This window comes from Laceyella sacchari, assembly GCF_004343255.1.
Taxonomy (GTDB): Bacteria; Bacillota; Bacilli; order Thermoactinomycetales; family Thermoactinomycetaceae; genus Laceyella; species Laceyella sacchari.
This window is the reverse complement of record NZ_SMDD01000004.1, coordinates 1-57,671: the sequence shown is the minus strand read 5'-3', so window position 1 is coordinate 57,671 and position 57,671 is coordinate 1. Positions and strand designations below refer to the sequence as shown.

Sequence of the window (57,671 nt, the reverse complement as noted above, 5' to 3'; positions counted from 1 at the left end):
CATAATATTAGACGCAACAAACAGGCAAACTGTTGTGCAAATCAAAAGGAAAAGATGGGAATCCCATCTTCAATATAAGAATTTTAACTTCAAGGAAGGCTGGATTCCGAAGTGAATAAGCCAACAGCTAGCCATGGTATTTTTTGATAACCACTTCTTCTGGACGCAGGACGACATCCTTATATTTGAAGCCATGACGCACCATATGTACAACTGTGCCATCTTCAGCGGGGTGCTTGGTCGGGATCACTTCCACAACTTGCTGGATGCGCGGGTCAAATTTATTCGATGGCGCCACGATCAGCTCCACTCCACGGCGATACAAAATTTCTAACACTTCATGGCTTAGCGTTTGTAATATATTCACTAATTCCGGGTTACGATTACCAGTGTCTAATTTATCATTGTATATCGTGTTCATGCGGTCGATGAGCAGGATTAAATCGATATAGAGGGGGCGGAGTTGGTTTAACTCCTGATCCACCTTCAAATCTTCCATTTCTTTATACAGTCGGTCGAAGGCGGCTTCTTTCGTCTTATCGTAGCTCAGTCGATTGGTTACCACCTGCAACAATGAAGTAAAGTTTTGTTGCAAGCTGTTCAATATGGTAAGAACTTGCTGTTGCTGGCGCTCGCTATTGCCACGTGCTTCTCTCACTTCTCTGACAGCATTATCTCTTCTCGCAGGCAAACCAAATCGAGCCTCTGGGAATGGCAAATGATGTTTTTCTCCCATTGGCTTCTGGTTCTCTTTCCTGGGGCCCATACAGTAACCTCCCTAACGGTCAAATGGATTTAAATATATATTCAAGGATAGACAATCTTGGAAATTCCACCTGAGAATAGAAAAGCGAAACAGAAAAAGCTGAACGTTTCTACATCTTCCCGCTTATACCATTTTACTCGTAAGTTAATTCATGTCGCAAGTACATAGATAGGACGAATTGTTGCGAAAAATTGCGTCCAATTTTGGACAATGGTTCGCATCACCTATACTCCTACGCTAACACTTCTTTGGCCTATCGTCTATCACAATCTTTGCCGTCAGCTGGACTGGACGAAAAAACGAGAGCCGCCTCGCGTTAGAAAATTATGATTATCCATTGTGTTCCAGATGAATCTACGGTCATTATATTAGGTTTATTTCATTAAAACAAGCCATTTCATGCCCAATCAGGCCGCCATCTCCACCAAAATCGCCGAGGCCAGCACATGGCTAGACTCGGCGACATTCTCTCTGATCCCATCTCCATGCTTATGAAAGCAAAACAAACGGGGCTTAACACCTCTTGGCCCCGCCCCTTACCCTCAATTAATTCAAGTCTTTTATTCCCGATTCCGCTCCTCTTCCATCAATTTCTCTGTATAACAAATGCGGCAGTAATACTTCCCGTCGATCTCAAAAAATTGGATATATAAGGACTTGGCTCCACAGTTAGCGCAGGTGCACTTATCTTCCACGCAATCCCTCCCCATTTTGCGGTTCCATAATAAATTCGCTACCAATAAGCTCTATTCCTTTTTTACCCTCTATTTCCATTTATTATAAAAAGAAAGGGCCGCTCCTTCTTGTTGAAGAAACTGCCCTTTTCTGTACACAAGTTATACACAATTCACACACAATTTGTGCACAAGCTGTGGATAACTTCAGAAGGTTATGAGCTACATCAGTCCTGATGACGCATGTGCGGGAACAAGAGCACATCCCGAATGGACGGGCTGTTGGTTAACAACATAACCAAGCGGTCCATCCCAATCCCCAGTCCTCCCGTCGGCGGCATTCCATATTCCAGCGCTTCGATAAAGTCCTCATCCATCGGATGCGCTTCATCGTTTCCTTGCGCTTTCTCCCGCAACTGTGCTTCAAAGCGTTCCCGCTGATCGATCGGGTCATTTAATTCAGAGAAGGCGTTAGCGTGCTCGCGTCCTACAATAAACAATTCAAAGCGATCCGTAAACCGTGGATCTTGCGGATTTTTCTTCGCGAGTGGGGAGATTTCCACCGGATGCCCTGTCACGAATGTGGGTTGAATCAACAAATGCTCTACTTTTTGTTCGAAGAACTCATTCAGGATATGACCAAACGTCATAGACGGAGTCACTTCTACACCATGTTCTTTGGCCAGCTGATGCGCTTCCTCCGTCGTCATCTGACGAGAAAAATCAACACCGCAGTGCTCCTTCACCAAATCAACCATTGATTTGCGCGCCCAGCCCGGCGTCAAATCGACTTGTTGGCCCTGATACTCAATCTGGGTGGTGCCCAGCACTTCTTTGGCCACATGGGCAATCAGGTTCTCGGTCAAATCCATGATGTCACGGTAATCCCCATACGCTTCATACAGCTCCAACATGGTGAATTCCGGATTATGGCGAGTAGAAACCCCTTCGTTTCGGTAAACACGGCCAATTTCATATACCTTCTCAATGCCCCCCACCAAGAGGCGCTTCAAGTGCAATTCCAGTGCGATCCGCATGTACAACGTCATGTCGAGTGCATTGTGATGCGTGATAAAAGGCCGAGCTGCCGCCCCTCCCGCAATCGCATGCATCGTCGGCGTCTCCACTTCCAAATATCCTTGCGCATCCAAATACCGCCGGGTGGCCGCAATGATTTTGCTGCGCATAACGAATGTGTCCTTCACTTCAGGATTCATGATCAAATCCAGGTAACGCTTGCGGTAGCGCAACTCCACGTCTTTCAATCCATGGTATTTTTCTGGCAACGGGCGCAACGATTTGCCCAAGAAAGTGACTTCATTCGCTTTGACGCTCAGCTCACCTCGATTGGTTTTGAACACCACCCCGCTCACGCCGATGAAGTCGCCAATATCCGCCATATTGAAGATTTCAAATGCCTGCTCACCCACGCGATCCAAACGCACATAAACTTGGATGCGTCCAGACATGTCCTGCAAATGAGCGAAAGTAGCTTTCCCCTGTTGACGCTTGCTCATCAAACGGCCAGCTACTACTGCTTCTGCTTGTTTTGCTTCCAACTCTTCTTTGGAGAAGGCGTCGTACTCCTGCATCAGCGCTTCCGCGTAATGCGTCCGCTCGAATTTGGCTCCGAACGGGTCGATCCCTTGTTCGCGCAAAGTTTCCAATTTGTCGCGGCGCACCTGAAACAGATCGCTGTGCTCTTCATGTGTCATCCCAATGCACTCCTTCATTCATAGGTAAATATAATCTCAATCCGCTGGTGTCATGCGGTCTCCTGTTTTAAATTGGCTTGTTCGGCCGCTTGCTCCCGCTCCAATTCGCGGACAAATGTTAGCAGCACGTCTGCCATCCCTTCACGCGTTTCTTGTTGCGTGACCACATCTTTGATCTTGGATGCTCCAGGCAATCCTTTCAAATACCATGTAGCATGTTTGCGCATTTCACGCACCGCAATCCGTTCGCCGCGCAGGTTGATCAAGCGATCCATGTGCAACAAGGCGATACGGATCTTTTCAGACGGCGACGGTTCCGGCAAAAGCTCACCATGTTCCAGGTAATGAACGGTACGATATAGCATCCATGGATTCCCCAAAGCAGCACGCCCGATCATCACCCCGTCGCAACCGGTCGTCTCCAGCATGCGCTTGGCGTCTTCTGGGGTGAACACATCTCCGTTACCGATAACCGGGATGGATACCGCTTGCTTAGCCAAGCGGATGTACTCCCAATTTGCATGGCCGCGGTACATCTGTTGCCGCGTGCGACCGTGTACGGCAACGGCCTTCCCACCCGCACTTTCCACAGCTTTGGCATTATCCTCCACATAGATATGGTCTTCATCCCAACCGATCCGCATCTTCACGGTAACCGGCTTTTTGACCACTTTGACTACGGCGGAAACCATCTCTTCAATTTTTTTCGGCTCCAACAGCCAGCGGGCGCCCGCATCACACTTCACTACTTTCGGCACCGGGCACCCCATATTGATATCGATAATGTCAGCGTTGGTCTGTTCGTCCACCACTCTGGCCGCTTCTACCAACGTTTCCTTGTCTCCGCCGAAAATCTGCAAGCTGAGCGGCTTCTCCCGTTCATCAACATATAGCATTTCTTGCGTACGTTTATTTCCATGCAGGATCGCTTTATCGCTGACCATCTCTGCGCAAACCAAACCCACGCCGAACTCCTTGGCGATCAATCGGAATGCTGGGTTGCACACACCGGCCATCGGTGCCAACACAACCCGGTTTTTCATTTCTATGTCTCCAATTTTAAGCAATGGTTTTCCCTCCTTCCACTCATTCCACTCACTCATTTTATTCATGCAACGAAACAGGGCTTCCTTTGGTATGTCGAAGCGGATTCCTACCGTCCCACACCAAAAACATCAACTTCCGTTTCTTTCCAATACCGAGAAAAGCTCATCGTCAAGCTTGGTTATCTCTTGTTCGGCGGGCAATTGGGCGATATATTGACTTAGCCTAGTACCCGTCCCTGGAATGGCAATATCCCCCGCGATCTCCATAAGCGGTACCAACACAAAAGCACGCTCATGCATTCGTGGATGCGGGATTTCCAATTCCTCGCGTTGAATTATCCGATCATCATATAACAAAAGATCAATATCAATAGTTCGCGGGCCCCACCGCTTGTGGCGGACACGGTGTAATTTCTTCTCGATGGCCAGTGCAACCCGCAACAGCTCAGCAGGAGTCAGAGTGGTTTGAATCTCCACCACCAAATTGTAGAAGTGCGGTTGCTCCAACAGGCCCACTGGAGCTGTTTCATATATGGAGGAGATGCGGTTGACCGAGATGCCCTGGGTCAAATCCAAAAGCTTAACTGCTTGGCTCAACAAAGACAGGCGGTCGCCCATGTTGCCGCCAAGCCCCAGATAAGCTCTCATCTTACGGCTCATGATCGCTTGCGCACAATCTCCACGCCCACCGACTCATAATGGCCTGGAATCGGCGGATTGGGTTTGGTCACACGCAACCGCACTTCTGCAACCGGAAACTCACGAAGAATCCGTCCCGCGATCCGTTCCGCCAATGTCTCCAACAACTTCACTTTGGTTTGGGTCATCTCCTGCTCAATCAGTTCATACACCTGTCCATAATTGACCGTCAAAGATAAATCATCGGCCAAGGCCGCGGGTTGGAGATTTAATGTCATTTCCAAGTCCACATAAAAATGTTGCCCTAACCGGTTTTCCTCCGGATAGGCACCATGATAGGCGTAAAAACACATGCGGTTGAGGAAAATTTTATCCATCATCTCTCCTCCCCCACTGTCCGGCCGTAAACCAATGCATCCATCATGCGGGACACCCGGACCATCTCCTTCACATCATGCACACGCATGAGTTGGCATCCTTTGGTGATGCCATAGGCCACAGTGGCTGCCGTCCCTTCTACCCGTTCATTCGGGGGCAAGTCTAACGTCTTGCCGATAAAAGATTTACGCGAGGTTCCCAACAATACAGGATAACCGAGCGCCACAATCCGGTCCAGATGGCGCATCACTTCAAAGTTGTCTTCAACTGTTTTGGCAAAGCCGATGCCTGGGTCTAAGATAATGTTCTCTTCCCGCACACCCGCCTGTCTAACCAAGTCAACCGAAGCGAGCAAGTCAGCACAAACATCATCGATCAAGGAATCATACCGGGCTTCTTCCCGGTTGTGCATCAGGATGATCGGCACATCTAGCTCTGCCGCCACTTCGGCCATCCGCGGGTCTCGCTTCGCTCCCCAGATATCGTTGATGATGTGAGCACCCGCCAACACCGCCTGCTTGGCCACTTCCGCCTTATAGGTGTCAACCGAAATAGGACAATCCAATTCTTTGGCCAACAATTGGACTGCGGGAATCACCCGAGCCAGTTCCTCCTCAAGCGAAACAGGCTCAGCCCCAGGACGGGTCGATTCCCCACCGATATCGATGATGTCAGCCCCGTCTTCCACCAATTGCTTGGCATGTTCCAATGCAAGCTGGGCGGAGGCATACTTGCCCCCGTCGGAAAAAGAATCAGGCGTGACATTGACAATCCCCATCACCAGTGTTCGGTTGCCATATGATAACGAATAAGGACCCGCTTTTATACTGTGTGATTTCATGCGTGCTACATCCTCCTGCTTAACTCTCCAGCGCTGGTTAATAAGGTTGTCCATGAGCGATACGCCCCATACAATGCATCGGTGATTGGGTGTTCCTCGAGGTGCCGCCCCCGCCAAATGCGAATGGGAACCAGCTCCTGAATGGAGTTGGTGATAAAAATCTCTTCGGCTTCATCCAACGCAGCAAGCGGATACTTCCCTTCTTGCACCTCGATTCCCAGCGATTGCGCCAGCGCGATCACCCACTTGCGGGTCACCCCGTCCAAAATACCCAAATCCAATGACGGCGTGTATAATTTGCCGTCACGCACAAAGAAAATATTGCTCACGATCCCTTCTGCTAAGAATCCGTCCAGCGTCAACATCAACCCTTCGACTTCTGGAAAGCGCTGAACTTGTTGGCGCGCCAACACGCTGTTAAGGTAGTTATTGCTCTTGATGTCGGCCGCTCCGCCAGGTGATTGCCGCGGAATGGAAACTACCTCCAACTCCTTTCCTTTGGCAAACCATTCTCCGTCATCAAAGGGAAGCGGTCGAATAAACATCAAGGTGTGGGGCTGTTGATACTCGCTCGCACTTAGCCCCAAGCCCTCTTCACCACCCGTCACCATGATGCGCAAAGATGCGTTCTGCAACCCTGAAAGCCGCAACAACTCCTCAATTTGCGCCAGCCATTCCTCTCGCTGCCAGGGAAAGCGAATGCGCTGCCGGGACAAGCCCCGCTCCAACCGCGCAAGATGATCATCTATGAGAAAAGGAAATCCTTGGTATATTCTTATCGTTTCAAAAGCCCCGACGCCATATAGCAAACCATGATCCATGATGGGCAGCTTTGCTGAGGCCTCTTCCGTCGGCTGTCCATCCAACATCATCCAAGCCACGTATCAATCCCCCTGTCACCGGGAATCCCATTTTCCATAAAAGCAAATGAAATTGGCCAACAGCGCCTTGCCATTCTCGCTCAAAATCGATTCAGGATGAAATTGCACACCTTCAATCGGCAAAGAACGGTGGCGCAAAGCCATGATCTCCCCTTCATCGGTTTCGGCACTGATGACTAGCTCAGCGGGCAACGTCTCCCGGTCTACCAACAAAGAATGGTAGCGCGTCACCGTTAAAGGCGTGGGCATCCCCGTAAAAATTGTCTGTCCATCATGATTGATTGGCGATGTTTTTCCATGCATGAGGCGCTTTGCACGGATCACATTCCCACCAAACGCCTGGGCGATCGTCTGGTGCCCAAGACAAACGCCCAAGATGGGAATCTGTCCGGCATAACGCCGCACAACTTCTAGACAAATCCCCGCATCTTCCGGGCGGCCTGGCCCAGGCGACAAAACGATCACTTCCGGATTCCGCTTCTTTATCTCGTCAACATCTATTTCATCATTGCGGACAACTTCAAGTTCCTTCCCCAATTCACCCAAATACTGAACGAGGTTATAAGTAAAGGAATCATAGTTGTCAATCATTAAAATCATCAGCTATTCTCCCCTCATCTCTTCTAAGCTCTTCTAATCAACTTATTTTAACACATGCCGATCAATTCTTCATCTTAAATTCCAACTGGGCGCGCCACACAAGCCAAGAAGAGCATACAAAAAGGCTATCCCATGTTCACAGGATAGCCAAAGTTGATTTGCATCAATCAAATTGGAATAACGGCGTGGTCAAATATCTTTCACCGTTACTTGGAGCGACAGCCACAACTTTTTTGCCGAGTCCCAGGCGGCGAGCCACTTTAATGGCCGCTGCCGTCGCCGCGCCGGAGGAAATTCCAACCAAGAGGCCTTCTTCACGAGCCAGACGCCGCGCCCACTCAAACGCTTCTTCATTTTCGATTTGAATGACTTCATCATACACATTGGTGTCCAAGATGTCAGGGATAAATCCGGCACCAATGCCTTGGATTTTATGAAGTCCAGGGCTTCCGCCGGACAACACCGGAGAAGTCGTCGGCTCCACCGCGATGACGCGCACGTGCGGGAATTTCTCTTTCAACACGCGACCCACACCCGTGATGGTGCCTCCTGTGCCCACACCGGCTACAAAAGCATCAATGTCGCCACCGGTTTGTTCAACGATTTCCAAAGCCGTTGTTTCCAAGTGAATTTTCACATTGTCTGGGTTGCTGAACTGTTGCGGCATAAAGTAATCCGGATGTTCCGCTTTGATCGCTTCTGCCTTGTTAATGGCGCCGCGCATCCCTTCCGGTCCGGGGGTCAGCACCAATTCCGCACCGTAGGCTTTAAGCAGATTGCGCCGTTCCAAACTCATTGTTTCGGGCATGACCAGAATAGCGCGGTATCCTTTTGCCGCAGCGACCATGGCCAAACCGATGCCAGTGTTCCCGCTGGTCGGCTCCACAATCGTCGATCCCGGTTTCAGCTCACCACGCTTTTCCGCCTCTTCGATCATGCTGAGGGCGATACGGTCTTTCACACTGCCACCAGGGTTAAAAAACTCCAACTTTAAAAATATATCGGCATCTGACTTGCCAACGATTCGATTCAATTTCACCAAAGGGGTCTGGCCGATCAATTCCAACACATTGTTCGCTACGCGCATAGGGCAAGCCTCCTATTCCGATTAAACTGATAGGAATTGTTACACCTATCATATCACCCAATAAAATAATTTGTCAATTCACTTCTTCTTTTATTATACGTTCCAGTTCTTCCCCACTGAACATATACTTCTCATTACAGAAATGACAAACGACCTCTGCTTGACCCAGTTCATTCAGGAGGCTTTTCAGTTCTTCTTTCCCCAAAGACTTGAGCATGGTTCGGCTTTTCTCGCGGGAACAATGGCATGCGAAGGAAATCGGTTGCTTGTGAAGAATCTCCGTCCCTTCCCCCATTAAACGCACCAACAACTCTTCTGCGGTGACTCCTTGATGGAGCAACTCAGAGATAGAGGTCAGTTTGTTCAGTTCCTCAATAGCCGTCTCCAAACGGGTGATTACCTCATCGGAGGCACCCGGCATCACTTGAATCATATAACCTCCGGCAACGAGAATTTGCTCCCCTTTGACCAGCACGCCCAGACCCACTGAAGAGGGAGTCTGTTCGGAAACCGCAAAGTAGTAGGTAAAATCTTCAGCCAGCTCGCCAGAGATAATCGGCGACGCACCGCGGTACGGTTCTTTTAAGCCCAGATCTTTCGTCACATAAATGCTCCCCTGGCCCACGGCTGCTCCCACATTTAACTTGTAATCATCATTATGCTCCACATAAGGATTGTCGACCGAGCCGCGAACATGTCCTTCTCCATCAGCATCCACTATGATTCGGCCAATCGGACCGTCTCCCGCCACCTGAATGGTCACTTTGTGGCGCTCCTCTTTCAATGTGAGCCCAATCAACGCCCCCATGGTCGCCGTTCTTCCCAACGCCGCACTAACCACCGGATAGGTGCCATGTCGTTTCTGTAACTCCTGCACCAAGTTTGTAGTAATTGCGGCAAAGCCGCGCACTTTCCCATCCTTCGAGATGGCACGAATCGCATAATCTGTCATCATCAGTCACTCCCATATATAAATTGCTCAAGCAAAGCATGAAGCGCTTTCGTTTTTCTGCTCCACAACCACATGTGGTCTAAACGCATATGCTTAGAAAACTTGCCTGATTGAAAAGAGGCATCCACCCGTACCAGATGGGCCCGCATGCCCAATCCACTTAGGGTGATGCCCACGTGATTCCACAATCAAACAGGCTTTCGGTTTCTTTCCCAAATCAGCTTCAACCCCACGAGTGTCAACAATGGGTTGATTTCGTCAATCGTTTTGGTGTCGTTGCAAATCAATTTGGCCAGGCCGCCCGTGGCTACGACATACGGGCGCTTGGTCAACACCTGTTTCATGCGTGTGACAATCTCGTCCACGACACCTACATACCCATAATATATGCCCGCTTGAACGGCTTGAACCGTATTACGTCCCACCACGGAATCCGGCTTCACAATTTCCACCCGGGTCAATTTCGCAGCACGTTGGTACAGCGCTTCTGCTGAGATATTAACCCCTGGTGTAATCGCTCCACCGATATAGTTCCCTTCTTCATCGATAAAACAAAACGTGGTTGCCGTACCAAAATCGACAATGATCGCCGGGGCGCCATACAACTCCAACGCCGCCACGGCATTGGCAATGCGGTCTGCCCCCACCTCGCGCGGATTATCGTATTTGATGTTCAACCCGGTTTTAACTCCCGGCCCCAAAACAAGCGGTTTTTGTTTTAAATACTTCTCCGTCATGCGTTCCAACACCACTGTCAACGGCGGAACCACCGATGACAGAACCACGCCTTCGATCATATCAAAGTCGATGCCTACATAATCAAACAGGCTTCTCAACATTACACCAAATTCATCTTCGGTGGCATTGCGATCCGTTTGTAAGCGCCAATGATGAAGCAGTTCATCTTGCCGATACACACCCAGCACCACATTGGTATTACCCACATCTATTAGCAATAAAAGTTTTTCTTTTAGCATTATGCCCACCCATTCACTTGTTGATTTGGGATTTGCCTGTACTTTTGGCCATAAGAAAAAGAGGCGCCATCCCGCCTCTTTTTCGCAAAGGATTAGAGTGGCTTTTTATCGTCTTTGTCAGACGCGTTTTCCTCACCACTCGTGGAATCGACATTGCGCCGGATTCCATATTTATCGGAAGAGAAGTCCTTAGCCGAAGCGAGGTTCGCATCTTGTTTCTTCTCTTCGTTTCCGCTTTCATCCGTCCCATGGTCGTCTTTGGTCTGGATGTTTACTTTCACATCGCTGTCATCATCCAGCTTTCCGGTCTCCAACAGCTGTTTGATTTGCTCTTCATCCAGCGTTTCCCGTACCAGCAGGGTTTGAGCCATGAGTTCCAATTGATCGCGGCGTTCGATGAGCAGGTTTTTGGCGCGGTTGTAACATTTGCGCACCATCTCTTGCATCTCGATGTCGATTTCGTATGCCACTTTGTCACTGTAGTTTTGCTCTTGGCTCAAATCGCGGCCCAAGAACACTTGCCCTTGCGAACGGCCAAAAGTCATCGTAGCCAGCTTGTCGCTCATCCCGTATTCGGTGATCATAGCGCGCACGATGGCTGTCGCCTTTTCAAAGTCATTACTCGCACCGGTGCTGATTTCGCCAAAGATAATTTCCTCAGCCACACGTCCACCTAGGAGACCCGTCACCCGATCAAGCAGTTCGCTTTTGGTTGCCAAATAACGGTCTTCCTTAGGCAACATCATCGCATATCCACCTGCTTGCCCACGGGGGACAATCGTCACCTTATGGACAATGTCCGCATTTTCCAGATAATATCCGCAAAGCACGTGCCCTGCTTCGTGATAAGCGACGATCTTGCGTTCTTTTTCGCTGATGACGCGGCTTTTCTTCTGCGGACCCGCAATCACCCGGTCGATCGCTTCATCCACTTCTTCCATGGTGATCTTCTTCTTATTGCTACGCGCCGCTAGCAATGCCGCTTCATTCAACAGGTTCTCCAAATCCGCGCCAGAGAACCCGGTGGTGCGTTGCGCGATCACATTCAACTTCACATCATCAGCAATCGGCTTATTGCGTGCGTGTACTTTCAACACAGCTTCGCGCCCTTTTACGTCGGGGCGATTAACCAAGATCTGTCTGTCAAAACGTCCAGGACGAAGCAACGCCGGATCCAAAATGTCGGGACGGTTCGTTGCAGCCATGATGATGATGCCCGCATTGACATCAAAACCGTCCATCTCCACCAACAATTGGTTCAAGGTTTGCTCGCGTTCGTCGTGGCCGCCGCCAAGACCCGCACCGCGCTGACGCCCTACCGCGTCGATCTCATCGATGAAAATGATACACGGAGCATTTTTCTTGGCCTGTTCAAACAAGTCACGAACCCGTGAAGCACCGACACCGACGAACATCTCTACAAAGTCGGAACCGCTGATGGAGAAGAACGGCACTTTCGCTTCACCCGCAACTGCGCGAGCTAACAGCGTTTTACCCGTACCTGGAGGCCCAACCAATAGTACCCCTTTGGGGATGCGAGCACCCATCGCCGCATACCGCCGATTGTCTTTCAAGAAATCGACGATCTCAACTAACTCCGCTTTTTCTTCATCCGCTCCTGCCACATCATCAAATGTAACCCGTCTTTTCTCTTCATTGTATAACTTCGCTTTGCTCTTGCCGAAATTCATCACGCGACTTCCGCCGCCTTGAGCTTGGTTAAACAAGAAGAAGAAAATAAGTAAGATGATGACAAAAGGAATGACTGAGGTAAAGAACGTGAGCCAAACTGAGTCCCCTTTTGTTTTTTCGATGTTCACCTTCACTCCGGCAGTTTGGATATCTTCGATCACGGAGCTTCCATAGCCAGCTGGGGCAATAGTGAAGAAGCTTTTAGCCGTGCCTTTGATCTTGCCTTCGATATTGTAAACACCGTTATCGTATTGGACCGTAATATCATCTAACTGTTTTTGAAGCAGCTTCGTTCTAAATTCATCGTATCTAAAATTTTGTTTATCCACTCCAGGGTTGGCGATCATGTTGACAACCCCGATTGTGATAAGGATGAGGATTAAGTATAATACTCCGTTCCTGAGGAAGAAGTGTTTCATCCCTGGCCTCCTCTCAGTCCACTTGTATCATTTTATCACAGTCGACTTCCCATACTCAATAGACCGCTCTGGCGCATCACTGGTACACTTCTTCTTTCAGCACACCGATATAAGGCAAGTTGCGATACTTCTCGGCAAAGTCAAGCCCGTAACCGATCACAAACGCATCCGGAATGGTGAAACCACAGTAATCCGGGCTCAAATCCACCTTGCGGCGGTCTGGTTTATCGAGAAGAGTGACGATTTTGACTGAAGCGGCATTCCGGCCTTTCAGCATCTCAACCAAGTAACTCAACGTCAAACCCGAATCGATAATATCTTCGACAATCAAAACATGACGTCCTTCGATGGATGCGTCCAAATCTTTAAGGATGCGCACAACACCCGAGGAAGTGGTCGAATTGCCATAGCTGGATACAGCCATGAAATCCATTTCCATCTTAATCGGCATCTCCCGGATTAAATCCGCCATAAATGGCACAGCACCCTTTAACACGCAGACACATAGCGGGTTCAAGTCTTTGTACTCCTCTGACAGACGTTGACCCAATTCCCGCACTTTCTCTTTGATTTGCTCTTCGGAAATAAGAACTTCCTTGACATCTTGATGCATGACTTTCCTCCTACCACACACAAGCAATTTACTCTTCCCAGATTAGATACAAAAACCGAGTGGTCTTTGGGGTGACGGGAGCGACACCCGACCGCTTCACCCCTGGAACCCAGATAATCTCATCTCCCGCGGTCACAATCGGAACCCGGTCACGTTGGCGCTTGGGAACTTTTGCTTCCATCAGCACTTTTTTCAGCTTTTTTCTTCCGTCCATCCCCAAGCATGTCATACGATCCCCGCTTTGGCGGGCTCTTACGAAGAGGGGAAACGGCAAATGATCTCGGTCGAAGACGACAGCATTCCGACCAAGATCCACGTTATGTAATGCCACATCCGATTCCAATACTTCTATTTTACCCAAAAACCCGGGCAAACACGTCGTACCAGGAACAGATAACACAATTTCCCCTAACTGAGTGGCATGTTCTGCGCCGCACTCTGCCTTGCGCATATGTACTTTTTCATATTCCCGCTCCGCTATAATACCGCCGGGGAGATGAAACATACTGGATGAAGATCCGTCCGCAACGAGTTTTCTCACCTTTTCAACCGCGTCAAGACTGACTCCAAACGTATCATCTTGCGAAAGATAACTTAATATTAGTTTAACTACCCTTCTTTGTAAAGCGATTGGAAGGTGAAGAAAACTTGAAACATCAAGGGTGAAGCTGGCATCACCCCGCTCGAGAAGCACCTTGCCCAAAGCGTCCTCCACCCATTCGGACCACACTTTCTCTTCTTCCCGAACCAAGTCACTCAAGGTACAAACCGCTTTTTGTACATGGGGGTTGTACGCTTCCAGCAATGGAACCACTTCCATCCGCAGGCGATTGCGAGTGTAGTCGGGAAGCAAGTTACTGGAATCCAAACGCGTGGGCAATCCCGCATCCTGGCAGTAACGCTCTATCTCCTGTTTGGTGAACGTCAACAGCGGCCGGATCAATTGGAAGCTGCGCCAAGCACGGATCGGCTCGATACCCGCCAGCCCTGCTACCCCCGTTCCCCTGACCAACCGCATCAATACCGTTTCCAGCTGGTCATCAGCATGATGAGCAGTAGCGACAGCATCCATCCGCCATGCCCGCGCCGTTTTCTCAAAGGCGTCATAACGGAGTTCACGCGCGACTGCCTGTTTGTTCCCGCCTTTTTGTTCTAACAAACTTCCAACATTTACCCTGACCGTCCGGCAAGGTATTTTCCATTCCTCGCAAAACGCCTTGACATGTTGCTCGTCGGCTTCGCTTTCTTCCCCTCTGAGCTGATGGTTGACATGAACAGCGGCGACAAAAATATCTACCTCTTGTTCTATTTTTTTCAGGGCATGTACCAAGGCGATGGAATCGGCCCCACCCGAGACGCCTACCAACACCCTGGCCCGCCGCCCCGCCAAGCCCATTCGGTTCAGCTCTTCTCTCAATTGAGCAAGAAACACCTGAATCGTCTCCTTGGCGCGTCAAACCCGGGGGAACTCCCCCGAGCAAACGCCACTCATCCTTCTCTTTTCATCATATCCTGTTTCGCACCGGGAAGCAAATTTAAACCACCAAATGTGAGCGCTTGAGTGGTTTCACACCAGGCAATCGGATGGTTGACCATTCCGGTGCATACCGCTCCACTTTGGCTACAACCACCGTCATGTCATCACTGATACGCCCGCCATGGTAGCGAACCACCTTCTCCAGCAAACAATCGGCAAAGTCTTGCGGATCCTTGGTGTCGATCTCCGAAATTAACCGGGTCATCACCGCATCCTTGTTCACCGCCCGCCGCGGCGCATCGTAGACGCCATCAGTCATCAATATGACCAAATCCCCCGGTTGCAGTTGCATCTCAATCGGCTCGATCTCAATCTCACTCAGGATGCCAATCGGGGGGTTGGCGGCCGAGAGGGTCATCACCTGTTTGCCCCGTTTAACAAATCCCGGAGTGGAACCGATCTTCATAAACCGCCCCTTTGCTGTATTCAAGTCGACGATAGCCAAATCGACCGTGGCGAACATCTCATCAGCCGACCGCAGACTCAAGATGGAGTTCACCGTGTCAACCGCCCGCTCTTCACACATCCCCGACTGAAGCAAGCGGCGCAACAATTTAAGCGCGGCACTGCTCTCTTCTTGGGCGCGCTGTCCATTCCCCATGCCGTCAGATAACGCCACCGCGCATTTGCCCGTGCCCAAACTCATATAACAATAGCTGTCTCCAGAAATAACCCCGCCCCCTTTCGCCGCATTGGCTGCCCCTGTTTTCAACTCAAACCGTTGCGCTGAGCCCAAGGTGATAACTGCCCCATGTGAACCGTCTTTGATCACTTTCCGGTACACCGAGATGGGTTCCCCCAACACCTCTGTCAGCAAAGGCGCCACCAGCTTTTTGCATTCGTCCAACCCTTCCCGTTCCGGCATCACCACTTCAATCTCCACTTTGCCTTCCTCGAGATTGATAATATCCACCCGCTGTATGGACAAGCCCAACTCCTCTAAGGCCTCATGAATTTGCTCTTCGTGCGCCGCCATCACTTGTGTCTCATGGCGGATCTCCTTAGCCAGCTTCTCCATCACTTCGGCCATACCCGCCAATTGGTCCGATACCAACCGGCGCGATTCCTGCATTTTTTCCTTCCAGTAAATGTTTTGCTCATAGCGGGCGTACTGTTTTTGAATCGAACCCATCACCCGTTCGCCGCGCATACAATGCTGCTCCCAAAATGGGGGCACCGCGATCTCATCGGTGACACCGTTCGTTTCCACCATGGCCATCAATTCAGTCATGCCTTGATACGTTTTCATGACTTGCTTGTCCCAACAATCCGCATAGCGTGGGCATCCCCCGCACGCGTCATGCATTACTTCCGACAGAAAAAAATTAACCTGATCCTCATGTTCTTTGCGATGCTTGGTGGCGTCCTCTCTAAAGCTGAAACTAAGTTCCTGAAACAATTCCGTAAACTGCTCTACCTTGGCTGCGGTCACATCACGCAACCGTTTGATATATTCTAAATGTGCCGACTGATTCTCCGTTGTCCCCGGCACAAAACGGGACAACGATTGGATCAAGCGGTTGGGCGTCAGCATAAACAGTACGACGGCGCAAGCCGACTCCTTGAGTGACATCCACATTACTTCGGCACCACCATCGTACAAGGTCAGGATGGCTGAACCGAGCATGAAGCCGATGGCCACCCCCCACCGCTTACCTTCTTTAAACAGGCCGGCCAACAACCCCGCGAAGGCCAGCAAGCTGATCTGCATCACCGCTTTGGTATCGGACAGACTCAATATCACTCCCGTCACTACGCCGATCGATGAACCGAGCAACCCACCGCCGATCAGCGCAAACAATAATATCGCGTAGCGGGACACCATGTTGACCACCGACAGATCAGCCACAAACCAATCCATCATGCCCGTCATGACAGAACCGAGTAAAATTACCAGGCATACAATCTCCTCATGCCGCAAAGCAATCCGTTTTTTCTTTACTGTAAACAACGGCAAGGAGTGTACAAAGATGAATGTCAGGATGAAACTCAGCAAAACTTCGGCGGCAGCCATCAAGCCTTTGTACGAGCTCCAGCCTCCGATCATCCCTTCCGCCAGGTGGGCCGCGGCGCCGCATGCCCCCACAACAAAAGGGACATAATTGATCTGCCCTTTCCCTAACCAGTCCCATCCTTTTTGCAACAACAACCAAATTGCCAACACGCCGGCCGTCTCCACCGCCTTGAGTGGACCCAAAGTGGCTGCCCCCAGTATCAGTGACAAAAGCACCACCGGCCATTGTTTGCGAGCAAGATGGTAGATCACTGCCACATACGCCACCGCAAATGGAGAGAATGTGTCAAGAATGGTAGCTCTACCCAGGAGAAAACCCATCACCAACACTGGCACATTCCACATGGTGGATAATCGGTATATAGCTCTTCTCTGCCTGCTTTGATCCACTCCAAACCAACTAACTGGACGAATGAAAAAATTTTTGATATAAGTACCCATTTGCATGACCCATCACCCCAATCACTTTGTGCCACCCATTATAGCGATGGGACGGAAGAAAAGTTTGTCAAACAGTCTGAATGAAAGGAAAATTTTTGCGACAAATTTTGTCCTCTGGGTAATCCAGCGCCTTGATTGGCTTTCTCCACTCCGCCGGCAAACAAAAACCCCTCCGCGGTACAGCGGGGGGCTTGTCTAAACACCATCCCTTGGTGTCGTTTTGCATCACTTTCAGCACAGGAGCGACAAAACTTCTAATATTCTACTGTGTCCATCGTTTCGCCATGTCGAAATAACCCATCAAAGCCGGCGCGCAAACGTGTTCAAGGGGTACATCTGGGCTTCATGTACAAACGACGGGATCAACTTCCGCTCCGTCTGCAAACGAATCATTTGGTCTAACGTCCGGAGCGCATGGACTTGTTGCCGCCGCTTCAATTGTCCCCGTTCCACCGAGTCGGCAAACTCATCCACGTCAATCAGGTGATAGGTGCCATCCGGATAAACGATCAGATCAAACAACAAGTCCACCATGACATAACGCATTCGGCCCACTTGGTGCATTTGCATCACGTCGCAATAGTAGTAGAGGAATTCCCCTGATCGGTTAAACACCTTTGAGATGGTATACCCCTTGCGCACAAAATAGTAAGTGAGGAAAATCCGCTTGCCGTCCGGATTGGCATATTGCGTAGAGAAGCAATGGCGCCCCCGCCAATCCCGCACCTTTTCCGTATATGTTTTATTTATCGTGGTAAATTTGACTTTCTTGATAACGACATTCACACAACCACTCCCATGCTTATCATGCATCCCAATAAAATGACACAAAAAAAAGGCGATGCACCACCCACGATAGGGTTTCCTCGCCTTCTCCTCTCTTGCACTTGGTAGCGGCGGAGGGCCTCGAACCCCCGACCTCACGGGTATGAACCGTACGCTCTAGCCAGCTGAGCTACGCCGCCATATATTTGGTTGCGGGGACAGGATTTGAACCTGCGACCTTCGGGTTATGAGCCCGACGAGCTACCAGACTGCTCCACCCCGCGACATTCTAAAAGGATTTGAGTTCATCACTGCGAACAATGATTATTATATAATGCGTCCGCAGTGATGTCAACAAAAAAATGGCATATTTTTAGTGCGGGATTCCCCGTGCTGGATAGAGAAGGTACTTTCCTCGTAGTTTTTTGAAATTATTCAGTTCTGCCGCCCAGGAACGTACGATTTCCCTAGCGGATTTCCCTTGGTCGATTTGCTGGCGAACTTTTTCCGTGCCGGTCATTTTATCCATCCAATAGGGTTCCCCCGATTCGCGCCATGCAAACTGGCTTGGATACAATTTTTTTACCTTTTCAATGATAGCCAGTCCCGTCAGGATAGGATCAAACGTTGCGGGATCTTCCACATGCACTTGTACACCACCCACTGTTTTCCCTTGATGTTTGGAAAAAGTAGGGGTGAAGTACGCTTCGCGAAACTTGACTCCCGGCAATCGTTCCCGATTTAGTTCCTCTGCCAACTTCCATCCTTCCACATAAGGGGCGCCGATCAGTTCAAACGGTCGCGTCGTTCCCCTTCCTTCGGAGAGATTGGTCGCTTCGATCAGTCCAGTTCCCGGATACACTTGTGCTGTCGTGACAGTCGGCATATTCGGCGACGGCATCACCCAAGGGAGTCCCGTCTGCCCGTAGGTTTCCTGCCGGCTCCAACCCTTCATTTTCACGACATGGAGTTCGACCTTCTTTTTGCCGCTTTTTGGGAAAAACCACTCATTGAATAAGGTCGCCAGCTCACCAACCGTCATGCCGTGCCGCAGGGCGATAGGGAACAGGCCGATGAAGGAGCTGTGTTTTTCCTCCAACACAGGGCCTTCTACCCGGACTCCCCCCAACGGATTGGGACGATCCAGCACATACAGCGGCTTATCGGCAATGGCTGCCGCCTCCATCACATATGCCATGGTGGAGATGTAAGTGTAGAAACGGGTTCCGACATCTTGGATGTCAAACACAAGGACATCCACATCTGCGAACATAGGAACCATGTCCACCGGATTTTTCCCATACAGGTTGGAAAGCGGAAGCCCCGTTTTCGGGTCGATCAGCTCACCCGGCGTCTCGCCCGCCTGTTCTGTTCCGCGTACCCCATGTTCCGGACCGTACACTTCCGTCACGCGGATGCCCTTGCGCAACATGGCATCCAAACTATGTTCGTAATCGGCGGTAATGCCTGTCGGATTGGTTATCAGCCCCACTCGCTTCCCAGTGAACATCTTCGGATTGGCCAACACGACATCTAAGCCTGTCAGTACCTTTCCCCTGCGCCCTTGTGCCGTTTCTCCCCCTTCATCCTTCCAAACCAGTCCAAGCGTAGCGAAAATGAGGACAAAGACAAGGGCGAGTCCCCACCAGCTGGCGCGATTGATATGGAGCACCCTCATACCCCCTTCATCGGGAGATTCTCACTGCTGATGCCAACTAACCGATCTCATACAGAATATTCATGCGAACGCTTCTAGCCTAAGTTTTCTACTTAAGCACTTTTGATTCCTGCCAAAATAAAATAACCCCTTGTCTTCTCGCACAAGAGGTCACCCCCGCCACGCATAAAGAGCGCGGCAGAAGCACATCGGGCGAATGAAAGCGGATAAAGCGGCCCGATCACCGCTTGTCCGGCAACGAATATATTTGTTCACCCGGTTTGCTATATCCCATTTTGTGAGCCAATTCCAACAAATAATCCTTGCGGTGTAACTTTTTGATCTCCGCATTGATGTGGGCCGTTTTCCTTTTCGCTTCCGCCAACTCCTGCCGTTTGGCCGCCAATGCCTCTTCTTTGTCCCAAATACGGTTTTGCTGGATAATCAACTCCACCACACACCAACAGAAGATCGTGACCATGACGCCAAGCCAGATCATCCGCCGGCGCCGAACGGCGGGATGAAGCGGTTGTTTCCGTTCCTCATGTCCTTTCTCTTTTGCCACTTTCCGTTTAAATGTCAAGATATTATCGCGCGAACGCTGAAAAGGCATATTATCCACCTTTTTCTCTTTTCTTTTTCCACCACGCCCCAAACCGGCGAAGGAAGGAGCGCACTTGATCCACGTGCGGCCGCATCCTCCTCCACATCGGACGGACAAGCGGGCCCAAAAGCCAAGCTAGCGGAAGGCATATCCATCTAATCAAGATCCAAGCCCCCCGTGCTACCGCCCGTGCACAGATCCAGAGGCATCGCGCCATAAATGATAATGGAACATACACCATCGTGTAAACGGCTTGCCCAAGAAAATGAATCATCCATTCCACCAATTGAAACAGCACACGGATGAAACGGATGACCAACTGTGAAAACCACCTGAAGTAGAGCAAAAACCCGAGGCAGATTGCGATGAACAAATAAAAGCGCAGTTCACCCCAATTGCTCCACAACAACAAGCCAAACACAAGCAGACTGGAAATCATCCAATACAGGAGATCGATCAGGGAGACGATCCACCGTTTAAGCCGAAAGCGTTGGGTAACCACACGGTAAAAATCGAGAATGACGCCAATGAGGATACCGGAACCCAGCATCAGGCCCATCGTGGTCCATTGCGTAGCCAGAGTCACTTGAAAATCCGCCCCAGCAACCCTTTCGCCTTCTCGCTAGCAGGCAGATGGACATCTAAATAGCTCATGTCCATGATCTGCCCCTCTATCGCGACCCTTCCCTGATCGAGATCCAAATTCTTTATGTGGAGGTCTTGTCCACGGATGCCGAGATAGCCGCAGTCGGTTTGCAATAAGAACTCCTCGCTGTCAAAGCTCTCAACGCGAACAACACCGCTAACTTCCATCACATTGCGATTGGTCAGCACGATTTCATGCCTAGGCTGGCCATGCAAATCCTCCGTCATATCAGGTACCCCCTTCCCATGGTACATGATATGGACAAAGGTCAGAAATTAGAACTCAAGCGGCGCTTCTTCCGCTTTCAAAGGTTCTTCGCGCACAATGGTGAACATATTGCCTGCATCCTCTTTTTTGGCGTTCTCCTGCAACTTTTCCACTCTCGCCGTTACCCGCTTGTTGCCGAAACGGATGCTGATCTCATCGCCGACCGCGACCGTAGTACCTGCTTTGGCCGGTTTGCCGTTCACCTCGGCCCGGCCCTGGTCGCACACCTCTTTGGCCAGCGTCCGTCTTTTCACCAATCGGGACACTTTAAGAAACTTATCTAATCGCATCTGTCGTCACCTCAGTTGTCACAAAATCGCCTTATTCATTTGTCCATGTTATGAACAATTCTTCGGACGGAAGGAAAACCCTTCATCCTTTCCGAGGATTCCCCTTTTCTTCCCGTTTGGCCTCATTCCACCACGCGTCCATTTCCGCGAGTGTCACATCCGGCCACGCACGATTTTGGCTACGCACCCGCTCTTCAATGTGCCGAAAGCGGCGTGCAAACTTCTGGCATGATTTGATCAGAGCTAACTCCGGGTCTACTTTAAGGAAGCGGGACAAATTGACGAGAGCGAACAGCAAATCCCCCAACTCTTCTTCGCGCTCCGCTACCGTTTCGGCGCGACCCAACTCATCCAGTTCTTCTCGCACCTTGTCAAATACCTGGTCCATCTGCTCCCAGTCAAAGCCTACTTTAGCCGCTTTTTTCTGTTGTTGGTAAGCCAACAGCAACGCAGGAAGCGCCTCATTTACCTGACCGAGTACCGAAGGGGGTTCGGCTTCTCCTGACCGCTCTTTCGCTTTAATCTGTTCCCAATTCGCCTTCACTTCTTCCGCGGTATCCGCTTGCGCTTCGCCAAAAACATGGGGATGGCGCCGAACCATTTTGTCATTGAGGCGACGGATCACTTCAAAAATGTCAAACGTTCCCTCTTCACTGGCGATTTGCGCATGCAACATCACTTGAAGCAAAATGTCTCCCAGCTCATCCGCCATCGCCTCTTCATCCCCGTCATGAACTGCCTCCAAAAACTCATACGCTTCCTCAATGAGATACCGGCGCAAGCTCTCATGGGTTTGTTTGCGATCCCATGGGCATCCTTCCGGGCTTCGGAGCGTCGCAATTACATCCACTAAGGTGGAAAATTGGCGATAGAGCACCCGTTCCTCAGTGACAGGCGGTACATACACGGAAGTCAGATCAGTAAACCACTCACCATGATCCAGCTCATACAATGGAAGGGTAGTCAGCTTCTCCAAGCCGGGAACACCGCATGCAGTGGCGATAGTCACGGGATGTTCATCCGGATACACATCCATTAACGTCAACTTGACATCTGAGGCAACCAAACGGTCATACACTTGCCCAATCAATACGTGAGTGCGCGGATCCAACCGGGAAGCGCTGAGGTCATTGCCATCCAATAATTGAAACCCTTCAATGGGGTCCAGCTTCAAGCTGGCGAACATCGCATCCAAAAAACTGGTTCCCCCGTGAACTTCCACCGCGATCCCTTCTGCATCCAGAAGCAATTGCACCGTCCGTTCAGCCACCATGGGATGCCCCGGCACGGCATAAACGACTGTGCCGCCCTCCCCTGCATAGGTCAGCAAACGTTCCGCTATTTCTTCATACACCGTTTCAAACCGGGCATGCTTCTCATACACGTCATCGAAACTAACATATTGGATTCCCCGTTCGCGCAACCACGAAACAACCGGATGTTGTTCTGTACGCAAGAATACTCGGTCAGCGCGTTCCAGCTCGGTCAGCGTCCCCAGCGTCAATCCATTCTCATCGCCAAAGCCCAGTCCGACAACCACGATTTTCCCGTTCATGATTCCCCTCCTGCCCGTTTTATTCAACCAACATCCCTTCAGAATTCCTCATATACGCAACCAATGCAACCGATCTAACAGCGGAAGCAGCTTGGCTTTCAACTTCGGCACCTTCTCCAGATCGTCCCGCGTCAACACCCCAAAGCGAAATGCAGCCCAGAGATAGGCCAGCATACCTACCATGACAGAAACCAGCGCGGTGACAGCCATAGCCAACCGATACTCTAACACAGGCACCAACACCGTCTCCAATCCGATTCTAACACCGCCCACAGCGACAGCCATCCACAAAGCCGCCCACAAGCTACGGCCGAGGCGGAAATGCTCCCAAAGCGCCCCTCGCAAGTGCCGTCTCAACGCCCAAAGGTTGAGTCCGGCAACGAGCGCATAAGCAACCGTAGTGGCCAAAGCAGCACCGCGAATGTCCCACAGCGGCACCAACCACAAGTTGCCTGCCAATTTAACACCCACTCCCAACAACAAATGGAGTGCAGGCAAGGCAACCTGGTCAAATCCTTGCAAAACACCCGCCGACGTGAGGCTGAGCGTTGAAAACAGAATGGTGAAAGCCAAAATAGCTAACGCATCCGAGCCGGCACCGTCTTTGAACAGCATCACATTGGTGGGTAGAGCGATCACAGCCAAACCGACTGATGCTGGCAAACCAAACAGCCAAGTCAGGCGCAGAGCCAAAGATGCGCGCATGCTGGCTTCCTCCATATGTCCTGCCGTCTTGGCTTGAGCAATCGCCGGCACAATCGATAAGGCGATCGCAGTAGCGAAAAAGGAACCAAATTGAATTAAGGGTTGCCCCCGGTCAAATACCCCTTTTTCTGTAATTACCTGATCCATTGCCCAACCGGATTCAGCCAACAGATTACCGACCGTGAAAGAATCCACCAGAGAATACAACGGCAAGACCAACGCCCCAATGCCGATGGGAATCGATAAAACCAAGATGCGCACCACCAGCTGTTTGGTGGATGGGTTCGCAGCTGTCATGGCCGCCGGTTCCGGCCGTACGGTGGTGGCATATCGCTTCCAATACACCATCAGGATGAGCAAAGCGGCGACCGCTCCGGTTGTCGCACCAAACACCGCACCAGCCCCGGCATAAACGTAACCAAATCCCGCCTCCATAAAATACCAAGCAGCGACCAAAATCGTCACTACCCGTACCAATTGCTCCATCACTTGCGAAACAGCGGTCGGCAACATATTTTGCTGACCTTGAAAATACCCCCGGATCGCTGATAAAAAGGGCACGATAATCAGCGCAAATGATACAGACCGTATCGGCATGGTCAACAACTGGCGGCTTCCCATCCAGCCGGCAATGGTTTCCGCCCCCACGAATAGAATGACAAAAAAGAGACAACCAATCAAAAGCAAGGTGACGGAAGCCACGCGAAAAATTCGGCGGGCCATATATGGATTTCCCTCAGCCAAGCGCTCTGACACCAGCTTGGAAATCGCCGTGGGAAACCCCGCCGTCGCAAGGATCAACAAAACGCTGTACAGCGGATACACTTGTTGATACACATACATGCCTTCATCGCCAGTTATATTTTGATAGGGAACGCGGTAGACGGCCCCCAAGATTTTGCTGATCAACGCTGCCAAACCCAAAATGGCCGCGCCGCGGACAAAAGATCGCTCCGCCTTGGACATCTTGCCTCCCCCTTCACGTCACATTGCTATTCATTATACAAGAGCGCAAAAGGTTGGCAAAGAAAAAGCAGGTTTATTCACCTGCCAGTCAAAAGTAGAAGCTATTGTTCCATCTGCTTTCCAAGGAAGGAAGCCGCGGTGCTGGCCAACTTCACTTCCAGCTCTCCCAAGCGTTCCCCTTCTTTCTTGGTAAAAATAATTACCGCGCCGATGGGGTCCCCGCCAGCATTGATTGGAACCACCACATAGGATTGGTATTCTTCAGTCAAGCCTTTGAACAATTCCACAGTCAACGGATTGCTTTCAAGATGCGTGCGCCGTTGCTCCATGCACGCTTCCACGGTATCCCCTATCGGCTTCTCCAAATATTCCCTTTTGGAAGCACCCGCTACGGCAATCACGCTGTCCCGGTCACAAATTACGGTAGCGTATTGAATATTTTCATAAAGGGATTCAGCGTATTCTTGGGCAAAATCCCCCAATTCACCAATGGGTGAATACTTTTTCAGAATCACTTCACCGTCGCGGTCAACAAAAATCTCAAGCGGATCCCCCTCCCGAATCCGAAGCGTCCGACGAATTTCCTTGGGTATCACCACACGGCCGAGATCATCGATCCGACGCACGATGCCGGTTGCTTTCATAGGAAACGTCCTCTCTTTCATCTGATGTTATGCAAAACTCCAGCACTTCACTTATGATTCCTTTATTGGAGATAGGAAGTGTCACCTAATTTGGTTGAATTTGTCCTACCGCCCATAGTATTGTTCTGCTTCCAAAAGTTTATACGACAATAACATACATAAAAAAAACGGCTCCCCATCTGAAATGAGGGCCGTTCATAAAGAAAAAACAGGAAGTTTCCTCCCTTTGAACTTGCTGGCAAAAGGAGCCTGGCGTCAATGTTTGCGTTTTTGTACAATGGCCTTTGCGCAAAAAAGCGAGGTGGCTGATTCAACACGCTTCAGCCACCCCGCTCTTCCCCGCAGGGTTATTCACCGCTTGCACAGCAAACGTCACCCTGCATGTCGCTGCCAGTCGTCCTGGCAACTTCCTTTATTTCAACAGGGACTTAAATCCGATCTCTTTAACCACCGCTTCGTACACTTCTTGTTTCTTCGGCTGTTTCACTTGGTCGTCAGCTGTCGCCAGCGGTTCTTTTTTACGCTCCAACACCTTCAACACATGATAGCCGTAGCTGGTTTTGATCGGATCACTGATCTCATTTAACGGCATTTCTTTAGAAGCCTTTGCGAATTCCGGCACGAATTGGTCAGCCGAACCTTCAATCATCCCCGCACTGTTTTTGGAACCGGGGTCGTCAGAGTATTCCTTGGCCAATTTGGCGAAGTCGCCGCCTTTTTCCAGCTTCTGTTTCACTTCTTCAGCGCGTTTCTTCGCTTCGGCGTCGGTTCGTTTTGTGCCTTGTTGCCCGTCTTGTCCATCACCTACAGAAACCAGGATGTGTTGCACTTTCACCCAATCATATTTCTCATCTTTCAACTGTTCGTTGTAATATGCATCCACTCTGTGAAAATTATAGAAGAAGTCTTTCAGCTCGTCTTTGGTAAATCCTTTGCCATTAATCGCTTCATCCAGGCTTTTCGGTTGTTTTTGCCCGTCTTGTTGCGATTGGGGTTGGTTTTTGAAGGAGCCTTCGATTTCTTTCATGGTCTCTTCGGTCTTTTTCTGATAGGAATCATCATCTTTGACCAATCCAGCCATGTATTTCCGTGCAGCCACTTCTTTGGACAATTCAGTTTTGATCTTCTTCTCTTGATCTTTCATCGATCCCATCATCATCGCAAGTTGAGGATCCAAAAAGGCCACAATATTGATGTAACGGTGGAGTTCGGCTTCTGTGACCTTCCCTCCCTTATACTCTGCCACCACTTTATCGCTGTTCGTTGGCAAGGGTTTAAATTCAGCTGGGGCTTGACTTGTGTTGTTCTTGTCATCTTGCTTTTCTTCTTTGGCCCCGCCGCAACCGGTCAATACCAGCGCACTCGCCAATAAGATGGTTGCCGTTCGTTTGACCCATTTATTCAACATTTGCCTTGGCTCCTTTCGATTTGGGGACGTCTTTATATTTTATCAAAAATTGTTCAATCATTTCTAATGCCATTTTGGCAGACATCCCTTTGATTTTAAATATAATCCCCATTCGTTGCCCTGTGGAGAAGCGAATTTTACCTGGGAAGTCCTGCGAAATCATGAACAGTTTTTGCCCATCGATCTGATTCGTTTGTTCAGGCTCCAATTTAAGCGCAATCTCTCCGTCTTTTTGTTCGATGGCATCAATCCCGTAGAGAATGGCATAAGCCTTGATTTTGGCTACTTTGAGCAACATCTGTACCGGCTCCGGCAAGTCGCCAAACCGGTCTTCAATCTCTTCTTCCAAGTCATTCACTTCATTTAAGCTGGTCACGCCACGAATCTTTTTGTACAATTCGATTTTCTGTTTCTCATCGCGAATATACTCGGAAGGCAGATAAGCGTCAACATTGAGATCGATCGTCGGCTCTTTCGGTTCGGCCTCCGTCTGCTTACCTTGCAACTCAGCGACCGCCTCTTTCAACATCTGGCTGTACAATTCAAATCCGACTGTCGCAATATGCCCGTGCTGTTCGGCCCCCAGCAAGTTCCCTGCTCCGCGAATGGACAAGTCCCGCATGGCGATCTTAAAGCCAGAACCCAATTCGGTAAACTCTTTGATCGCTTGCAGGCGTTTCTCTGCGGTTTCGGACAACACTTTGTCACGCTGGTACGTGAAATAGGCATAAGCAATCCGATTGGAACGGCCCACCCGCCCGCGCAACTGATACAATTGAGACAAACCCATTTTGTCGGCGTCATAGATAATCAAGGTGTTTACATTGGGAATGTCCACACCCGTTTCGATAATGGTGGTGCTGACCAACACGTCATATTCGCCGTCAAGGAAGTCCAACATCACTTTCTCCAATTCATTTTCCTGCATCTGCCCATGTGCTACCGCCACGCGCGCTTCAGGAACCAGCATCCGAATCTGCTCAGCCATCTGGTCGATATTCTGGACTTGGTTATAAAGAAAATAGACTTGCCCTCCGCGAGCCAACTCCCGTTCGATCGCTTCTCGCACCAAGGCACCCGAATACTCCAGCACATAGGTTTGCACCGGAAAACGATTTTCTGGTGGCGTCTCGATCACCGACAAATCGCGCACCCCCATCATCGCCATATGCAGGGTTCGCGGAATCGGCGTAGCTGACAACGTAAGTACGTCAATGTTGTGTTTCAGCGTTTTGATTTTTTCCTTGTGCTTCACGCCAAAACGCTGCTCTTCGTCGATGATCAGCAAGCCGAGGTCTTTATAAGCCACTTCTTTGGACAACAACCGGTGCGTTCCGATGACAATGTCTACCGTGCCATTCTTCAGCCCTTCCAATGTTTCTTTTTGTTGTTTACGCGTGCGGAAGCGGCTCAGCACGTGAATTTGCACTGGGAAGTCAGCAAAGCGCTCGCGAAAAGTCTCATAGTGCTGTTGCGCCAAAATCGTCGTCGGCACCAACACCGCCACTTGTTTCCCTTCCATGGTCGCTTTGAACGCGGCCCGAATGGCCACCTCCGTTTTTCCGTATCCCACATCTCCGCACAACAGGCGATCCATCGGTTGCTCGCTTTCCATGTCCTTTTTAATCTCTTCAATAGAACGCAGCTGGTCTGGGGTCTCTTCATAAGGAAACATCGCTTCAAACTCTTTTTGGTACGGCGTATCCTTGCTAAATGCGTACCCTTTGGCCTGTTGGCGTTTGGCGTACAACTCAATCAGATCTTGGGCGATATCCTGCACCGAAGAGCGGACTTTGTTTTTCACCTTGCTCCACTCACTGCCGCCCAAACTGTACACCTTGGGTGTTTTCTCTTCGCTGCCGATGTATTTCTGCACCTGGTCAATCTGCTCGACCGGAACATAAAGTTTATCGTTGCCTGCGTATTGGATGTGCATGTAATCCTTGTGCATGCCGGCCACTTCCAGCGTTTCTATGCCGATGTAACGCCCAATCCCATGGCTGACATGGACAACATAATCCCCTGGTTTTAATTCCTGGTAATCTTTGATTTTTTCAGCATGATCCAATTTGGTGCTGCGACGGGTGCGACGTTGCTTCTGGGTGAACACTTCCCCCTCCGTCACCACGATGAGGCGGATTCCCCCCATTTCAAAGCCGGCTTGCAATGCACCGATCGTCACTGTTGGTTTGCCCGGCAACAACTGATGCAAAGCCACATCGCGGTTTACTTCCATTCCGTAGTCAGCCAACACCCGTTCCAACCGCTCCATCCGTTCTTCGCTGCTTGCCAAGAATAAGACACGGTAGTTTGCTTTGACCCACCGATCCCACTCCGCCTTGAGCACATGCATCTGACCGTGAAATTGTTGCATGCTACGGCACATCATCTGAATGATGTTTTGCGGTTGGATGCCTGGAAGTTGCCGCATAAACAAGGACAAGTAAACCCGTTGGTGCGTCACCTTCGCGAGCAAATCATCCAATTTGAACGATATTTTCAACTGGGGCAAAAACTCCCCTTGCGACAGAAGGGCTGTTTGCCATTCCCCTTCCTCTCGCTCCATTTGGCGACCGTTTTCCATGATCCGAGACGGTTCATCCATCACGACAACCGCGTCTTTTGGCATGTACTGCAACAAATTCTCACACTCGGGATAAATTTGCTCCACATATTTGTAAATCCCGGTGAAATACATTCCCGATTTCAGCTGTTCAATATCATAACCGATCGATTCGGTCAGCTTTTGCTTCAAGCTTTCGTCTTTCACCTCAGAAAGCCTTGCTGATAAAAGCGTTTCCACACGCATGCCGGCTTGTCGGAGCCGCTCAGAATCTGCGAACAATTCCCTGGCTGGAGGAATCACTGCCTCCGTCCATTTATCGATGGAGCGTTGGTCAGCAACCGAAAACGGCCGGATCGAATCCACCTCATCATCAAACCATTCTATACGGAGCGGCTGGGCAGCATTGACCGGATAGACGTCAACGATCCCACCCCGCACACTACATTCTCCCGGTTTCTCAACCATGTCCACGCGCTGGTAACCGATTTTCACCAACTGCTCCACGAAGGAGTCAATTTCTTGCACAGTTCCTACTTTTAGAGAAATATGGTTTTGCGCAAATATGCTGTGTGGTGGAAAACATTTTCTCAGACCTGCAAAAGGCACAATGAGCACGCCAGTAAAACCTTGGGCCAAACGGGATAAGACATCAACTCTTTCACCCAAAGTTTCATGACCTGCCATCGCGATTTCCGTGGTAATCAATTCATTCGCCGGATATAAAAGCACTTCTTCCTTGGGAATCAGTTCCTGCAAATCTTCCGCGGCTTTTTGTGCTTGGTTCAAATTATGCGTAACCAAGAGCACTGGCCGCTTCAACTCGTGATAAAGGGCAGCCACATAAATCATCCTTGCCGTCCCTGTCAACCCCGCCACCAACTGTTCCCTTAACCCGCCTTGAATCCCAGTCACCGTCGACTGAAAATCATGATCTTGTCTAAATATATGAATCAACGGTATCAACAAACGTTCCTCCTCTGATATATTCAATACAAAAGAAGCCTCAGCTAGCAACAGCCAAGGCCGTTCTTTTTCTAATTTATCAGAAAAAAATCAAGTATCTAATCATGCGCGTGTCAACGATTGTTAAGTTAATGATAGAGAGAAGGATACAATAGACGCTCCGGGTGTGATTCCAACACTTGTTGGCACGACTCACAGGTGATATTCACCACCTGATTTCCGGCTGCATCATTGGTTATTATATCTTTCCGCTCTTCCGGGGTCAACTGATCGAAGCCCAATTGTGATTCTGTGGCTTGTCCGTCCGCGATATGACCCAGCGGCAGGCGGCAATGACGACATACATAATAAATGGCCATGGCAATGCCTCCTAGACAACCATCCTTTGCCCTTAGTATTGCCCCCCGCTGGGGAGTTATACTTGTGAAGCGCGCCATGGCTTTGGCAAATTTTCGCCCATCATCAATATTATTCACCGGGCTTGGTGTTGTATCGGTTCATCGCTTCTAAAAACGTCTTATCCAACCAACAGTTGATCGCTGATGCTGAACGCTCCACTGCATCGGCCATCAACTCCAACTCCGATTTGTGGAAAGGGGATAACACATAATCAGGAACCGTCATTCTTCCCTGCGGTCGGCCAATGCCGATTTTGATGCGTTTAAATTGATCCGTCCCTAAATGTTGGATCAATGATTTCATCCCGTTGTGTCCGCCCGAACTGCCTTTTAAACGCAACCGAATTTGTCCAGGGGGCAAATCAAGGTCATCATACACCACAACCAACTCGTCCAAGTCGGCTTTCAGCCAATCCATGGCCGGGCGAACCGCTTCACCCGACAAATTCATATAAGTGAGGGGCTTCATCAAAATCACTTTTTCCCCCCGGACCAACCCTTCGCCCACTTCAGCTTTCCACTTTTCTTTATTAACCGCAATTCCCCACTCTTCACTCAAGCGGTCAATCACCCAAAACCCGATGTTATGGCGAGTCTGGGCATACTTGATTCCGGGGTTACCCAGCCCGACGATCAGTTTCATCTTCTTTTCCCTCCGTTGGCAATCCGTTAAAAAAGACGCAACAACATCCGTTGCGTCTTTATATGCAAGCGGAACCGCTATTCGCTCTGCTCCGGTTCCGGTGTTTCTTCTGTCTCTTCCCCTCTGACCGGGGCAAGAATGGAGGCCACAGGGGTCTCCCTATCTGTCAACAACTCCACTCCAGCCGGCAAAGCCACATCCGTCAACGTGATGGAATCGCCGATGTCCAACTGGCTGACATCCAGTGTCACTTCTGATGGCAACCGGTCAGGAAGGGCCCGCACTTCAACCATGCGCAGGGATTGGTCCAACATGCCCCCGTTTTTTACGCCAGTCGCATCCCCACTCAACACAAGTGGGATCTCCGTCGTAATCGGTTCGTTCATCGTCACACGTTGCAAATCGACATGAAGCAATCGAAGCTTAATCGGATCCACTTGGACATCACGCACCATCACCTGATACTGTTCGCCATCCAGGCTGGCTTGGAACAACCCTTTGGTTTCCGCCGCTTTCCGAAGCTCGCCTTCATCCGCGCTGAACAGCACGGGTTCCATGCCGCGTCCGTACAACACTCCCGGCACTCGGCCACTTTTTCGCAATGCATTTAAAGCGCCTCTTGTGTTGGTTTCCCGTTTGTTCAATGGTATGGACAATGACATATCCATCCAACCCCTTTCTTTGAAAGGATGATTTCCCTTCACTAGAGGTTTTAAACATGGATGGTGCAAATCCTTCGCGAGAAAGCGATTTCTTTGGGCAACTCAAACCAACGCGACACGCGGTCACCTTTGCTACTTAATCAAACAGGGTGCTCACCGATTGCTCTTTGTGAACGCGCATGATCGCTTCACCCATCAGGTTGGCCACGGTCAACACTTTGATTTTATCCAATTGCTTGCTTTCCGACAGCGGAATGGTATCAGTGACCACCATTTCAGTGATATTGGATTCACGGATCCGGTCGATGGCCGGGCCGGAGAATACGGGATGCGTACAACAGGTATAAACTGCTTTCGCACCGTATTCCAATAGGGCATTGGCCGCCAAGGTGATGGTTCCGGCCGTGTCGATGATATCATCGATGATGATCGCGGTTTTTCCTTTAACATCCCCCACGATATTCATCACTTCTGCCACGTTTGGCTCGGGACGGCGCTTATCGATGATGGCGATAGGCGCTTCCAGACGCTCTGCCAACCGCCGCGCGCGGATTACGCCACCATGGTCAGGGGAGACGACAACGACATCCGTCAACCCTTTGCCTTTGAAATAATCGGCCAAAATCGGAACACCCACCAAATGATCGACTGGGATATTGAAGAATCCTTGGATTTGGGTTGCGTGCAAATCCATCGTAATGACCCGGTCGGCTCCAGCTGTTTCGATCAGGTTGGCCACCAGTTTGGCGGTAATCGGATCACGGGCCCGCGCTTTGCGATCTTGGCGCGCATAGCCGTAATAAGGAATCACGACATTGATCGTGCCGGCGGAAGCACGACGCAAGGCATCCACCATAACCAAGAGTTCCATCAGGTGTTGGTTAACCGGGTCGCATGTCGATTGGATCACATAGACGTCGGAACCGCGCACGCTGTCATCCAACTTAACATGAATCTCCCCGTCGCTAAATTTGCCGACATGGGCATTTCCCAACGGAATCCCGATATGATTGCAGATCGCCTGCGCCAAAACCGGATTCGAATTGCAACTAAACACTTGTAAGCGAGATGTTCTCTCTGACATAACGAACCGTTCCTCCATCTATTCGTTCTTAGAAAGCTTGTTTTTCAGTCTGGTAGCATAGTTTTCTTTGTTAGTCTGACGTTCTCGTGCAATCGCCAGCGCTTCTTCCGGCACATCTTGGGTAATCGTGGAGCCTGCTGCCACATAAGCGCCTTTTTCAACCCGAACGGGAGCGACCAAGTTGACGTTGCATCCGATAAACGCCCCATCTTCGATCACTGTTTTATGTTTGCGGACCCCGTCGTAGTTGACCGTCACAACACCGCATCCAACATTCACGCCTTCTCCGACTTCGGCGTCCCCCACATAAGCCAGATGAGAAACTTTCGAGCCACGGCCCAACTTCACTTTTTTCAAGTCGACAAAACAACCCACTTTGGTTTGTTGGCCCAGCTCGGTACCCGGACGGGCATAAACGTATGGTCCCACCGTCGCATCTTCGGCAACGTGGCTTGCATCCATCACCGTGTAGCGAATGCGTACGCCATCTTCGACAACGACGTCGGTCAAATCAGCGTTAGGCCCAATGTGGCATCCTTCCCCGATGACCGTCCGCCCCCGCAAAAAGGTTCCCGGCTCAATCACGGTGTCAGCGCCAATGACAACATCAGACTCAATGTAGGTGTTGTCCGGATCAATAATGGTAACGCCGTTTTTCATATGTTCGCGGAGTATGCGTGCCTGCATGAACTTCGCCGCCTGTGCCAACTGAATACGATCATTGACACCCATGGCTTCATCAGCGTCGCCAATCACTTGTGCACCAATCGTATGACCTTGTTCGCGTAAAATGGAAATCACATCAGGAAGGTAGTATTCACCTTGTGCATTATTATTATTGACTAATGAAAGAGTGGAAAACAGTTGTTGATTATCGAAACAATAAGTCCCTGTGTTGATCTCGTTAATCAACCGCTCTTCTTCTGTTGCGTCTTTGTGCTCCACAATCCGGTCAACCTGTCCGTCTTCCCGACGCACAATGCGGCCGTATCCCGTCGGATCGTCTAACTTCGCCGTGAGGATGCTCGCCGCCGCTCCAGACGCGCGGTGCGTTTCAATGAGTTGATTCAAAGTCTTGGCGGTGAAAAGTGGATGATCCCCGTTGAGGACGAGTGTGATGCCTTCTTTCCCCTTCAACAGCGATTCGGTCTGCATGACAGCGTGTGCGGTGCCCAACTGCTCTTTCTGCTCAACAAACTGCACTTGTTCACCCAGATGCGCCTCTAAGCTTTCTTTTAAATGCCCCACAACCATAATGGTCTTCTTCGCGTCCAACTGAGACAATTCTGCCAAAATGTGGTCAATCATCGGTTTGCCGCAGATGGAGTGAAGAACTTTATGTTTTTTGGACTTCATACGAGTTCCCTTGCCCGCAGCCAAAATCACAGCATAAATATGTTGCATGACAAAAAGCGCCCCCGTTTCTCAAAACTTCCTCCCTGAATATATCCCAAATACTTGGCCTTTGCAACCAACCCAACCACGAACATATTTAAAATATAAAAAGAACCATTATATAAAGGATGAGAAACGTCTGCGATGCAATCAAAAAGCACTCAACCTGCAAGAGGATGAGTGCTTTCCTGCAATCTTGTTTATTCTCAGGCATCCATGTGTACATGATGATCCAGTGATCCGTTCTCTGCTTCCAATTCTCCAGCACGATGATATTCAGCCAACACAGCCGCCTCGATTTTTTCCCGGCTGAGTGGGGAGATTGGATGCGCAATATCGCGAAACTCCCCGTCTGGCGTGCGCTTGGACGGCATAGCGACAAACATGCCGTTATTGCCATCAATCACACGGATATCATGCACTACAAATTCACTATCAATCGTAATGGAGGCAATTGCACGCATACGACCTTCGCGATTTACTCTACGCAAACGAACATCAGTAATTTCCACCTGGTTCCACCACCTATTTCCAATGATGACTCAAAATACCTATTCTAGATGGAAGAACCATTTCCTTCTATCGACAGTATTTTTATGGAATTTTTTTACTTATCGTTTGCGGGCGATCACTTCCATTTCAATCAGCACATCTTTGGGCAACCGCGCCACTTCCACGCAAGAACGGGCTGGTTTGTGCTCATTGAAATATTCGGCGTAAATGCGATTGATGATTTGAAATTGGTTCATATCCTTGATAAACAGGGTCGTCTTGATCACATGGTTCAAATCACTGCCGGCAGCCGACAAGACAGCTTGGATGTTTTTCAGGACTTGGTGCGTCTGTTCTTCAATTCCTTCGCCCACCAATTCACCAGCTGGTGTCAGCGGGATTTGACCCGATGTGAAGATCAGATCCCCCATCTCCATCGCTTGCACATACGGACCGATCGCTTGTGGCGCATTGCTCGTTTCTACTTTTACCAACATATTCACACGCTCCTTATCAATGAAATGCGTTGCCTGTTTCCACACGAACCATTCTCTCTTTCACGTCGATGGCTGCCACTTGGGCCAGTGAGACATAATCTTCAACCAACCGCTCCTCCGCTGGTGCCTCCAACATTACCCCGACGCCAACCACTTCCGCCTTAAATTCCGTCAGCAAATCCATCATGCCCCGTACCGTGCCGCCCGCTTTCATAAAGTCATCGATGATCAGCACGCGGGAACCTTCAGGCAAGCTGCGTTTGGACAATGACAACTGTTGCATGCGTCTGCTGGACCCGGAAACGGTGTTCACCGTTACCACCGATCCTTCTGTCACCCGGTAATCATACCGAGCGATTACTACAGGAGCACGCAAATACGAAGCCGTGGCGTAAGCGATGGGAATTCCTTTCGTTTCCACAGTCATCACCACATCAACCGGCTTTTCTGCAAACACTTTGGCAAAAATGCGGCCGATGTCATCAAGTAGCGTAGGATCGCCCAAGAGATCCGACATATAGAGGAATCCCCCCGGCAAAATACGATCTGGATTAGACAATTTCTCGCATAATCGGCCAATCACCTGAAGCGCGTTATCGTTGCTTATGCTCGGTATGTAGCGCACACCACCCGCCGCACCCGCAACCGTCTCCAGTTTTCCGTTCCCTTCTGCTTCCAACACCTCGTGAATGATATCCAAATCCTCGCTGATGGAAGACTTGGCCGCTTGGTATTGCTCAGCGAAGGTGGTAAGCGGAATCAAGCGGTACGGTTGCGTAAGCAAGTGCCGGGTGATGTCAACCAATCTGGCACTTCGTTTCCACTTTTCCATGCCCAACCTCCGAAGCCTAATATTCTTGATCGAAATATATCATTTTGTTCGGACATCATCAAGCACACTTTCGCGGCGGACACCCAACATCCTGACGGCAAACACTTGCTGGCAAAAACCCCGCAAACTGTTTACCATTCTAACAGCGCGCGATTCTTGCTTCACCAGCGCAAACACCGTGGGGCCACTGCCTGACATCAACACCCCATCTGCCCCGAACCGCAGCATTCTTTCCTTTAATTGTCGCACGTCCTCATGCATGTCCATCGTCACCGGTTCCAACACATTTCCCAAGTGACGAATAATCCCGTCATAATCCCGCTTCTTCACCGCTTCGATCATGCGGCTCGTCTGCGGATGGTCAGTGATTTCATGAACCCGTAACTTCCCGAACACATCTGCCGTGGACACCCCATGATTGGGTTTAGCAAGAACAACCCAACATGTCGGCGGAGCAGGCAAAGCAGTCAACACCTCTCCTCGCCCCTGGGCCAACGCCGTGTTGGAATAAATGCAGAATGGCACGTCTGAGCCAATCTCCGCACCGATCTCAGCCAACTCCGCATCACTCAGACCCAATCCCCACAGCCGGTTACATCCGCGCAAAGTGGCCGCCGCGTCACTGCTTCCACCTGCCAAACCAGCCGCCACTGGAATCCGTTTATCTATATAAATATGTACCCCTTTATCGCATCCGGTCTTTTCTTTTAATAACGCCGCCGCTCGGAAAGCCAGATTGCGTTCATCTTGGGGGACCAAACCAGAACTCGATTCCAATGTGATCGACTTGTTTGTTTGATATAAGTCGATACGATCAAATAAATCGACCGTGGTCATAACCATCTCCAATTCATGGTAACCATCCGGCCTTTTGAAGAGCGCATCCAGTGTTAAATTGATTTTTGCTGGTGCCTTCTCGGATACAAACAAACTCGTTCCCCCTATTCTCTCCTGCTATGTATTCTTCATTGTGACGTGAACCGCGGCAAATTTGCAATATGTACTTAAAGATTTTCCTTATTTTATCATGAACCGATTTTTCCTTAAGCAAACTCGGTCTAAAATAAAAAGCCCAAGAGGCATCCCTCTTGGGCTTCAAACCCTTCCTATCTTGAATCTTTGTTCACCAGCTGTGCTTCAGCCAGTTGGATCGCCCGTTTAACCATGTTGCCGGCGTCACGCGCCTTGATTCCTCCCCAACCTTCACGTTGAACGACATCATAAAAACCAAGTTCTTTCGCCAACTCCACTTTCAACTCTTCCGACATGACACCTCGACGAGCCATGTGACGATCCCTCCTTGTGGATTCAAGAATCCGGCTAGGGTAGAGGTAGTATATCCAACAAATGGCTCTTTATGTAAACGCTTTCAGCCTACGGTAAAAAAAGAACACATCAACTGTGTTCCATTTATTGCGTTGCTTTCACATATTTTACTTGAATCTGTTCACTCTCCGCCGGATAGACGGTCAGCTCCACAGACTCAGTCAATATATCAGCGTAACTATAAGAAACACGGCTAAAAGCATGGTCTTCGTCTAATTTGACAACGAACACGGATGGATAAGTCTCTTCCAAAATCCCTGTCCGTTCTACAGTCTTGCGACGCCCACTATTGGCGCGCAGACGAATTTTCTCCCCAATGTAGCCATCCAGAGTGCATTTAATCTCTGTAAGCGCGTTTTTGCCCATTGGTCGACCACCTCACTTATAGAAGATTATACTACAAGCAGGTCGCAAAGTCAAATTAGGTATTATAGCAGGGAGACAAACAATCTGTCAACGGGTACCTTGTACATTTTTTGACCCTTTTTACTTCGTGAAGCGGTCGGCCACCGCACTGGCGGCAAAAGATTCCGGCTTGATTTTTGCCGTATACCCAACAGCGGTCACCCAGCCCACCACTTCTTGAATCAGCTTTCTCGTCTCACCTTGCTGCCCCACATCCAGGTGAATTTCCATCGGAATGTTCACGCCGAAGCCGAAAAAGCCCTTTTCCTTCAACAACTCGACAAACTCCAGACTGTACTCGGTCTCACGGTAGATCCGATAGCGCAATTCCCGCATCGCTTTGTGACGCTTCTTCGTATAATAAAAGACCGCACCCTTTCCAATCCGCTGTACGATGATGGCCGTCACAAAGATCGTTTCTTTTTCCCGCGTTTGCGAATCGGTTCCGATAACGATTTTGTAATTTGCCGTTGGCTCTTCATGGATATACGCTTGAATATCAGATATCATCTGTGCCAAGCTACGCCGTCCATGACGGGGATGGAAAAAGTTCACGGAATACCCTCCATCGGATCAGATTTTGATCCGAGAGGCGTGTCACGATAGAGTTGTCAGTTTTTGGTCGATTACATCAACGAGTGTAGCGAATTCTTCTAGATTCAGTGTTTCTCCGCGCCGCTTCGGATCAATGCCGGCTTCGTTCAACCACGCTTCCACCTGTTGCTTGTTCACTCGCGCAAACAGGGTGGCATGTAGCGTGTTTAATAACGTTTTGCGCCGTTGTGCAAATGAAGCCCTTACGATTTTGAAGAACAATTCCTCATTCTTCACCTCGACCGCTGGACGCTCACGCAATGTCAAACGCGCCACAGCGGAATCAACCTGGGGTCGGGGGACAAACACATGGCTGGGCACTTTGGCCACTTCCTCCGCTTCAGCAAAATATTGAACCAACACCGACAGCGAGCTGTAATCCTTGGTGCCCGGCTTGGCCGCCAGCCGATCGGCCACTTCTTTCTGGATCATGATGACGATATTGGTCAGCGGGTACCGCTCCGTCAGTAACCGGATCAAAATGGGGGAAGTGACATAATAAGGGAGGTTGGCAACTACATGGAGCGTCTTCATATCCCGCATATGCTCTTGAATCACCGCTCCCAAATCGACTTCCAACGCATCCCCATGAATTATTTCCACGTGAGGTTGATGTTGAAACAACTCTTTCAACACCGGTACCAAACGCTGGTCCAATTCCACTGCCACCACTTTGCCAGCCTGCTCGGCCAGCCGCTCGGTCAGAGCACCGATCCCCGGACCGATCTCGATCACTCCAGAATCCTTATTAAGCTCAGCCGCGCGTATAATTTTGTTCAATACATGGGAATCCGTGAGGAAGTTTTGGCCCAAGCTCTTTTTCAATTTCAAGCCATAGGCGTTCAACAGCTCCCTTGTTCTGGCAGATATCGGTTTATGATTCATCGACTGCATCCTTTCCCACACGTTCCAATGCTTGGAATATCTCTTCTCTGGTAATGCACAGCACTTGTAAACGGCGATAAAATTGCTTGGCATTGCCATACCCGATGCCGAGCAACTCTGCGACCTCCCGCCTTAGCTCACTGGAAGCAGGCTGTCCCACAAACCCCAGCTCAATGTATTCTTCCCAAGTAAGGGGAGGTTCATCACGCGGGTCCGTCCATTCGGTGCGAACAGACCTTAGCGCTGCCCTGATGGCATCTGGGCTGGCATGCTCCACCCCGACCTTTCGTTTGCCGCGAGCCTCGTGCTGGGCCAAGAAAGCGTGCTTGACCCCTTCTATTTCCCGAGAAATAATGCGGCGAATCCGCTCACCCGCATGATCGGGGTCAGTAAACACAATCACGCCTCGACTCGCCTGAGCCCGCTTGATCTGCGCCAAGACTTCCTCTCCAATCGCCGATCCCCGCGTCTCAATGGTATCTGCATCCAGCGCACGCTTGATCGCCAAGGTGTCGTTTCGCCCTTCAACAACAATAACTTCTTTCAATTTCGCACTGGTCAATGACTGTACCTCTTTCTTTACGGCAACCTAAACAACCGTTTTGCATTCTCCTGTGTGGCTTGAGCCAGCTCCTCAAACGTTATGCCCCGAAGCTCCGCAATCGTCTCAGCCACCAATCGTACATACCCGGTTTCGTTCCGTTTGCCCCGGTAAGGGTGTGGCGCAAGATATGGGCAATCCGTTTCCAACAACAGTCGATCCAAGGGGACGTTCCGGGCAATTTCTTTAGGTAAGGTGGCGCGGTTTTTGAATGTAACAGGACCTCCCAATCCGATCATGAAGTTAAGCCGCAAGCATTCCTCCATGATCGCCAAATCTCCACCAAAACAGTGCATGACCCCACCTACCTCGTCTGCTCCCTCTTCCTTGAGGATTCTCACTACATCTTCGTGGGCATCGCGATCGTGAATGATGATGGGATAGCCCGTTTCACGGGCGATGGCAATTTGTTTGCGGAACACTTCCGCCTGCACATCGCGCGGCGAGTTGTCCCAATAATAATCCAATCCCATTTCCCCCAACGCCACCACTTTGGGATGCTCGGTCAATTCTCGAATCCAAGCTAAATCTTCCTCTGTGCAATCTTTGGCATCATGTGGATGCCAACCCACTGCCGCGTAAATGAAATCATACGTTTCCGCCAATTCCAAAGTCGTGCGGATCGTTTCACGGTTATAACCGACATTGACAATCGTCTGAACACCGAATTCTTCACGCGCCCGTCGGATCACTTGGTCGCGATCGTCCGCAAACTTCGGATCGTTAAGATGAGCATGGGTGTCAAACAACATAACTGCATTAAACCTCCTTATTGAATCAATTTCTTTATAGAAAACCAGTCAGCAGACCTTAGTTAACGGGGGCAAACAGCGGGAACGGGTCTTGCCAGGCACAATCGATGTCATGCCAGGCAAGACCCGCCTTCTCAGTTTTGCACCGCGATGGCCACGAGCCGGCGTCAATGCGCCAAACTTGTCGTCGCTGGCGCCTTAGGGTCCGCGGTTGACACCGGGTCCCCCGGCAAAAGGCGCATCCGCTTCACCGGCAAAACCACGACATCAGCGCGGCCCACGATCTCCTTCAGTGATACCGGCCCGATCATGCGGCTGTCTTTGCTGTTGTTGCGATTGTCTCCCATCACATACAAAGAATTGGCGGGAACGGTGGTGGGTTTATAGTTCGTTCCTTCGTTCATCGGCCCGTTAATGTAAGGCTCGTTCAACGCGATACCATTACGGTAAACCTTGCCGTCTTTAATCTCGATCCGGTCCCCCGGCAATCCGATCACCCGCTTGATGAAATCCCGTTCCTCCGCAGTGTGGAAGACAACGATATCACCATACTCCGGCGTGCTGACCCGATAAATCCATTTGTTTACAATCAGCAACTCTTCCCCATCCAGGGTCGGTTCCATCGAAGCCCCATGCACTTCATACGGGGCAAATAAAAACGTGCGGATAACCACGGCGATGACGACGGCCACCAAGATGGCAGCAATCCATTCCAATACGGTCATCCAAGAATTGGACGAGCTTTTGGTCTCTGACATTCATAGCCCTCCTGTAACCAGTTCTGGCGCATGTTCGTTCTGGTTTGCGGTCAGCGGGAGCCGACGGGCTCTTGACCCGTGAGTACCTTGGTATGTTTGATTGGCAACACAACCACATCGGCGCGGCCCACCACTCGCGACAGCGGAATAGCTCCCAGATCACGACTGTCCCTGCTGTTTTCACGATTATCACCCAACACGTACAGCGAACCCTTCGGAACCACGATCGTCCGGGCATCGTCCCGGGTGTAAGTCATCCCTTGGATATAAGGCTCGTTCAGCATCTTTCCGTTTCGATACACCTTGCCATTCTTGATCTCAATCCGGTCACCCGGCAAACCGATCACTCGCTTGATGAAGTCGCGCCCTTCTTCGGCATGAAACACGACAATATCCCCATAAACTGGTTCATGCATGCGATACGACCATTTGTTCACGATGATTTTCTCGTCATTCATCAATGTGGGTTCCATCGATGCGCCGTGTACATCATAAGGACTAAACAGGAAAACCCGAATAATCCCGGCGATCACCAGCGATACGGCAATGGTGCCCACCCACTCGAAGGTGGATCGAACCGCAGATGAGCTTTTCTTTATCATTGTAACCTCCTTATCCAAGCGAAAATCTTGCAAGGGCATATAGGCTAATCGGTGGAAGCCGCCCTCTTTCCCTAATGGGACGATGAACGAGCAAATGAAGGGGGGCACCGGTATTCGGCACGGGAACCAGACGGTGTCTGATTGCACCACCAAAACGATGATTCCCCCCGCTAGAATCGGTCTACTTCACTTTGGAACCGTTAGGAATATCGCCCGACACAGTCGCCAGCACCAAACGATCTCCTTGAGAAGCCGCCAAGATCATCCCTTGGGACAGTTCACCACGCAATTTGACAGGCTTCAAATTGGTTACGCAAATCACCTTTTGTCCCACTAATTCTTCTGGACTGTAATGCTCGGCAATGCCCGAAACCACTTGCCGTTTCTCTTCTCCCAAATCGAGTTGCAACTTCAACAGGCGATCCGCTTTAGGTACGCGATCCGCTGCGACAACTTCCGCCACCCGTAAATCTACTTTGCCAAAATCTTCGATGCCAATGATTCCTTCCATCTCTTTTTGTTCCTCCCGTTTTGCCTCTTTTTGCTTTGTGTTTTGCTCCTCCGCGGCTGGAGTTGCTGAAGTGGTCATCCGATAAATGGCTTCAATCTCTTCTTTTGCATCCAAGCGTGGGAAGATCGGATTACCTTTTTTCGTTTGGGTTCCCGGACGCAATCCACCAAATGCGACCAAGCTTTCCCATGAGGTCTGTGGGCCTTCTTCCAAGCCCAATTGTGCCCACATCTTAGACGGGGTTTGCGTCATAAACGGCTGGATCATGATGCTGACCATTCTCAGCACTTCAAGCAGATGATATAGCACCGAACCGAGGAGATGGTGCTTGCCTGGATCTTTGGCCAAGTTCCACGGCTGAGTTTGCTCAATATACCGATTCCCTGCCCGTACCAACTCCCAGATAGCGGTAGCGGCAACAGAGAATTGGAATTTGTCCATCTCTGTTTCCACGCGCTTGACCGTATTCAGCGCCAACTCCCGGAACGCCTCGTCGTATTCCGTAGCACCTTCGACCATCTCCGGCACAACCCCTTGATGGTACTTTTCAACCATGGTTAAGGTGCGGTGCAACAGATTGCCCAAATCATTGGCCAAATCGGCATTCAGCCGTTCAACAAACGCTTCTGGGGTAAAAACGCCATCTGATCCAAACGGCACTTCTCTCATCAGGAAATAACGCATTGCATCCAAACCAAACCGCTCAATCAACGGAACGGGGTCAATCACGTTTCCTTTGGATTTAGACATTTTCTCCCCTTGCACCAAGATCCACCCATGGGCGAACACTTTCTTCGGCAACGGCAGACCGAGCGCCATCAAAAAGATGGGCCAATAAATGGTGTGAAAGCGAACAATCTCTTTTCCAACCAAATGGACATCCGCTGGCCAATATTTCTTATACTTAGCGTCATCGCCAACGCCGTATCCCAGCGCAGAAATATAGTTTGTCAACGCATCCAACCACACGTAAACGACATGCTCAGGATCATCAGGCACTTTGATGCCCCAATCAAACGTGGTGCGAGAGATGCTCAAATCTTCCAAACCGGGTTTGATAAAGTTTTGAATCATCTCGTTTTTACGGGATTCCGGCTCAATGAAACCGGGATTCTCCTCATAGAAACGCAACAGGCGGTCGGCGTATTTGCTCATGCGGAAGAAATAACTCTTCTCTTTGATTTTGCTAATGGGGCGGCCACAGTCAGGACAAAGCCCATCCTGGACTTGGCGGTCGGTGAAAAACGCTTCATCGTCCACACAATACCAGCCTTCATACTCGCCGAGGTAGATATCCCCTTGCTCCAATAATTGCTTAAAGATTTTTTGTACGACTCGCTTATGGCGCTCATCGGTGGTGCGAATGAAATCGTCATAAGAGATGTCGAGTTTTTTCCACAACTCTTTAATACCCGCAACGATCTCATCAACAAACGCTTTCGGTGTTTTGCCTTCTGCTTGCGCCTTTTTCTGGATTTTCTGACCATGTTCATCCGTGCCGGTCAAGTACATCACATCGAAACCCCGAAGTCGTTTGTACCTAGCGATCACATCACCAGCTACAGTTGTGTAAGCATGACCGATATGTAGTTTGGCACTTGGGTAATAGATGGGTGTCGTAAGATAAAAGGTTTGTTTCTGTTCACTCACTTTTCCCCGCTCCTTTCAAATACAATATAAAAAATCCCGCCCACACAGTTGGGGCGAGATTGTTTCACGCGGTACCACCCAATTTCAGCATCGCCTAACAAGCATGGCGATGCCCTCATTCAAAACCCCTAACGCGGGTTCACGTTCTTTCCTACTCAGATCAGCATTTCAGAAAGAATTCTCCAGGGCCATGTTCATTAGCTTCGGCTATGCTGGCTTTCACCTGATCCAGCTCTCTGGCGATAGCACCCACTAACTACTCTTCCCCTTCACAGAAGCTCATAGGTATACGAACTTTCTCACTTCATCATTATACATCATTCTATTTCAGCCGCTCAAGCATCGACACAATTAGTTTAACCGTTCTGTTGGTTTTTTATGACATTTTTCTGCAACCTGCTGCCTGACTCCTTCCTCCGCTGCTTCCCTAACGGCGGTCGTAACGTACCGCAAACGGAGTTTCATGCTTTTTCAGTTTGCCGTCCCGTGCCAGCCGCTCCAATTCTTGTTTTAATCGCGTCACATCCCAGGATAGACCACACTCCCGGTTTACAAGGGTCACAGTAGGCACCAAATCCGTCTCAAACACAGGCAAGGCTTCCAGCAGGCAGGAAATCACTTTGTCATCTTGGGCTTCAGCGAATTGCCTCAGTTCATCAAACGGATTGGACAAGTGTGGACTACGGGTGTAAGCGCAACGCACACGGATGAAAATGGTACGCCCAAACACCGCCGAAGAGACAAAGGTGTCTCCAGAACGGAGGTATGGAAGCCGTTTGCCTTCCTCCGGGGTCAAATCGGTCTCTTCCCGCAACGTGGCGATATCGGTCCCCCTGACCGTCCGGAAGACAAACTTGGTGTTGAGCTGGGCTGTGATCGTCTCATCCAACAGCGTGGGCCGTTGTGTGGCCAACACAAGAAACACCCCATATTTTCTTCCTTCCTGTGCGATTTCCTTTAAAATGGATTTGGCCGGAGAATCGAGCGCTTTGGGGGCGAAGTTATGTGCTTCGTCAGTCACCACCACAAACGGGGGAAAGAAACGCCCCTCTTCCCCATTCATTCTGGCGTCTTTATATTCACGCCGTTTGCGGTAGAGGGAACCGATTACATACGTGGCAAACACTTGCAACACCCATGTGCTACCTTGTACCACCACCAGCTTCCCTTGCTCCAAGCCCCGTTCGATGGCTCGGATATCTTGCTGGAACAATCCCGCCTTTTCCAAGCGTTGCAAACGCCAATGAACCCCTTTGACAGAGGATGGCGGCAAGGTGCCATACTGGTTTAACAACTTTTTGAGGTCATGAATACGCTGGACATCGGTAGGGGTGAGTTCGGGATTCTGCAACTGGCGATCAAGCCCCTGTTTACCCTCTTCCAATGCCTGTACCAAGTTGCTAACGCGGTCGCTAAACGAGATAAAAGAATCGCGTTTACGGTGTAACATCTGAATGACATTGACCATGGCGTCTGACAATTGGCTTCCAGCAGCCCCCAACAATTCCGTCACATCACGGGTCGACAGATCCGAGAAAGAGATCCCGACATCGCGCCCAATTTGCACCGCAGTATAGCAATCGGTAAATTGAATCCCTTTGCCTTCCATTCCCGGGGTGCGCTCACTGAAATCCATTTCAAAATGGGGATCGAACACCATCGTGGGAATCCGTAGTTTCATCAGCTCCTCCAACATCACCCGTAACCCAAACGACTTGCCCGATCCTGATCCGCCAAACACTCCGATATGCGGATATTGCTGCATGGTCTTAATGTCGAAAATAAAAGGGACACCCCATTGTGGACGAAGTTGCCCTTGTTCCATAATCATTACCTGGTCTTTCAAATCCGGAGAGATGGTTGCCCCCATCGACTCTGTTCCCCGAATCTCGCCTAACAGCATCCCTTCTTCCGGGGAAGATTTCACCAACAGGCTCCGCACCTCTTCAAACTTGGGCAATCGAACCGCACAACCCGTCCGCACCGGATGAGGGGCTTCCTCGTATAACCGCAATTTCGCCAGATTGATTTCATCCGACTCGATGTCATATCCGATTTGTTCCAACGTTTGGATCACTTGAGCATCGACCAAAGACTTGTCCAAGCCCATGGGAATCAAGCGGTTGTAAGACATCGATTCGACCACTTCGCCCCGCGGATAATCCAACTGCGCATCTTCAACGACCAAAATCTCATTGATGCGAAACTTGCGCTCCCGCGATACGATATAAACTTCTTGTTGTGTGGTTACGCCTACAACTTGCATCGACTTCTCCCTCTCCTTCTAAATCATGCGGTCACTTCGCTTCATTGACAACAAACGGTGCCGCAAATCAGCATCAATATATTGTTCCACCATCGTCTCCACCAAAGGATTGGTCACCCGCACCTGATTGTCCACAATATCCAACCAAAACGGGATGCCGCGTCCCTGTTCCGGTGTCAAGCTATAAATCAACCTGACCAGAGCCAGCCGCTCCTTCCCTTGCGACATTAAACCGTCCAGTCCGATCGGTTGCGGACTCCGGGATGAGCGAAACGCCATTTTCCACATCTGGCTCCCCGCCGGGCTCCACCCTTCCCACTCAAACGCTTCACCCGGTTTCAGTACACCGTACAGCAAATCGCGGTCCGACCAAGCAGAATACTCCGGAAACAACTCGCGTACCAATCCCCTTGTGCCAATCTCTTCCGATATCCCGATCATGAGCGTGCCCTTTTCCTCAGCCAACCGGGCCAAGCGTTCCCAACTCTCAGCGTCATCGATCCAGAAATGGAGAAGCGACCCATCCATTAACACCACACGCGGTTCCCATTCTAATACAGCCTCCCGCGCCACTTTTAATTCCAATTGCGACAAAAGCGTCCCCCGCTTTTTAGCTTCTCTGGCCGCTTGTCCATCCCCGGCTTCTTCTTCTTCCAACAGCGGCGTGTATACGTCAGCAGCCCACTTTTCTTCCCCTCGCGTACCCTTGGCCAAAGCTTGAAAAACAGACAGAGTTCGCATTTGTGAACCTTTGATGGAGTTGACTGAACCATCTACTCCGATCAAGGCTCCCCCTTGCAAAAAATCGCGCAACTCCCCGTCAGGCCATTTATCAATCTGGTGGAATGTGCCCACTTTTTGTAATCGTTCCCTAATTTTGCGCTCATCAAATGCCTCTTCAGGATAAAGGGCCCGTAGCGATTGGTTCAATTTCTTCAATTTTTCTTTCAGTTCTTCTGAGACCGGCAACATTCCGCATCCCTCCTATCCTCTATTGTTGAGCATGATTCCTGCGAAGGCAACCGATTTTTCCCATCAACGATCTGTCTCCACCACGTAAAATACAACCATTTATATTGTCAATACATTTCATACCATTGTAAAACTTTTTCGCTGTCAAATGTAACATATCAATTAACATGATTAAGGAATTTTCTATAAAAATCCTCTTATTATATTGACTGTTATGGGAATGGTTGGTATGATGAACTTAGCGTCAATGTCGAAATTTGACGTCAATTTACAGATAAAAAAACCAAAACCAAACACCAAAGCTGAGAGGGGATTCAAACATGTTGAAATCCACAGGCATCGTACGCAAGGTTGACGAATTGGGTCGCGTGGTGATTCCGATCGAATTGCGTCGAACCTTAGGAATCGGCGAAAAAGACGCCTTAGAAATCTATGTTGACGGTGAAAGAATCGTTCTTAAAAAATATGAACCGGCTTGCATTTTCTCCGGTGAAGTCGATGAAACCATCCGCTACAAAAACAAAGTCGTCAGCAAGAAATGTGTAGAAGAGATGTATATGATGATTAAAGGTGAAAAAGTGACGGTTGAATAATCTTATCTCTTAAACAAATTATTTCTCCATTCTCTCATGCATTTCATGTTGATACAAGCTACACAACCTTATACATAACAGACATCCCGCATGGGAAATGGCTTAGTTCATACTAAGACGAAATTCTAAATATTAAACCAATTTATGTCGCATTGACATAGCGGGTTCAACGGCATACAAGGCGAGATCGCTTGGGAAAGGGCGGTCTCGCTTTTGTTTTCTTTTCCTAATAAACGTTTCGTGGCGTGTGAAAGGAGCGGAAAACAGACTTGATCCCAAGCCTTCAACAAGCGACAGGGGCCCCTCCCCACTAGGAAAAGAGCCCCTGCCCGGTAATAGATTACCCTTGTTCGATAATTTTTTTGATTTGGTCCTTCAACAGCTCCGATTTCGTGCCAAACACTGCTTGGAAGTTTCCTTTGCCGACTTGCACGACACCTGCTGCCCCAAGCTTTTTCAGCTGATCCTGATCCAATTTGCTTTCATCTTTCACTGTCATGCGCAAACGGGTGGTGCAGGCATCCAACTTCTCAATGTTTTCCTTCCCGCCGATCGCTTGCAACACGTTTTGCGCCAACTCATCATCACCAGCCGGTGCGGAAGCTGGACGCGCTTCATCCTCTTGTGCCTCTTGTTCTTCACGCCCTGGGGTTCTCAAATTGAACACACGAATCAGCACCCGGAACAGCACATAATAGATCACAGCATACACCAAGCCTACGCCAAACAGCAACCATGGCTTGGTGGCCAGATTCATATTCAGGAAGAAGTCGATAGCCCCTGCCGAGAAGGTGAACCCGTGCTTAATACCCAAGGTGGTTACAACAGCCATCGACACCCCGGTCAAAATGGCATGCACCACATACAACAACGGTGCCACAAACATGAATGAGAATTCAATCGGTTCGGTGATCCCCGTCAGAAATGCCGTCAACGCTGCACTGATCAAAACACCAGACGCCAGTTTACGTTGCGATTTTTTCGCTTCGTGAATCATCGCCAAACATGCCGCAGGCAGACCAAACATCAGCACCGGATAGAAGCCTGTCATAAAGAGACCTGCTGTTTTGTCCCCTGCGAAGAAGCGGGTCAAGTCCCCCGTCACCGTTTTGCCGGCTTCAGTTACAAACTCACCGATGTTGAACCACACCAAAGAGTTTAAGATATGGTGCAAACCAAACAGAATCAAAAGCCGGTTTAGTAAACCATACACAAACGACCCAATGGAACCCTGTGCGATCATCCAATTGCCGACCGCGCTGATTACCCCTTGCACAGCGGGCCAAATAAATAAGAACAAAATCCCAATAGCCACCATCGCAAATGAGGTGACAATCGGTACAAAGCGTTTACCGCCAAAAAATTGGAGCCAATCAGGTAGTTTGATATCATGATAACGGTTATAAAGGCCTGCAGAAACCAATCCTGTGATAATGCCGCCCAACACACCCGTGTCCAGTTTCAACTCTTCCGTGTTGCCGAGATCGACGATCTGCTTCATCACAAAATATCCCACTACTGCCGCCAATGCCGCGGCACCTGCACTTTCCGTCAATCCCAAAGCAACCCCTACCGCAAACAAGATCGGCAGGTTGTCAAAAATCGCTCCGCCACCTTTGGCCATAATTTCACCAATACGGAAAATCATGGTTCCTTTGGCGAAATAAGCCGGATCACTTAGCAACGCGCCAAAGCGGAGCAACAAACCGGCTGCCGGCAATACAGCAATAGGCAACATCAATGACCGACCGATGCGTTGCAAGAATCCCAATACACTTCCACTGTTCTTGCTCAATCCAAACACCTCCAATAAGGAATGATTACAACAAAATTGGTATAGACAATATACCTTTGAATTAATCATATCGCATTTTGCGAAAATGTAAACCTTTTCACCCTAACCATTTCTTTGCATGTGATATGGATAAAGGTTAAAGAGGTATATGATCTATTCCTTTTCTGTTTATCGGTTTCCTCTTTATATTTTGCTTGATTTTACTTAAACCTGTTATAATCCCCCTTAAAACTCCTTTCTCCAAAGTATGTCCGTTTGCAACTGTCACACATGCACCAGTCCTGAACCAGACCTTAAAACGCAACCTGACGTAAAACAGGCGGGAACGAATATTATACCGCAACCCGCCTTAAGTCTGAATATGAAATTATGATTTATCGGCATAATCATTGGCTGAATTACTCAGATCCCTTATGATACATGTTGTAAATTTCTCTTTTGGGCACACCCCGATCTTGGGCCGCTTGCAAAATGGCTTCTTTCTTGCTACTCCCTTTCTCAATGATCGCCTCAACATGATCGATCACGGACAGCCCTTCCCACCAAGGGGATTGCTCTTCCTCTCGCACCTCCCCTGCCCCTTCAACGACAATGACATACTCCCCCCGCGGACCTTGTTCTTTGATATAAGCCAAACAGTCGGCCAAATTGCCGCGCAGCCACTCTTCATGTTTTTTCGTTAATTCGCGAGGTATGGCCACGCGGCGGTTTCCTAACACCTCCAACAGATCGGTCAACATCTCGGGCAAACGATGGGGAGCCTCATACAAAAGCAAGGTGGCGGGCGCACTTTTCCATTTGGCCAGTTCCTCTTTCCGCCCTTTACTCGATCGCGGCAAAAAACCGATAAACAAGAAGGGTTGCGTCGGCAAACCGGATGCCACCAATGCCGTCAATGCTGCATTGGGCCCTGGAATCGGCACAACAGTGATCCCTTCCGCCACCGCCTGGCGCACGACCTCTTCACCCGGATCAGATATGCCGGGTAACCCCGCATCACTGACCAGCGCAATTCGCATTCCTTCTTTTAATTTCCCAACCAATTCTGCTCCGCGCTTCTGCTCATTATGTTCATGATAACTCACCAACGGTGTCGACAGTCCCAAATGGTTTAGCAATTTGCGCGTGTGCCGGGTGTCTTCCGCAGCAATTAAATCCACTTCAGCTAATATGGCTTTCGCGCGATCACTCATGTCTTGCAAATTGCCGATCGGTGTCCCTACTATGTACAAAATGCCCTGATTCTCATCCGCAAAACTCTTTTGCCGTTCCATACTAACTCCCCTTTCTCGTTCACGTTGCCCTTTGGCGCATCCGTCTCTCACAACTCCTCCAAATTATCAGGCAACAGCCCATGAGTACGGATCAACCGCCATTTTTGCTCCCTTGTCAATTGCTTGATTTCCCATTCCCGCCGTAGTGCCCAGCTACGATCTCCTCCCGTTTCCACATATCTCACTGACACGGGACGCCGGGTGCGTGTATACTTAGATGCCTTCCCCTGTGCATGCTGGCGAAGGCGGCGCTTTAAATCACAAGTGATTCCTGTATACAGGGTGCCATCACTGCATTCCAACATATACACCACATATGGTTTCCCCATCATTTTCCCACCTTGGAAACATTGCGGAGCCGGAATCTGCTTGTAGAAATCGACGATGGATTCGCCGGAAAAGCTCCGCCAGTAAAGAAAAAACGCCGGCGTCTGGGCAAGATTTACGCGCCCAGACCTCCCAGCGTTATTTTTCCTTTGATGATTTATTGAGAAAAGCGATACAGAATAGGCAATCTCCATCACCTCTAAGCCGTCCGTAATGGACATTGCATATGTGGAATCCTTCGTCATACAGATTCGACAGATGGTTGACGCCTTTGTGTGTGGACTCGTCCACCACTTCGGCTTTTTGGGAAGGGGGCAACTTTTCGGTTTGTTGTGGCAAAGAGGGTTCTTTGGCCACAAACAATTCTTTCAAACGCTGGTTCTCCATCACCAATCTGGTGTTCTCTTCAATCAATTCGACAATCTGTTCTTTTAAGCCACCCAACCCTTTGTACATCTCACCAATCTGTTGCTCCATTTGGGCAACCCGCTTAAAGATTTCTTCTTTGTCCAAGCCCCCCCACCTCGTTTAACACCCAAGTGGTTAGTTTCTTCACTTGCAACTGATTAGACTCTGCTGGCTTGCGGCGAACGTTTGCCTTTAACATTGTGAAGCAGATGTTCCACCACAGCCCCTGTCTCCCTTAATTCGACCTGCACCCTACGCTCAAGCAAATTGAGAGCCACTACCCGACCTTCGCCATCAGGTGTGGAAATACGCTCTCCAATATCCGGCAACAGTTGCTTGGCTTCTTCATAGATATCATTCTCATACTTCAAACAGCACATCAACCGGCCGCACAAGCCTGAGATTTTGGTTGGATTTAACGAAAGGTTTTGGTCTTTCGCCATTTTGATTGAAACAGGCTCAAAATCACCCAAAAACGAAGAACAGCATAACACCCGGCCACACGGCCCGATGCCCCCAAGCATTTTGGCTTCATCTCGCACACCGATTTGGCGTAGCTCAATCCGTGTTCGGAACACTGCGGCCAAATCACGCACAAGCTCTCGAAAGTCAACTCGGCCATCCGCAGTGAAATAAAATATGATCTTATTGCGGTCAAACGTATACTCGGCATCAACCAATTTCATTTCCAACTCATGCTGGTTGATTTTCTCTTGGCACACTTTCAACGCCGCTTTGGCCGCCCGGCGGTTCTCTTCCATTTGCTCAGTATCTCCAACTGTCGCAATCCGTAACACTTTTTTGAGCGGCAACACCACTTCGTCTTCCCTGACATGGCGGATTCCCATCACGACACTGCCATATTCTATGCCTCGCACCGTTTCCACTATCACGCTGTCGCCTTGTTCGACTTTGTGATCAACAGGATCAAAATAGTATATCTTACCCGCTTGTCTAAAGCGAACCCCAATCACTCTTAACACGTAAGCAATCCCTCCTGCGTTGCCCTACCAGTCCCAGTACGGCCAGAGGTTGCGTCCGATTCCTCTACCCTGTCAACCGTTTCCTCCTGCAAAACCGTCATCTATTCATCAACGAATGGATTATTCTTTCTAGAAGGGGCAGAAAATTCCCCTTCTATCATTCTATCACCTGATAACAAAAATGGGCAAACGCTTCTTTTAATTTGCCATGGTGGTTTTCTGCCATTCTTTCCAATTGCCAACCATTTGTGCCCAGCATTAAGAAACGACTTCTGACAGGGGGTGAAACAGGGGTAGTCATATGATCTCATGAGATGGCCGGTTCATCAGCTTTTGATTTGAGCCAATGAACAAAAATCCTGCATGATTTTCTCACTGATCTTCTCCACAGACATTCGCCCATCCAACACCACATACCGGTCCGGTTTCTCTTGGGCAAGGCTTAAATAGCCTGAACGCACACGCTCATGGAACATCTTCTCTTTCGATTCCATTCGATCCTTCTTAAGTCCGCGCTTTTGCATCCGTTCTTCGCCAAGCTCGACCGGAACATCTAACAAGTACGTTCGATCTGGCATCAGACCATTTGTGGCCCAGTGATTAATCCAGCGGATTTCATCCAAGCTCCAGCGCGCCCCATGCCCTTGATAAGCCAAACTGGAATCCACATACCTGTCACTTAGCACCACTTCTCCGCGTGCCAAGGCCGGTCGTATCACTTCTTCCACCAATTGCGCCCGGGACGCTGCATACAGCAGTGTTTCCGTGCGTTGTTTTATGTCACTGCATTCGGGGTTGTGAAGCACCATACTTCGAATTAAATCACCTATATATGTGCCGCCTGGTTCCCGCACTTGAACGCAAGGGATTCCCCGTTCTTTCAGGTTTTGGGCCAACCGGTTGATTTGCGTTGATTTTCCAGCACCTTCAGGTCCCTCAAATGTAATAAATAATCCTCTCACAACAAATCCTCCACCATTCCTATCATTCGATTGCTGTCAGGGTCGGGACTTCTCCTTCGTGTCTAATCCCTCTAACCCGCCCCCCCGCATGGATTACGTCTGTTATATAATCAATCCCGGCCTCCGTCAAACGCTCCCCAGGCAAAACAAGGGGGACTCCTGGCGGGTAAGGAACGATCATTTCCGCCGCGATCATGCCTACTGCTTGATGCAATGGCACCTTCCGTTTGGGCCGTCTTCTCAATTGCTCCCAGGACAGATCCGCTTTTCGCCATTGCGGCAGACTGGGCGGCTGGGCCGGTTTGGTTTTTGGCAACAGCGGTACCACTTGATCCAAGCGCCGCAATGCCTCGGTCAAGCGAACCAAATCCGTCGCCGTAGTTCCCATGGTAAATACAAACAGCACCGCTTCATGATCAGCCATCTCAGTGTAAACACCTTGAGAGGCCAGCCATTCGGACAGCTGATAACCTGTCACACCTTGACCAGCGGTTAAACTCAATTTTAGCGGATCCCGCAGTCCTGGGGGACGCCGTTCCGACAAATGACGCAAAGCTTTAATATTTCCCCGGAAATCTTGCAATCGACTTAACAATTCGACTAATGCTTCTTCCCCCATTGTCGCCATCATGCGCCTTGTTACATCAAGGGAAGCCATCAATGGATAGGAAGGACTGCTAGATTGAACCACCTTCAGCCAATGCGCCACCTCACCCGCATCAATTCGGCTTCCTTTTAGATGCATCATGGAAGACATCGTCATGGAGGAAAGCATCTTATGAGTGGACTGAATGGATACATCCACCCCACTGTCCATGGCTGACGGCGGCAATCCGGGAGCAAATCCCAAGTGCGCCCCATGGGCTTCATCCACAACCAATGGGACGCCATACCGATGACACACTTTCGCCAATTCCGCGACGGGCTGCACCAATCCCCGGTAAGTAGGGCTCGTCAATACCACCCCTTTTGCATCGGGGTGAAGACGAAGAACTTGTTCCAACACCTCCGGGTCAAAGGGACGCTCTTGTCCATCATCATCCACGCCCGCACTGAGATATACCGGAAGTGCGCCAGCTAACATGCAGGCATGAAACACGGATTGATGGCAGTTTCGCCCGACGATCAATGTTTCCCCAGGACGGCAAAGAGCAAGCACACTCGCCAAATTTCCCGCCGTCGTTCCTCCCACCAAAAAAAAGGTACGATCGGCGCCAAAAAGTTCAGCGGCCAATTGCTCAGCTTCCTGAATCACTCCCGTTGCATCGTGCAAATCATCCAGTTCTCCTACCTCTGTTAGATCCAACTCCAACAACGGGGAAAACCAAACCTTGCTTTTTTCATCAAAAGCGCTCCCTTGCTTATGTCCAGGCACATGAAAATTGGCGCATGAACGTTGACGGTGCGCTAACAACGCATCAAACAGTGGTGCCTTCTCCTGCTCTGGACTGTGCTTCAATTATTCTCTCCCCCTTTAAAAGAAAAAAGACTGGATTACAAATTCCAGTCTGATGCTTTACACTCCAAAAAGTTTTACTCTATCATGACCAGCCTAGGCCACATCGTAACTTTCTTCCAAAGGCAGTGCGGTACCCCAAAGCCCGCCGCACCAGTCCGATCGCACTGTCAATTTGAACTTAATGGGCCAGTAATCTCCTTAAACGCCAAACATAATAAAGATAAACAGGATCCTCTACTTTACTTTTTACCATTTCCGTTTCACATGTACAACAAATTTGTTTGCCCAAAATCTCCAAATTCTCATGTTGCTCTTGTCCGCAAATCACACAAATTTGGGGCCGCTGATTCCCTTCCACCATCGCCACCACCTTCATCTTTTATCTCCATTATTTGCAACTTCCGCAATCTTTAAACGGATTTGTGTGCATAAACAGCTAACCAAGTTTCTCTTAGCTCATCTCATCTATTTCAATCGTTCTTGATCAGTCCAAACAGCGCCAATCAAGAAGGGGCTATCGAACAGGCGGCCTCTCTTCAACATGGACCCATCTATAGGTGGCACATGTTGCGGTTAGTTAACATTTTATTCAACAGCCATGACAAATATTTTTTTATAAGACGTTGGTTAAGATATAAGACAAAAAGGGGTTATCTTATGTTGCAGAGCAAACAGATATTGTTCTATATCCTTGGGTTGTTTATCCCGGTCAACCTGATGCTCCGTACTTTTTTATGGCATTTGCACCACCGGCAAACGAAGCACTTACGCTAAAATGCCCCCTTGGTGCCACACTGGCAGCAAGAAGTCCTGCGGAATCCCGTTTACAATCACATGTGCACAAAGATGGACGGGTTCATAACCTCCTGGGATGAAAGGCCATATCACACTGGTCGATATGCCTTTGTGAACAACATGTAATCATCCCGCATCGTCTACATAAACTAGCCTTTCATCCCTTTGGCAGTTGCAGTCAAATGGAAGACTTGATTTCTCGAGCCGCCTTGACTACCACACTTCAAGTAAATCGAAAAAGTTGCTCAGGAGAAAATGTAACTTAAGCAAATCACACCAAGACGCTGTGGCTGATACTTGTTTCAAGTGTGCAATATTTCTGCATGGCGTTGTTCAGGCTACTTCGCATAAAAAAACAGGTAACACCATCAGAAGACCATTCGATATTTCCCACACTTACTTTTATTCTTCTCTGCTATATGGTTAAAGCGTGTTTAGAGATTGTCTGATGAATGGGCCAGCGGATCTTATCCTGATTCGCTTCACCTGCGCGTGCTACTCATTAGAAAACTCTTCCGACGCTTTAAGCTATCAACTTGATTGCTAGTGGCTACCAATGTCTCATGCTCTTTAAGTGTGACAAGACTCACTTGGATAAGGGGATCCGCTACATCCCTAAGCTTGATTTGCCAGACCGTACTAGGCTATCTGATGAATAGGACAGATTCCAAAACCTTCTTCTCATTTGCTTCACACGCGTGGCTAGACTCATCAGGAAAAGATTTTTCCACTGCTTCTTCCCCACAACTCGGTTTTACAGACACTTCCAGTCCATGTTTGATGAATAGACTAGTCCTCCAAAACCATTTTCTCATTTGCTTCACACTGGTGAGACTCACCTGAAAAAGGTTTTTCCACTGCTTCTTCTCCACCAACTTGATTTGTCAGACACTTTCTAGGGTGTGTCTGATGAATAGGACAGCGGCTCCAAAACTACTTTCTCATTCACTTCACGCGTAGCGAGATTTATCTGGAAGGGATTTTTTCGCTACTTCGATCCCACCAACTTGGTTAGAAACTCTGGTATTACTCGACATTCACATTTGACTGTCTGTTGCCGCTCATTCCGCCGATCGAATTCATAGGCAGCACCCTTGAGCGTTTTTCATGAAAAATACGTAATGGAACTTCTAAATAAGTAACCCCACTGACTATCATAGAAGAAGTAGGCACAAGAACATTTCTGGACTCACTTCACCCATGTGGCTGAAGCCTTCTGCTTCCTCGTCCCAAGCAAGAGTGAAATTGTTTCCGAACAACTCTATCCCCTGGCCACTGGCAATGCCAATGATGAAGCCACTTACCAAAACAAAGCAAAAACCCCACTTCAGAATGAAGTGGGGTTTGATGGCCTGGCAACGACCTACTCTCCCAGGGCTTAAGCCCAAGTACCATCGGCGCTGGAGGGCTTAACTTCCGTGTTCGGTATGGGAACGGGTGGA

The 57,671-nt window shown here is 49.6% G+C and carries 56 protein-coding genes, 2 tRNA genes, 1 rRNA gene and 1 other annotated feature; of the genes, 1 reads left to right on the top strand and 58 read right to left on the bottom strand.

The genetic code is table 11. From position 1 onward, the window contains the following. Positions 1-127: 127 nt before the first annotated feature. The 49 genes from EDC32_RS13915 to EDC32_RS13680 form a co-directional block, all read right to left on the bottom strand. Complete coding sequence (locus EDC32_RS13915) at positions 128-766, bottom strand: nucleotide exchange factor GrpE (protein ID WP_132223109.1); 639 nt, start codon at positions 764-766, stop codon at positions 128-130. Between the two features lie 560 nt (positions 767-1,326). After that, complete coding sequence (locus EDC32_RS16775; protein WP_259436116.1) at positions 1,327-1,461, bottom strand: hypothetical protein; 135 nt, start codon at positions 1,459-1,461, stop codon at positions 1,327-1,329. A 206-nt stretch (positions 1,462-1,667) separates the two neighbouring features. After that, complete coding sequence (lysS, locus tag EDC32_RS13910; protein ID WP_132223106.1) at positions 1,668-3,155, bottom strand: lysine--tRNA ligase; 1,488 nt, start codon at positions 3,153-3,155, stop codon at positions 1,668-1,670. Between the two features lie 50 nt (positions 3,156-3,205). Next, positions 3,206-4,222: a tRNA dihydrouridine synthase DusB gene (gene dusB, locus EDC32_RS13905; RefSeq protein WP_132223103.1), complete on the bottom strand. Its 1,017-nt coding sequence runs from the start codon at positions 4,220-4,222 to the stop codon at positions 3,206-3,208. 108 nt (positions 4,223-4,330) lie between these two features. After that, entirely contained in the window at positions 4,331-4,849 is a 519-nt protein-coding gene (folK, locus tag EDC32_RS13900; protein ID WP_035952921.1) for a 2-amino-4-hydroxy-6-hydroxymethyldihydropteridine diphosphokinase, read from the bottom strand. An 8-nt stretch (positions 4,850-4,857) separates the two neighbouring features. Further along, positions 4,858-5,217, bottom strand: coding sequence for a dihydroneopterin aldolase (gene folB / locus EDC32_RS13895; RefSeq protein WP_132223101.1), 360 nt, complete (start codon positions 5,215-5,217; stop codon positions 4,858-4,860). Then, on the bottom strand, positions 5,217-6,059 hold the full coding sequence (folP, locus tag EDC32_RS13890; RefSeq protein WP_132223099.1) for a dihydropteroate synthase: 843 nt from the start codon (positions 6,057-6,059) through the stop codon (positions 5,217-5,219). The genes folB and folP overlap by 1 nt, the downstream gene beginning before the upstream one ends. 5 nt (positions 6,060-6,064) lie before the next feature. Next, complete coding sequence (locus tag EDC32_RS13885) at positions 6,065-6,931, bottom strand: aminotransferase class IV (protein WP_246026963.1); 867 nt, start codon at positions 6,929-6,931, stop codon at positions 6,065-6,067. A gap of 24 nt (positions 6,932-6,955) precedes the next feature. Continuing rightward, positions 6,956-7,540 carry an anthranilate synthase component II gene (locus EDC32_RS13880; protein WP_132223095.1) on the bottom strand — a complete coding sequence of 195 codons (585 nt, stop codon included), beginning with the start codon at positions 7,538-7,540 and terminating at the stop codon, positions 6,956-6,958. Between the two features lie 163 nt (positions 7,541-7,703). Beyond that, complete coding sequence (cysK, locus tag EDC32_RS13875; RefSeq protein ID WP_102991269.1) at positions 7,704-8,627, bottom strand: cysteine synthase A; 924 nt, start codon at positions 8,625-8,627, stop codon at positions 7,704-7,706. 73 nt (positions 8,628-8,700) lie between these two features. Beyond that, positions 8,701-9,582 carry an Hsp33 family molecular chaperone HslO gene (gene hslO, locus EDC32_RS13870; protein WP_342774507.1) on the bottom strand — a complete coding sequence of 294 codons (882 nt, stop codon included), beginning with the start codon at positions 9,580-9,582 and terminating at the stop codon, positions 8,701-8,703. Between the two features lie 185 nt (positions 9,583-9,767). Beyond that, complete coding sequence (locus EDC32_RS13865; RefSeq protein WP_132223093.1) at positions 9,768-10,556, bottom strand: type III pantothenate kinase; 789 nt, start codon at positions 10,554-10,556, stop codon at positions 9,768-9,770. Positions 10,557-10,648: 92 nt separating this feature from the next. Then, the gene (gene ftsH, locus EDC32_RS13860) at positions 10,649-12,667 is read right to left on the bottom strand and encodes an ATP-dependent zinc metalloprotease FtsH (RefSeq protein ID WP_132223091.1); all 2,019 of its coding nucleotides are present in this window, start codon (positions 12,665-12,667) and stop codon (positions 10,649-10,651) included. A gap of 76 nt (positions 12,668-12,743) precedes the next feature. Further along, positions 12,744-13,280 (bottom strand): hypoxanthine phosphoribosyltransferase, encoded by a 537-nt coding sequence (hpt, locus tag EDC32_RS13855; protein ID WP_132223089.1) that lies wholly within the window; start codon positions 13,278-13,280, stop codon positions 12,744-12,746. A gap of 28 nt (positions 13,281-13,308) precedes the next feature. Next, positions 13,309-14,712 carry a tRNA lysidine(34) synthetase TilS gene (gene tilS, locus EDC32_RS13850; protein WP_132223087.1) on the bottom strand — a complete coding sequence of 468 codons (1,404 nt, stop codon included), beginning with the start codon at positions 14,710-14,712 and terminating at the stop codon, positions 13,309-13,311. Positions 14,713-14,815: 103 nt separating this feature from the next. Next, positions 14,816-17,278 carry a stage II sporulation protein E gene (gene spoIIE / locus EDC32_RS13845; protein WP_132223085.1) on the bottom strand — a complete coding sequence of 821 codons (2,463 nt, stop codon included), beginning with the start codon at positions 17,276-17,278 and terminating at the stop codon, positions 14,816-14,818. A 294-nt stretch (positions 17,279-17,572) separates the two neighbouring features. Further along, a complete protein-coding gene (locus tag EDC32_RS13840) occupies positions 17,573-18,058 on the bottom strand; it encodes a ribonuclease FAU-1 family protein (protein ID WP_054095522.1) in 486 nt (161 codons plus the stop codon). Positions 18,059-18,160: 102 nt separating this feature from the next. Continuing rightward, positions 18,161-18,237: transfer RNA gene (locus EDC32_RS13835), tRNA-Met, on the bottom strand. A gap of 7 nt (positions 18,238-18,244) precedes the next feature. Further along, a tRNA-Met gene (locus EDC32_RS13830) sits at positions 18,245-18,321 on the bottom strand. Positions 18,322-18,410: 89 nt separating this feature from the next. Next, positions 18,411-19,709: an exo-beta-N-acetylmuramidase NamZ family protein gene (locus EDC32_RS13825; RefSeq protein WP_246026959.1), complete on the bottom strand. Its 1,299-nt coding sequence runs from the start codon at positions 19,707-19,709 to the stop codon at positions 18,411-18,413. 226 nt (positions 19,710-19,935) lie between these two features. Next, positions 19,936-20,307 (bottom strand): FtsB family cell division protein, encoded by a 372-nt coding sequence (locus EDC32_RS13820; RefSeq protein ID WP_132223081.1) that lies wholly within the window; start codon positions 20,305-20,307, stop codon positions 19,936-19,938. A gap of 1 nt (position 20,308) precedes the next feature. Continuing rightward, positions 20,309-20,884 (bottom strand): spore cortex biosynthesis protein YabQ, encoded by a 576-nt coding sequence (yabQ, locus tag EDC32_RS13815; RefSeq protein ID WP_132223079.1) that lies wholly within the window; start codon positions 20,882-20,884, stop codon positions 20,309-20,311. Further along, entirely contained in the window at positions 20,881-21,171 is a 291-nt protein-coding gene (gene yabP / locus EDC32_RS13810) for a sporulation protein YabP (protein ID WP_022738746.1), read from the bottom strand. The genes yabQ and yabP overlap by 4 nt, the downstream gene beginning before the upstream one ends. 48 nt (positions 21,172-21,219) lie before the next feature. After that, positions 21,220-21,501 (bottom strand): RNA-binding S4 domain-containing protein, encoded by a 282-nt coding sequence (locus EDC32_RS13805; protein WP_022738745.1) that lies wholly within the window; start codon positions 21,499-21,501, stop codon positions 21,220-21,222. An 82-nt stretch (positions 21,502-21,583) separates the two neighbouring features. Next, positions 21,584-23,056, bottom strand: a complete 1,473-nt coding sequence (gene yabN, locus EDC32_RS13800) for a bifunctional methyltransferase/pyrophosphohydrolase YabN (RefSeq protein ID WP_132223077.1) — start codon at positions 23,054-23,056, stop codon at positions 21,584-21,586. 48 nt (positions 23,057-23,104) lie between these two features. Continuing rightward, the gene (locus tag EDC32_RS13795; RefSeq protein WP_132223075.1) at positions 23,105-24,727 is read right to left on the bottom strand and encodes a putative polysaccharide biosynthesis protein; all 1,623 of its coding nucleotides are present in this window, start codon (positions 24,725-24,727) and stop codon (positions 23,105-23,107) included. Between the two features lie 101 nt (positions 24,728-24,828). Continuing rightward, positions 24,829-25,371, bottom strand: a complete 543-nt coding sequence (gene spoVT / locus EDC32_RS13790) for a stage V sporulation protein T (protein ID WP_022738741.1) — start codon at positions 25,369-25,371, stop codon at positions 24,829-24,831. Between the two features lie 412 nt (positions 25,372-25,783). Then, positions 25,784-26,779, bottom strand: coding sequence for a peptidylprolyl isomerase (locus EDC32_RS13785; RefSeq protein WP_132223073.1), 996 nt, complete (start codon positions 26,777-26,779; stop codon positions 25,784-25,786). After that, positions 26,769-30,308: a transcription-repair coupling factor gene (mfd, locus tag EDC32_RS13780; protein WP_132223071.1), complete on the bottom strand. Its 3,540-nt coding sequence runs from the start codon at positions 30,306-30,308 to the stop codon at positions 26,769-26,771. Before mfd ends, EDC32_RS13785 begins: the two co-directional genes overlap by 11 nt. 128 nt (positions 30,309-30,436) lie before the next feature. Continuing rightward, on the bottom strand, positions 30,437-30,667 hold the full coding sequence (locus EDC32_RS13775; RefSeq protein WP_132223069.1) for an anti-sigma-F factor Fin: 231 nt from the start codon (positions 30,665-30,667) through the stop codon (positions 30,437-30,439). A gap of 109 nt (positions 30,668-30,776) precedes the next feature. After that, on the bottom strand, positions 30,777-31,349 hold the full coding sequence (gene pth, locus EDC32_RS13770) for an aminoacyl-tRNA hydrolase (protein WP_132223068.1): 573 nt from the start codon (positions 31,347-31,349) through the stop codon (positions 30,777-30,779). 77 nt (positions 31,350-31,426) lie between these two features. Continuing rightward, entirely contained in the window at positions 31,427-32,011 is a 585-nt protein-coding gene (locus EDC32_RS13765; RefSeq protein ID WP_158283395.1) for a 50S ribosomal protein L25, read from the bottom strand. A 136-nt stretch (positions 32,012-32,147) separates the two neighbouring features. Continuing rightward, positions 32,148-33,095 carry a ribose-phosphate diphosphokinase gene (locus EDC32_RS13760; protein ID WP_132223064.1) on the bottom strand — a complete coding sequence of 316 codons (948 nt, stop codon included), beginning with the start codon at positions 33,093-33,095 and terminating at the stop codon, positions 32,148-32,150. Positions 33,096-33,113: 18 nt separating this feature from the next. Beyond that, the gene (gene glmU, locus EDC32_RS13755) at positions 33,114-34,499 is read right to left on the bottom strand and encodes a bifunctional UDP-N-acetylglucosamine diphosphorylase/glucosamine-1-phosphate N-acetyltransferase GlmU (protein WP_132223062.1); all 1,386 of its coding nucleotides are present in this window, start codon (positions 34,497-34,499) and stop codon (positions 33,114-33,116) included. A gap of 197 nt (positions 34,500-34,696) precedes the next feature. Next, a complete protein-coding gene (gene spoVG / locus EDC32_RS13750; protein WP_022738731.1) occupies positions 34,697-35,002 on the bottom strand; it encodes a septation regulator SpoVG in 306 nt (101 codons plus the stop codon). A 99-nt stretch (positions 35,003-35,101) separates the two neighbouring features. Further along, the gene (locus EDC32_RS13745) at positions 35,102-35,479 is read right to left on the bottom strand and encodes a RidA family protein (protein ID WP_132223060.1); all 378 of its coding nucleotides are present in this window, start codon (positions 35,477-35,479) and stop codon (positions 35,102-35,104) included. 16 nt (positions 35,480-35,495) lie between these two features. Next, a complete protein-coding gene (purR, locus tag EDC32_RS13740) occupies positions 35,496-36,311 on the bottom strand; it encodes a pur operon repressor (RefSeq protein WP_132223058.1) in 816 nt (271 codons plus the stop codon). Between the two features lie 39 nt (positions 36,312-36,350). After that, entirely contained in the window at positions 36,351-37,241 is an 891-nt protein-coding gene (gene ispE, locus EDC32_RS13735) for a 4-(cytidine 5'-diphospho)-2-C-methyl-D-erythritol kinase (RefSeq protein WP_132223056.1), read from the bottom strand. Positions 37,242-37,417: 176 nt separating this feature from the next. Then, the gene (locus EDC32_RS13730) at positions 37,418-37,597 is read right to left on the bottom strand and encodes a small, acid-soluble spore protein, alpha/beta type (RefSeq protein WP_022738725.1); all 180 of its coding nucleotides are present in this window, start codon (positions 37,595-37,597) and stop codon (positions 37,418-37,420) included. 124 nt (positions 37,598-37,721) lie between these two features. Beyond that, positions 37,722-38,003 (bottom strand): Veg family protein, encoded by a 282-nt coding sequence (locus EDC32_RS13725; RefSeq protein ID WP_022738724.1) that lies wholly within the window; start codon positions 38,001-38,003, stop codon positions 37,722-37,724. A 120-nt stretch (positions 38,004-38,123) separates the two neighbouring features. After that, positions 38,124-38,597 carry a ribonuclease H-like YkuK family protein gene (locus tag EDC32_RS13720; protein ID WP_022738723.1) on the bottom strand — a complete coding sequence of 158 codons (474 nt, stop codon included), beginning with the start codon at positions 38,595-38,597 and terminating at the stop codon, positions 38,124-38,126. A gap of 42 nt (positions 38,598-38,639) precedes the next feature. After that, a complete protein-coding gene (gene rsmA / locus EDC32_RS13715) occupies positions 38,640-39,530 on the bottom strand; it encodes a 16S rRNA (adenine(1518)-N(6)/adenine(1519)-N(6))-dimethyltransferase RsmA (protein ID WP_132223054.1) in 891 nt (296 codons plus the stop codon). Then, entirely contained in the window at positions 39,511-40,083 is a 573-nt protein-coding gene (gene rnmV, locus EDC32_RS13710) for a ribonuclease M5 (protein WP_211341938.1), read from the bottom strand. Before rnmV ends, rsmA begins: the two co-directional genes overlap by 20 nt. A 17-nt stretch (positions 40,084-40,100) precedes the next feature. Next, the gene (locus EDC32_RS13705) at positions 40,101-40,874 is read right to left on the bottom strand and encodes a TatD family hydrolase (RefSeq protein WP_132223052.1); all 774 of its coding nucleotides are present in this window, start codon (positions 40,872-40,874) and stop codon (positions 40,101-40,103) included. A gap of 167 nt (positions 40,875-41,041) precedes the next feature. Next, positions 41,042-41,632 carry a signal peptidase I gene (gene lepB / locus EDC32_RS13700; protein ID WP_022738718.1) on the bottom strand — a complete coding sequence of 197 codons (591 nt, stop codon included), beginning with the start codon at positions 41,630-41,632 and terminating at the stop codon, positions 41,042-41,044. Positions 41,633-41,682: 50 nt separating this feature from the next. Further along, the gene (lepB, locus tag EDC32_RS13695) at positions 41,683-42,234 is read right to left on the bottom strand and encodes a signal peptidase I (protein WP_132223051.1); all 552 of its coding nucleotides are present in this window, start codon (positions 42,232-42,234) and stop codon (positions 41,683-41,685) included. 181 nt (positions 42,235-42,415) lie between these two features. Continuing rightward, on the bottom strand, positions 42,416-44,395 hold the full coding sequence (gene metG, locus EDC32_RS13690; RefSeq protein WP_132223049.1) for a methionine--tRNA ligase: 1,980 nt from the start codon (positions 44,393-44,395) through the stop codon (positions 42,416-42,418). 46 nt (positions 44,396-44,441) lie between these two features. After that, positions 44,442-44,677 (bottom strand) — a binding site (T-box leader). A 145-nt stretch (positions 44,678-44,822) separates the two neighbouring features. Further along, positions 44,823-46,661: an ATP-binding protein gene (locus EDC32_RS13685; protein ID WP_132223047.1), complete on the bottom strand. Its 1,839-nt coding sequence runs from the start codon at positions 46,659-46,661 to the stop codon at positions 44,823-44,825. A gap of 18 nt (positions 46,662-46,679) precedes the next feature. Beyond that, the gene (locus EDC32_RS13680) at positions 46,680-47,633 is read right to left on the bottom strand and encodes a DNA double-strand break repair nuclease NurA (RefSeq protein ID WP_132223045.1); all 954 of its coding nucleotides are present in this window, start codon (positions 47,631-47,633) and stop codon (positions 46,680-46,682) included. A 320-nt stretch (positions 47,634-47,953) separates the two neighbouring features. Between EDC32_RS13680 and EDC32_RS13675 the strand changes: the two genes are divergently transcribed. Then, the gene (locus tag EDC32_RS13675) at positions 47,954-48,226 is read left to right on the top strand and encodes an AbrB/MazE/SpoVT family DNA-binding domain-containing protein (RefSeq protein ID WP_022738711.1); all 273 of its coding nucleotides are present in this window, start codon (positions 47,954-47,956) and stop codon (positions 48,224-48,226) included. Positions 48,227-48,566: 340 nt separating this feature from the next. Here EDC32_RS13675 and nagE read toward each other — a convergent pair whose 3' ends face one another. The 9 genes from nagE to rrf form a co-directional block, all read right to left on the bottom strand. Further along, positions 48,567-50,021 (bottom strand): N-acetylglucosamine-specific PTS transporter subunit IIBC, encoded by a 1,455-nt coding sequence (gene nagE / locus EDC32_RS13670; RefSeq protein ID WP_259436104.1) that lies wholly within the window; start codon positions 50,019-50,021, stop codon positions 48,567-48,569. Positions 50,022-50,419: 398 nt separating this feature from the next. Continuing rightward, entirely contained in the window at positions 50,420-51,295 is an 876-nt protein-coding gene (gene rsmI / locus EDC32_RS13665) for a 16S rRNA (cytidine(1402)-2'-O)-methyltransferase (RefSeq protein WP_132223043.1), read from the bottom strand. Positions 51,296-51,342: 47 nt separating this feature from the next. Further along, the gene (locus tag EDC32_RS13660; protein ID WP_132223041.1) at positions 51,343-51,624 is read right to left on the bottom strand and encodes a GIY-YIG nuclease family protein; all 282 of its coding nucleotides are present in this window, start codon (positions 51,622-51,624) and stop codon (positions 51,343-51,345) included. A gap of 136 nt (positions 51,625-51,760) precedes the next feature. Continuing rightward, on the bottom strand, positions 51,761-52,135 hold the full coding sequence (locus EDC32_RS13655) for an initiation-control protein YabA (RefSeq protein ID WP_132223039.1): 375 nt from the start codon (positions 52,133-52,135) through the stop codon (positions 51,761-51,763). Between the two features lie 53 nt (positions 52,136-52,188). Beyond that, a complete protein-coding gene (locus tag EDC32_RS13650) occupies positions 52,189-53,013 on the bottom strand; it encodes a PSP1 domain-containing protein (protein WP_022738705.1) in 825 nt (274 codons plus the stop codon). Positions 53,014-53,339: 326 nt separating this feature from the next. Beyond that, complete coding sequence (gene tmk / locus EDC32_RS13645; protein WP_022738702.1) at positions 53,340-53,975, bottom strand: dTMP kinase; 636 nt, start codon at positions 53,973-53,975, stop codon at positions 53,340-53,342. Between the two features lie 22 nt (positions 53,976-53,997). Continuing rightward, the gene (locus EDC32_RS13640) at positions 53,998-55,434 is read right to left on the bottom strand and encodes an aminotransferase class I/II-fold pyridoxal phosphate-dependent enzyme (protein WP_132223028.1); all 1,437 of its coding nucleotides are present in this window, start codon (positions 55,432-55,434) and stop codon (positions 53,998-54,000) included. 178 nt (positions 55,435-55,612) lie between these two features. Further along, positions 55,613-55,795: a sigma factor G inhibitor Gin gene (locus tag EDC32_RS16880; protein WP_211341936.1), complete on the bottom strand. Its 183-nt coding sequence runs from the start codon at positions 55,793-55,795 to the stop codon at positions 55,613-55,615. Between the two features lie 1,784 nt (positions 55,796-57,579). After that, positions 57,580-57,671 (bottom strand): 5S ribosomal RNA (rrf, locus tag EDC32_RS13630); the annotation flags it as partial.

Coding starts and splice junctions, on each gene's coding strand:
- EDC32_RS13785 (WP_132223073.1), bottom strand. CDS start 26,779: ATGTTGAATAAATGGGTCAAACGAACGGCAACCATCTTATTGGCGAGT.
- EDC32_RS13680 (WP_132223045.1), bottom strand. CDS start 47,633: ATGTTGCCGGTCTCAGAAGAACTGAAAGAAAAATTGAAGAAATTGAAC.
- hslO (WP_342774507.1), bottom strand. CDS start 9,582: ATGATGACAGATTATGCGATTCGTGCCATCTCGAAGGATGGGAAAGTG.
- cysK (WP_102991269.1), bottom strand. CDS start 8,627: ATGCGCGTAGCGAACAATGTGTTGGAATTGATCGGCCAGACCCCTTTG.
- yabN (WP_132223077.1), bottom strand. CDS start 23,056: ATGAACGGGAAAATCGTGGTTGTCGGACTGGGCTTTGGCGATGAGAAT.
- spoIIE (WP_132223085.1), bottom strand. CDS start 17,278: ATGCAAATGGGTACTTATATCAAAAATTTTTTCATTCGTCCAGTTAGT.
- EDC32_RS13685 (WP_132223047.1), bottom strand. CDS start 46,661: ATGCAAGTTGTAGGCGTAACCACACAACAAGAAGTTTATATCGTATCG.
- lepB (WP_132223051.1), bottom strand. CDS start 42,234: ATGATAAAGAAAAGCTCATCTGCGGTTCGATCCACCTTCGAGTGGGTG.
- EDC32_RS13885 (WP_246026963.1), bottom strand. CDS start 6,931: ATGATGTTGGATGGACAGCCGACGGAAGAGGCCTCAGCAAAGCTGCCC.
- EDC32_RS13730 (WP_022738725.1), bottom strand. CDS start 37,597: ATGGCTCGTCGAGGTGTCATGTCGGAAGAGTTGAAAGTGGAGTTGGCG.
- EDC32_RS13745 (WP_132223060.1), bottom strand. CDS start 35,479: ATGTTGGTAAAAGTAGAAACGAGCAATGCGCCACAAGCGATCGGTCCG.
- EDC32_RS13765 (WP_158283395.1), bottom strand. CDS start 32,011: ATGTCATTGTCCATACCATTGAACAAACGGGAAACCAACACAAGAGGC.
- pth (WP_132223068.1), bottom strand. CDS start 31,349: ATGAAACTGATCGTCGGGCTGGGTAACCCCGGAATCAAGTATGCCCAG.
- ftsH (WP_132223091.1), bottom strand. CDS start 12,667: ATGAAACACTTCTTCCTCAGGAACGGAGTATTATACTTAATCCTCATC.
- hpt (WP_132223089.1), bottom strand. CDS start 13,280: ATGCATCAAGATGTCAAGGAAGTTCTTATTTCCGAAGAGCAAATCAAA.
- lepB (WP_022738718.1), bottom strand. CDS start 41,632: ATGTCAGAGACCAAAAGCTCGTCCAATTCTTGGATGACCGTATTGGAA.
- EDC32_RS13660 (WP_132223041.1), bottom strand. CDS start 51,624: ATGGGGAAACCATATGTGGTGTATATGTTGGAATGCAGTGATGGCACC.
- EDC32_RS13760 (WP_132223064.1), bottom strand. CDS start 33,095: ATGTCAGAGAGAACATCTCGCTTACAAGTGTTTAGTTGCAATTCGAAT.
- purR (WP_132223058.1), bottom strand. CDS start 36,311: ATGGAAAAGTGGAAACGAAGTGCCAGATTGGTTGACATCACCCGGCAC.
- rsmA (WP_132223054.1), bottom strand. CDS start 39,530: ATGCAGTCGATGAATCATAAACCGATATCTGCCAGAACAAGGGAGCTG.
- rsmI (WP_132223043.1), bottom strand. CDS start 51,295: ATGGAACGGCAAAAGAGTTTTGCGGATGAGAATCAGGGCATTTTGTAC.
- yabP (WP_022738746.1), bottom strand. CDS start 21,171: ATGACGGAGGATTTGCATGGCCAGCCTAGGCATGAAATCGTGCTGACC.
- glmU (WP_132223062.1), bottom strand. CDS start 34,499: ATGCAACATATTTATGCTGTGATTTTGGCTGCGGGCAAGGGAACTCGT.
- EDC32_RS13725 (WP_022738724.1), bottom strand. CDS start 38,003: ATGGGCAAAAACGCGCTTACAGAGATTAAATGCACTCTGGATGGCTAC.
- EDC32_RS13705 (WP_132223052.1), bottom strand. CDS start 40,874: ATGTTGTTTGACACCCATGCTCATCTTAACGATCCGAAGTTTGCGGAC.
- folB (WP_132223101.1), bottom strand. CDS start 5,217: ATGGATAAAATTTTCCTCAACCGCATGTGTTTTTACGCCTATCATGGT.
- EDC32_RS13915 (WP_132223109.1), bottom strand. CDS start 766: ATGGGCCCCAGGAAAGAGAACCAGAAGCCAATGGGAGAAAAACATCAT.
- EDC32_RS13675 (WP_022738711.1), top strand. CDS start 47,954: ATGTTGAAATCCACAGGCATCGTACGCAAGGTTGACGAATTGGGTCGC.
- folP (WP_132223099.1), bottom strand. CDS start 6,059: ATGAAATCACACAGTATAAAAGCGGGTCCTTATTCGTTATCATATGGC.
- EDC32_RS13880 (WP_132223095.1), bottom strand. CDS start 7,540: ATGATTTTAATGATTGACAACTATGATTCCTTTACTTATAACCTCGTT.
- EDC32_RS13805 (WP_022738745.1), bottom strand. CDS start 21,501: ATGCGATTAGATAAGTTTCTTAAAGTGTCCCGATTGGTGAAAAGACGG.
- EDC32_RS16880 (WP_211341936.1), bottom strand. CDS start 55,795: ATGGTGGAAGGGAATCAGCGGCCCCAAATTTGTGTGATTTGCGGACAA.
- folK (WP_035952921.1), bottom strand. CDS start 4,849: ATGAGAGCTTATCTGGGGCTTGGCGGCAACATGGGCGACCGCCTGTCT.
- EDC32_RS13775 (WP_132223069.1), bottom strand. CDS start 30,667: ATGGCCATTTATTATGTATGTCGTCATTGCCGCCTGCCGCTGGGTCAT.
- EDC32_RS13820 (WP_132223081.1), bottom strand. CDS start 20,307: ATGCCTTTTCAGCGTTCGCGCGATAATATCTTGACATTTAAACGGAAA.
- lysS (WP_132223106.1), bottom strand. CDS start 3,155: ATGACACATGAAGAGCACAGCGATCTGTTTCAGGTGCGCCGCGACAAA.
- spoVT (WP_022738741.1), bottom strand. CDS start 25,371: ATGAAAGCAACCGGCATCGTGCGTCGGATCGATGATCTCGGCCGTGTG.
- EDC32_RS13795 (WP_132223075.1), bottom strand. CDS start 24,727: ATGTCCAAGGCGGAGCGATCTTTTGTCCGCGGCGCGGCCATTTTGGGT.
- EDC32_RS13865 (WP_132223093.1), bottom strand. CDS start 10,556: ATGCTAAAAGAAAAACTTTTATTGCTAATAGATGTGGGTAATACCAAT.